This window comes from Aquitalea sp., from assembly GCF_030150775.1.
Taxonomy (GTDB): Bacteria; Pseudomonadota; Gammaproteobacteria; order Burkholderiales; family Chromobacteriaceae; genus Aquitalea; species Aquitalea denitrificans.
Window position 1 is genome coordinate 57,672 of record NZ_JASLFG010000056.1, and the last position, 57,671, is coordinate 115,342.

General features: G+C 56.5%; 51 protein-coding genes and 1 tRNA gene (2 of these 52 cut by a window edge). 30 read left to right on the forward strand and 22 right to left on the reverse strand.

The genetic code is table 11. From position 1 onward, the window contains the following. A protein-coding gene (locus QVF59_RS18645; RefSeq protein WP_287881800.1) for a TonB-dependent receptor crosses the window boundary here: on the forward strand, nt 1-483 show its final stretch. It extends 1,728 nt beyond the left edge of the window; the window shows 483 of its 2,211 coding nt (coding positions 1,729-2,211); its start codon lies beyond the left edge, outside the window; its stop codon occupies nt 481-483. A 195-nt stretch (nt 484-678) separates the two neighbouring features. Here the strand turns inward: QVF59_RS18645 and QVF59_RS18650 are convergent, their stop codons facing one another. The 6 genes from QVF59_RS18650 to rsmI all read right to left on the reverse strand — a co-directional run bounded on the left by QVF59_RS18650 (nt 679) and on the right by rsmI (nt 6,417). Beyond that, nucleotides 679-1,536, reverse strand: a complete 858-nt coding sequence (locus tag QVF59_RS18650; RefSeq protein WP_287881801.1) for a macro domain-containing protein — start codon at nt 1,534-1,536, stop codon at nt 679-681. Nucleotides 1,537-1,561: 25 nt separating this feature from the next. Then, complete coding sequence (locus QVF59_RS18655; RefSeq protein ID WP_287881803.1) at nt 1,562-2,131, reverse strand: TIR domain-containing protein; 570 nt, start codon at nt 2,129-2,131, stop codon at nt 1,562-1,564. 848 nt (nt 2,132-2,979) lie between these two features. Next, nucleotides 2,980-3,324: a DUF1484 family protein gene (locus QVF59_RS18660; RefSeq protein WP_287881805.1), complete on the reverse strand. Its 345-nt coding sequence runs from the start codon at nt 3,322-3,324 to the stop codon at nt 2,980-2,982. A 784-nt stretch (nt 3,325-4,108) separates the two neighbouring features. Then, nucleotides 4,109-4,888, reverse strand: a complete 780-nt coding sequence (locus tag QVF59_RS18665) for a hypothetical protein (RefSeq protein WP_287881807.1) — start codon at nt 4,886-4,888, stop codon at nt 4,109-4,111. Between the two features lie 496 nt (nt 4,889-5,384). Beyond that, a tRNA-Leu gene (locus QVF59_RS18670) sits at nt 5,385-5,469 on the reverse strand. Between the two features lie 45 nt (nt 5,470-5,514). Further along, a complete protein-coding gene (rsmI, locus tag QVF59_RS18675; protein WP_287881809.1) occupies nt 5,515-6,417 on the reverse strand; it encodes a 16S rRNA (cytidine(1402)-2'-O)-methyltransferase in 903 nt (300 codons plus the stop codon). 27 nt (nt 6,418-6,444) lie between these two features. Here rsmI and QVF59_RS18680 point away from each other — a divergent pair, with 27 nt between their 5' ends. From QVF59_RS18680 to QVF59_RS18695, 4 genes are read left to right on the forward strand one after another with little or no spacing between them, the layout of a single operon-like run. Beyond that, nucleotides 6,445-7,530, forward strand: a complete 1,086-nt coding sequence (locus QVF59_RS18680) for a penicillin-binding protein activator (protein WP_287881811.1) — start codon at nt 6,445-6,447, stop codon at nt 7,528-7,530. A 5-nt stretch (nt 7,531-7,535) separates the two neighbouring features. Beyond that, nucleotides 7,536-7,871: a YraN family protein gene (locus tag QVF59_RS18685; protein ID WP_159874680.1), complete on the forward strand. Its 336-nt coding sequence runs from the start codon at nt 7,536-7,538 to the stop codon at nt 7,869-7,871. Between the two features lie 30 nt (nt 7,872-7,901). Continuing rightward, nucleotides 7,902-8,492 (forward strand): phosphoheptose isomerase, encoded by a 591-nt coding sequence (locus QVF59_RS18690; protein WP_059285308.1) that lies wholly within the window; start codon nt 7,902-7,904, stop codon nt 8,490-8,492. Beyond that, a complete protein-coding gene (locus tag QVF59_RS18695; RefSeq protein ID WP_159874681.1) occupies nt 8,493-9,080 on the forward strand; it encodes a BON domain-containing protein in 588 nt (195 codons plus the stop codon). 66 nt (nt 9,081-9,146) lie between these two features. Here QVF59_RS18695 and QVF59_RS18700 read toward each other — a convergent pair whose 3' ends face one another. The 4 genes from QVF59_RS18700 to QVF59_RS18715 all read right to left on the reverse strand — a co-directional run bounded on the left by QVF59_RS18700 (nt 9,147) and on the right by QVF59_RS18715 (nt 13,047). Continuing rightward, nucleotides 9,147-10,355: a sensor domain-containing phosphodiesterase gene (locus tag QVF59_RS18700; protein ID WP_159874682.1), complete on the reverse strand. Its 1,209-nt coding sequence runs from the start codon at nt 10,353-10,355 to the stop codon at nt 9,147-9,149. 147 nt (nt 10,356-10,502) lie between these two features. Continuing rightward, nucleotides 10,503-11,441 carry a Tim44 domain-containing protein gene (locus QVF59_RS18705; RefSeq protein WP_287881816.1) on the reverse strand — a complete coding sequence of 313 codons (939 nt, stop codon included), beginning with the start codon at nt 11,439-11,441 and terminating at the stop codon, nt 10,503-10,505. Between the two features lie 50 nt (nt 11,442-11,491). Next, the gene (tsaA, locus tag QVF59_RS18710) at nt 11,492-12,193 is read right to left on the reverse strand and encodes a tRNA (N6-threonylcarbamoyladenosine(37)-N6)-methyltransferase TrmO (protein ID WP_287881818.1); all 702 of its coding nucleotides are present in this window, start codon (nt 12,191-12,193) and stop codon (nt 11,492-11,494) included. Nucleotides 12,194-12,297: 104 nt separating this feature from the next. Next, nucleotides 12,298-13,047 carry a GNAT family N-acetyltransferase gene (locus QVF59_RS18715; protein WP_287881820.1) on the reverse strand — a complete coding sequence of 250 codons (750 nt, stop codon included), beginning with the start codon at nt 13,045-13,047 and terminating at the stop codon, nt 12,298-12,300. 348 nt (nt 13,048-13,395) lie between these two features. Between QVF59_RS18715 and mnmG the strand changes: the two genes are divergently transcribed. The 16 genes from mnmG (at nt 13,396) to glmS (ending at nt 28,909) form a co-directional block, all read left to right on the forward strand. Continuing rightward, nucleotides 13,396-15,288 (forward strand): tRNA uridine-5-carboxymethylaminomethyl(34) synthesis enzyme MnmG, encoded by a 1,893-nt coding sequence (mnmG, locus tag QVF59_RS18720; RefSeq protein WP_287881821.1) that lies wholly within the window; start codon nt 13,396-13,398, stop codon nt 15,286-15,288. A gap of 15 nt (nt 15,289-15,303) precedes the next feature. Beyond that, nucleotides 15,304-15,930: a 16S rRNA (guanine(527)-N(7))-methyltransferase RsmG gene (gene rsmG / locus QVF59_RS18725; protein ID WP_287881822.1), complete on the forward strand. Its 627-nt coding sequence runs from the start codon at nt 15,304-15,306 to the stop codon at nt 15,928-15,930. Beyond that, nucleotides 15,927-16,718: a ParA family protein gene (locus QVF59_RS18730; protein WP_287881824.1), complete on the forward strand. Its 792-nt coding sequence runs from the start codon at nt 15,927-15,929 to the stop codon at nt 16,716-16,718. Before rsmG ends, QVF59_RS18730 begins: the two co-directional genes overlap by 4 nt. Before the next feature lie 4 nt (nt 16,719-16,722). Continuing rightward, nucleotides 16,723-17,580, forward strand: coding sequence for a ParB/RepB/Spo0J family partition protein (locus QVF59_RS18735; RefSeq protein ID WP_287881825.1), 858 nt, complete (start codon nt 16,723-16,725; stop codon nt 17,578-17,580). Nucleotides 17,581-17,672: 92 nt separating this feature from the next. Beyond that, the gene (locus tag QVF59_RS18740) at nt 17,673-18,032 is read left to right on the forward strand and encodes an ATP synthase subunit I (protein ID WP_159874690.1); all 360 of its coding nucleotides are present in this window, start codon (nt 17,673-17,675) and stop codon (nt 18,030-18,032) included. A 14-nt stretch (nt 18,033-18,046) separates the two neighbouring features. Then, complete coding sequence (gene atpB, locus QVF59_RS18745) at nt 18,047-18,865, forward strand: F0F1 ATP synthase subunit A (protein WP_159874691.1); 819 nt, start codon at nt 18,047-18,049, stop codon at nt 18,863-18,865. Nucleotides 18,866-18,955: 90 nt separating this feature from the next. Beyond that, nucleotides 18,956-19,237, forward strand: coding sequence for a F0F1 ATP synthase subunit C (gene atpE / locus QVF59_RS18750; protein ID WP_045847701.1), 282 nt, complete (start codon nt 18,956-18,958; stop codon nt 19,235-19,237). Nucleotides 19,238-19,290: 53 nt separating this feature from the next. Further along, nucleotides 19,291-19,761 (forward strand): F0F1 ATP synthase subunit B, encoded by a 471-nt coding sequence (locus tag QVF59_RS18755; RefSeq protein WP_159874692.1) that lies wholly within the window; start codon nt 19,291-19,293, stop codon nt 19,759-19,761. 7 nt (nt 19,762-19,768) lie between these two features. Continuing rightward, entirely contained in the window at nt 19,769-20,305 is a 537-nt protein-coding gene (locus tag QVF59_RS18760; RefSeq protein ID WP_287881830.1) for a F0F1 ATP synthase subunit delta, read from the forward strand. An 8-nt stretch (nt 20,306-20,313) separates the two neighbouring features. Continuing rightward, nucleotides 20,314-21,858 (forward strand): F0F1 ATP synthase subunit alpha, encoded by a 1,545-nt coding sequence (atpA, locus tag QVF59_RS18765; protein ID WP_159874694.1) that lies wholly within the window; start codon nt 20,314-20,316, stop codon nt 21,856-21,858. Between the two features lie 39 nt (nt 21,859-21,897). After that, nucleotides 21,898-22,764, forward strand: coding sequence for a F0F1 ATP synthase subunit gamma (atpG, locus tag QVF59_RS18770; RefSeq protein ID WP_045847705.1), 867 nt, complete (start codon nt 21,898-21,900; stop codon nt 22,762-22,764). Nucleotides 22,765-22,807: 43 nt separating this feature from the next. Then, nucleotides 22,808-24,202: a F0F1 ATP synthase subunit beta gene (gene atpD, locus QVF59_RS18775; RefSeq protein WP_159874695.1), complete on the forward strand. Its 1,395-nt coding sequence runs from the start codon at nt 22,808-22,810 to the stop codon at nt 24,200-24,202. Nucleotides 24,203-24,217: 15 nt separating this feature from the next. Next, nucleotides 24,218-24,640, forward strand: coding sequence for a F0F1 ATP synthase subunit epsilon (locus QVF59_RS18780; protein ID WP_159874696.1), 423 nt, complete (start codon nt 24,218-24,220; stop codon nt 24,638-24,640). Nucleotides 24,641-24,723: 83 nt separating this feature from the next. Further along, nucleotides 24,724-26,088: a bifunctional UDP-N-acetylglucosamine diphosphorylase/glucosamine-1-phosphate N-acetyltransferase GlmU gene (glmU, locus tag QVF59_RS18785; protein WP_287881835.1), complete on the forward strand. Its 1,365-nt coding sequence runs from the start codon at nt 24,724-24,726 to the stop codon at nt 26,086-26,088. Nucleotides 26,089-26,288: 200 nt separating this feature from the next. Continuing rightward, entirely contained in the window at nt 26,289-27,080 is a 792-nt protein-coding gene (locus QVF59_RS18790; RefSeq protein WP_287881837.1) for a DeoR/GlpR family DNA-binding transcription regulator, read from the forward strand. Beyond that, nucleotides 27,080-28,909 (forward strand): glutamine--fructose-6-phosphate transaminase (isomerizing), encoded by a 1,830-nt coding sequence (glmS, locus tag QVF59_RS18795; protein ID WP_287881839.1) that lies wholly within the window; start codon nt 27,080-27,082, stop codon nt 28,907-28,909. Before QVF59_RS18790 ends, glmS begins: the two co-directional genes overlap by 1 nt. Before the next feature lie 366 nt (nt 28,910-29,275). Here the strand turns inward: glmS and QVF59_RS18800 are convergent, their stop codons facing one another. Then, entirely contained in the window at nt 29,276-30,169 is an 894-nt protein-coding gene (locus QVF59_RS18800) for a LysR substrate-binding domain-containing protein (protein ID WP_287881841.1), read from the reverse strand. 164 nt (nt 30,170-30,333) lie between these two features. Here QVF59_RS18800 and QVF59_RS18805 point away from each other — a divergent pair, with 164 nt between their 5' ends. The 3 genes from QVF59_RS18805 to QVF59_RS18815 all read left to right on the forward strand — a co-directional run bounded on the left by QVF59_RS18805 (nt 30,334) and on the right by QVF59_RS18815 (nt 32,920). After that, nucleotides 30,334-30,879: a hypothetical protein gene (locus QVF59_RS18805; RefSeq protein WP_287881842.1), complete on the forward strand. Its 546-nt coding sequence runs from the start codon at nt 30,334-30,336 to the stop codon at nt 30,877-30,879. A gap of 355 nt (nt 30,880-31,234) precedes the next feature. Next, complete coding sequence (locus QVF59_RS18810; RefSeq protein WP_287881844.1) at nt 31,235-32,080, forward strand: MBL fold metallo-hydrolase; 846 nt, start codon at nt 31,235-31,237, stop codon at nt 32,078-32,080. A gap of 300 nt (nt 32,081-32,380) precedes the next feature. Further along, nucleotides 32,381-32,920: an MOSC domain-containing protein gene (locus QVF59_RS18815; RefSeq protein ID WP_287881846.1), complete on the forward strand. Its 540-nt coding sequence runs from the start codon at nt 32,381-32,383 to the stop codon at nt 32,918-32,920. A gap of 136 nt (nt 32,921-33,056) precedes the next feature. On the opposite strand, the gene QVF59_RS18820 is transcribed toward QVF59_RS18815, so the two are convergent. Then, nucleotides 33,057-36,410 carry an ATP-binding protein gene (locus tag QVF59_RS18820; RefSeq protein WP_287881848.1) on the reverse strand — a complete coding sequence of 1,118 codons (3,354 nt, stop codon included), beginning with the start codon at nt 36,408-36,410 and terminating at the stop codon, nt 33,057-33,059. Between the two features lie 491 nt (nt 36,411-36,901). Between QVF59_RS18820 and QVF59_RS18825 the strand changes: the two genes are divergently transcribed. Continuing rightward, nucleotides 36,902-40,543, forward strand: a complete 3,642-nt coding sequence (locus tag QVF59_RS18825; protein WP_287881850.1) for a sensor domain-containing diguanylate cyclase — start codon at nt 36,902-36,904, stop codon at nt 40,541-40,543. A gap of 345 nt (nt 40,544-40,888) precedes the next feature. On the opposite strand, the gene QVF59_RS18830 is transcribed toward QVF59_RS18825, so the two are convergent. The 10 genes from QVF59_RS18830 to QVF59_RS18875 all read right to left on the reverse strand — a co-directional run bounded on the left by QVF59_RS18830 (nt 40,889) and on the right by QVF59_RS18875 (nt 52,075). Then, nucleotides 40,889-42,307, reverse strand: a complete 1,419-nt coding sequence (locus tag QVF59_RS18830; protein WP_287881851.1) for an FAD-dependent oxidoreductase — start codon at nt 42,305-42,307, stop codon at nt 40,889-40,891. Then, the gene (phnX, locus tag QVF59_RS18835) at nt 42,304-43,119 is read right to left on the reverse strand and encodes a phosphonoacetaldehyde hydrolase (RefSeq protein ID WP_287881853.1); all 816 of its coding nucleotides are present in this window, start codon (nt 43,117-43,119) and stop codon (nt 42,304-42,306) included. Before phnX ends, QVF59_RS18830 begins: the two co-directional genes overlap by 4 nt. Nucleotides 43,120-43,121: 2 nt before the next feature. After that, nucleotides 43,122-44,231, reverse strand: coding sequence for a 2-aminoethylphosphonate--pyruvate transaminase (locus QVF59_RS18840; RefSeq protein ID WP_287881854.1), 1,110 nt, complete (start codon nt 44,229-44,231; stop codon nt 43,122-43,124). 67 nt (nt 44,232-44,298) lie between these two features. Then, nucleotides 44,299-45,996, reverse strand: a complete 1,698-nt coding sequence (locus tag QVF59_RS18845) for a putative 2-aminoethylphosphonate ABC transporter permease subunit (RefSeq protein ID WP_287881855.1) — start codon at nt 45,994-45,996, stop codon at nt 44,299-44,301. After that, nucleotides 45,984-47,123 carry a putative 2-aminoethylphosphonate ABC transporter ATP-binding protein gene (locus QVF59_RS18850; RefSeq protein WP_287881857.1) on the reverse strand — a complete coding sequence of 380 codons (1,140 nt, stop codon included), beginning with the start codon at nt 47,121-47,123 and terminating at the stop codon, nt 45,984-45,986. The genes QVF59_RS18845 and QVF59_RS18850 overlap by 13 nt, the downstream gene beginning before the upstream one ends. Beyond that, on the reverse strand, nt 47,120-47,683 hold the full coding sequence (locus QVF59_RS18855) for a phosphonate degradation HD-domain oxygenase (RefSeq protein ID WP_287881919.1): 564 nt from the start codon (nt 47,681-47,683) through the stop codon (nt 47,120-47,122). The genes QVF59_RS18850 and QVF59_RS18855 overlap by 4 nt, the downstream gene beginning before the upstream one ends. An 88-nt stretch (nt 47,684-47,771) precedes the next feature. Continuing rightward, nucleotides 47,772-48,785 (reverse strand): putative 2-aminoethylphosphonate ABC transporter substrate-binding protein, encoded by a 1,014-nt coding sequence (locus QVF59_RS18860; RefSeq protein WP_045848509.1) that lies wholly within the window; start codon nt 48,783-48,785, stop codon nt 47,772-47,774. Nucleotides 48,786-48,919: 134 nt separating this feature from the next. After that, a complete protein-coding gene (gene phnF, locus QVF59_RS18865; protein WP_287881860.1) occupies nt 48,920-49,651 on the reverse strand; it encodes a phosphonate metabolism transcriptional regulator PhnF in 732 nt (243 codons plus the stop codon). 328 nt (nt 49,652-49,979) lie between these two features. Then, nucleotides 49,980-51,026 carry a sensor domain-containing diguanylate cyclase gene (locus QVF59_RS18870; protein WP_287881861.1) on the reverse strand — a complete coding sequence of 349 codons (1,047 nt, stop codon included), beginning with the start codon at nt 51,024-51,026 and terminating at the stop codon, nt 49,980-49,982. Between the two features lie 242 nt (nt 51,027-51,268). Next, a complete protein-coding gene (locus QVF59_RS18875; protein WP_287881863.1) occupies nt 51,269-52,075 on the reverse strand; it encodes a hypothetical protein in 807 nt (268 codons plus the stop codon). Nucleotides 52,076-52,199: 124 nt separating this feature from the next. Between QVF59_RS18875 and QVF59_RS18880 the strand changes: the two genes are divergently transcribed. The 5 genes from QVF59_RS18880 to QVF59_RS18900 form a co-directional block, all read left to right on the forward strand. After that, on the forward strand, nt 52,200-52,475 hold the full coding sequence (locus QVF59_RS18880; protein WP_287881865.1) for a hypothetical protein: 276 nt from the start codon (nt 52,200-52,202) through the stop codon (nt 52,473-52,475). Between the two features lie 252 nt (nt 52,476-52,727). Beyond that, nucleotides 52,728-53,714: a PDDEXK family nuclease gene (locus QVF59_RS18885; RefSeq protein WP_287881867.1), complete on the forward strand. Its 987-nt coding sequence runs from the start codon at nt 52,728-52,730 to the stop codon at nt 53,712-53,714. A 9-nt stretch (nt 53,715-53,723) separates the two neighbouring features. After that, nucleotides 53,724-55,844, forward strand: a complete 2,121-nt coding sequence (locus QVF59_RS18890; protein ID WP_287881868.1) for a TnsB C-terminal domain-containing protein — start codon at nt 53,724-53,726, stop codon at nt 55,842-55,844. Next, nucleotides 55,841-57,292, forward strand: coding sequence for a hypothetical protein (locus QVF59_RS18895; RefSeq protein WP_287881870.1), 1,452 nt, complete (start codon nt 55,841-55,843; stop codon nt 57,290-57,292). The genes QVF59_RS18890 and QVF59_RS18895 overlap by 4 nt, the downstream gene beginning before the upstream one ends. Further along, nucleotides 57,276-57,671: the beginning of a TnsD family Tn7-like transposition protein gene (locus QVF59_RS18900; RefSeq protein WP_287881872.1), read on the forward strand. The gene runs 1,350 nt beyond the window's last position; only the first 396 of its 1,746 coding nucleotides appear in the window; its start codon is at nt 57,276-57,278; the stop codon falls past the right edge of the window. The genes QVF59_RS18895 and QVF59_RS18900 overlap by 17 nt, the downstream gene beginning before the upstream one ends.

Consider the following 57,671-nt stretch of genomic DNA (forward strand, 5'->3'; position numbering starts at 1 on the left):
CAGAACGCCCAGCTATACGGCGTGGACGTCAGCGGCAAGCTGCAACTGGCCAAAACCACCAGCTTCGGCCGCTTCGATGCCACCGCCCAGCTCAGCTACACCCGTGGCGAAAACCTCACCACTGGCGACAATCTGTACAACATCATGCCGCTCAACGCCAAGCTGGCACTGGTGAATACACTGGGGCAGTGGACCAGCACCGCAGAATGGCAGGCCGTCCGCGCCAAAACCGACGTCTCCGCCGTGCGCAACGAAATCAAAACCCCCGGCTACAGCCTGTTCAACCTGCGCACCCGCTATGAAAACAAACGGTTCAGCGTGGACGTGGGCATCGACAACGTGTTCAACCGCTTCTACACCCTGCCGCTGGGCGGAGCCTACACCGGCCAGGGCATGACCATGAGCCGCGCCGGCATCCCCTGGGGCACAGGCGTGGCCGGCCCCGCCCGCTCGCTGTACACCGCTTTCAACCTCAAGTTCTGACCCCGCCTGATTTGTCCGCCAGATGGCGGCCACAACCAAACACCCCCGGCCATGCAGATGGAGCGGGGGTGTTTTTTGTGCAGGGAGGGTGTGGGTAATCGGAGTCTCTATCGAAATCACAGGCTTCCCGGTTGCCGTGATCGGCAGGCTGCTTGAAGTCTCTTGGACGGACTCCGCTTCGACCATCAAATACATTCAAACGCCATTTTTGACAGCCTGTATGTCAAACAGATTAATATTGTTGATCTTCTTTTCATGAATGACGATGGTCAACTTTGCAGGATATTTAAAACGCATTTCGCTGATTCTAAACGTCCAAAGCATAATCTTCAGCAAGTCTTCATCACTGATGAGTTTATGTCCTTTTATGCGGGTGATGCCAGAACCAAATATTGTAGTTGATACGCTCCTCTGGCCATAGATTGAATTAACTCTATCCCAGAAGTTTATCAAGAATTCCAAATACTCTGGCATAGTAAGAACAGCCTTATTGTCATCATCAAATTTACTAAACGCTGTAAGTAAGAATTCCTCGTAAACACATATTGTACCGATCTTGTGTTGCCTTTTCTTTCCGACTCGCCTTTTTAGATTTTCGCCGATTATTTCATCGTCTTGAAATTGATAACTCTCGATGTAGTTATCTAAGTCAGCAACCGGTGTCTTTAGCACTTTATTTACAAAAATGCCATTGACAGACATGCTGGAGATAACTCTATCATCGACCAAGGTGTCAAAATATTCGTTGAAAGCAATCGCCTTAAGTCCTGGTTGCTGAAATATATCCCCAACAACAACATTAACTTCACTCCCTTCGATGTCGATTGATATATTCCTGAGTCGGTTAGACCAGACCCATACAACAATGTAGACAAGGAGGAACGCTGTTGCGAAAGCAGCAACCTTAAACCAAAGACCATAGCTAGGCGTAGGCAAGCAGTCCTTTGGTATATCGATAAATGGAAAAACAAAGGAGAGGAAAACACTTACGGCAGTAGCGTACTTGTAGAAGGTAGCTAATAGCCGTCGGTCAAAGAAGGCCACCTTTAACATGCTTATTCTCCCCTTATAAGCACAATCATGGTTTATAGAAGAAGATCCCGGAATCTCCTTTGGTTCCCACCATGAATTTTGTATTGCTAAGCGCCATCTCTATCACGGACTTCTTATTTGGCACGTGGAGAGTCGGCACAGAACTAATTGAGTCACGAAATACTGGAAGTTTGTCCCAGAGATTTTTTACCGCTTGCTTGAGTGCCTGATTGTCAGCGGTCAGAAGGTCTGCCTCAGAGGCATACTCGGGATAGATCACGATGACCGGTAAACCTTGATCATTGATTCCGTAGTCAATTTCCTCTCTCAGTGCTTTCGAGTTGGCAGTAACGGAACTCAAGAATAAAACAATATTCTTGGACTTTCTTAGGCGCTCCCTCAGTCTAGGCTTCAGAGTCGCTTCCCAATCACTCCCGTCACGTACGTTGTATGTTTTGTCGTGAGAGTCATTGAATGGAAAAGCTGCATCCTGCCCCTTCCACATACGTAGCTGGTTATAGTAAACAAAATCGCGTGTGGCGTGAGCACCGAGCGCGCTGGTATTGAAGGGCTCTGTGACGTAGAACGCCGAGTAATTACCGTTTCTATATGCCATGGTCACTCCTGTTGAAAGATTAGATTTGGAACTGCTGATATCAGTCAACAAACTACTACCGCAACACGACAGCCAACCGATGGTTGCCAGCCGCGTAGCAGTTCAACACCTCAGAGGGGTAGCCTACATTACCACGCTCGCCCTTCCTGCGAACTTGACCTCTGCGTCGCTAAATGACCGCTGACGACTGTCCCTGATGTTTGGACCGCCGTCCTCGAGCGACTTTGTTAAGCCTGAAGCATTCGTGCGATCTGATTTCCTGATCAATGGCTCCTGTCTGGCCCCCCAGCAGATACCCACCTCAATAAACCGCCCCAAACCGTGGAAGCACCCCGCAAAGTCTTGTCAGGCAAGGGTTTCAGCCCCACGGTTTCGCCCACGTGTTTTTCTGCCATTTCGTGGGTTTCTCTGAATTTTCAATAAAATCAATGCGTTGAAGGGGTGGTGCCATCCACGGTTTCCACGCTGTTCCCACCGTAAACCGTGAATCAGCATTTCCAGCCTGTTGCGACTCCGTGGACTGCCCGTCCGGCGACGCTGTTCCCGACACGGATCATCTGAAAGACCCTCTTCGGCAACCAGTTTTTCACATAAAACGTGCTGATGTCATATGCTGGATCAAAAATCAGCCAACAATCTGCTGATGTATTGGCATGAATCGGACAGTGGCGGAATCGATTGGAGGAATGCCATGTAGTGCTGGTTGGCGTTTGTACTGACGGGGAAGGTAATGGCCTGCCGCTGGCAAACAGCACACGGCCTGCGCTGGGCGGGCTGTTGGTGGACGGCAGGGTGAGGCTTGCCTAAACGACAGGCAACAAAAAGCGCCTTGCGGCGCTGTCTGTCTCTTACAGGAGTTGGCCGATATCGGTCCGGGCGAGGCTGATTTGCTGATGCAGCGGGGTCAGCAGCCCAGCCAGCTGATTGGCTGCCAGCGGCATGTCTTCGGCGTGGTGCAGCAGATCAAGCAGGCATTGCATGCAGTCAGTGGCACGGTCCAGCGTGCAGATGCCGTCGGCAATGGTGTGCTGGACGGTCTGGCACAGGCGGGTCAACTGACTGATGGGTTCGCGCAGCGCGGCGTGCTCCGGCAGGCTGGCCAGGGTTTGCAGGTGGCTGAGTTGATCTTGAAAGGTGGCCAGCGCCAGATAGGCGGCGGGAACGTCCGGGTCGAGAAGGGGCTGGGTGTTCATGCGCGGGCCTCCTTGTATAAGGATGGCGGGGCGGTAACGGCAATGACAATCGCGGGGGGAGGGCGCAACTGGGCGCGGGAGATGCCAGGCATGGTATGCCTCCTATGTCGGATTTAGACCCGCACCCCGCTTGCAATCGGGGTGGCAGGCACATGGCAGGGTTTGCAAGACCGGGACATAGGAACCGGCAGCCCGAAGGCTCCCCACCACGGCCCGCCATAGAAAAAGGACGTACCAATGGTGTGCAACGGACATAAAAATAGCCGCAGAGCGGCTGTCCGCCTTATCTGTCGGGTCGCCAAACCCGGTGCCGCTATTGAACAGCACGCGGCAATTGTTGGTTGGCGGGGTTGGCTTGTCAATACCGGGGACGGGTGTGGCACGGCCAAGCTGCGGGCTGAGCCTGTCGGTTTGTGCTGCTTTGCGCTAGTGTCCCACCAGTGTTCCATGGCAGGTTTCAGGCAACAAAAAAGCGCCTTGCGGCGCTGTTTTTGATTCTTGCTGCAATCCTTATCTGCTAAGGACTTGGTGCCCGGGGTCGGACTCGAACCGACACACCTTGCGGCGGGGGATTTTGAATCGGGCTCGCAGTGTATTTTGGTTTGTTCTGATGTGTTCTTAGTTGTTATTTTTCAATGGCTTGGTTGGTTGTCACATGGCTGGTGTGTTTTCAATTGTGCTGGATTTTTCCGTCTCAGTGTCCCGCCAGTGCCCCATTAGCTCATCGAGGCTTGTGGATGAGCCAGCAGCGTCCAAGACATCTTCATGACCTGGCTGCTGCCAACTATGGCTGACTCAGAATCTCTTCTTCATATTCTTCGACGTCTGGCCGGAGAGATAGAACAGCATGGGCGCTGGGATCAAAAAATGCCGCAGATTTGATTTCCGATAGAGGAATGACGACCCTAAATGAGGTTAGTCGTTCGGACCATGTGTCATCAGCGATCTGTCCCCAAGACTCATAAAATTCTTCGTAATTACAAGTCAGGGTGAGGTCGAGAGTATCCTTGTCTCGATAACCGCTGATCAGTGGGATCAGCTCAATGTAGTCATGCTTTGAGAAGTCATCCCTGACTAGCTGACCAACAGAAATGCCTACATAGACCTTTCTTGACGATAGGGTTAGTTGAACTGCATTCCAGCTCATCATCGATTCAAGGAGTAGCTTGCTCAAGCTGTCGTCCATTGCCATGGCAGCAGCACTCTCTGACTCATCATTGACCGTGGACAAGAACTTGCCTGCCGCAACTGCCAGGCCGTGAGATAGTAAAATCCATACCCCCAGCATTAGATTCTTGCTGCTAATGGCATCTTTGGCTGTATGGCCCTCCCATTCCGGCATGTGCGGTATTTCCCAGCCGCAGGATTGGAATAGCCAGTGGGTCAATACGTTCAAAATCAGCGTTACGACCGCCGCAGAGCATGTAGCTACAACGCCATAGACACCAATGTTGGAGTAAGAGTCCTGACCGCTAAGTCGAGACTGGCGAAAACGAGCAAGCGGGCTACTTTTTATAAAAGTAAACCCGCTTGTTAGGATGACCAGAATGATGAGTGGCGTCATTCAACTATTTGGCATGTAAAGCAGCAAAAAACTGTTTGGCTGCTTGTCCGATTTCTCGGGCTGCAGCAGGGTTCTGTGTATTTACTCGCACAGAGCCATTGTGTGGGTCAATCTTGTAGATGGCTGGGTTCTCTGACAGCCGTTGGGCAATCTTCAAGACTTCTGGTGTTGGTTTCTTCAGGAATCGCATAGTGGCCTCCACAGGGTGAAACCTGCTTCTCAGGTCGCTCACGAGGATACGTGAGTGCTCACAGTATAAGCTCCATATGATTACAAGCCAACACAAGGAGTTGGCTTGCATTCCATTCTTGGTTGTTGCTTGGCGGCTGGGACTGTGGATTGCCAGGGAGATGGGGTCAGGGGACGGGCTGATAGTGCCGGTTTGTGCTGTTTTGCGCTAGTGTTCCACCAGTGTTCCATGGCAGGTTTCAGGCAACAAAAAAGCGCCTTGCGGCGCTGTTTTGATTCTTGCTGAAATCCTTATCTGGTAAGGATTTGGTGCCCGGGGTCGGACTCGAACCGACACACCTTGCGGCGGGGGATTTTGAATCCCCTGCGTCTACCGATTTCGCCACCCGGGCATCGCAAGAGGAGGCAAGTCTATCCCATCTGCCTTGGCTTGTAAATCACTCACCGGCGTCCTTTTTCATTTTCAGCGCATGGTCATACAGCAGCTTGCGGTTGGCTCCGGTAATTTGCGCGGCCAGGGTGGAGGCTTGCTTCATCGGCAGGTCGGCGCTGAGGATGTTCATCACCCGGATGGCTTCTTCCGGCAGGCCGGTCTTGTCTTCCTGTTGTGGGGCGGCGTCGATGATGAGCACGATTTCGCCGCGCTGCTGGTTGCTGTCGGCCTTTACCCATTCCAGCAGTTCGCCGGCGGGCAGGCCGTGGAAGGTTTCAAAGGTTTTGGTCAGTTCGCGTGCCAGCATCAGGCGGCGGTCCGGCCCCAGTTCGGCCACGATGTCCTGCAGGGTGTCCACAATGCGGTGCGGTGCTTCGTAGCACACCACCAGGTGGTCGGCGCTCAGCCATTGCTGCAAGGTACGGCGGCGTTCGCCGCTTTTGGGCGGCAAAAAGCCGTGAAACAGGAAGGCATTGCTGGTAAAGCCGCTGGCGGACAGGGCGGTGATGACGGCGGATACGCCGGGGATGGGGCGTACCGGATGGCCGGCGGCGCGCACGGCTTCCACCAGCCGCGCGCCGGGGTCGGATACCGCAGGGGTGCCGGCATCGGATACCTGCACCACGATCTGCCCTTCCGCCAGCCAGCGGATGACTTGCTCGGCCATGCTGCGTTCGTTGTGCTCGCGCAGGCTGACCAGCTTGTTGGCATGAATGCCGTAGGCGGTCAGCAGGCTGCCGGTAACACGGGTGTCTTCCGCGCAGACGACATCGGCCACGCCAAAGGCGGCCAGCGCACGTGCGGTAACATCTCCCAGGTTTCCAATGGGAGTGGCCACCACATATAATGTGCCGCGACAGAAACTTTCCCGTGCAGTTTCAAGTAAGTGAGCGAACGAAGTATGCAAAGACTGGCTCCGCTGTTGGTTGGCGTCATGATGACATGGTTGACGGCTGCGCAAGCGCAGGCACCGGACTATATCATCCAACTCAATGCCGCGCCGCTCAATAGCGTGGCCGGACAACGCCCGCGCGCCCAGGCGCAGCCGGCATCCGCCCCTGTTGCCCCGGTGGCCAAGCCGCTGGCCGCGCCCGGCAAAACCCCTGTCAGGGTGAAAATAGGCGTGTTGTTGCCCACCGAGTCCAAATTGCTGGGCGAGGCGGCGGCGGTGGTGCGCAGCGGTGTGGATGCGGCGCATGATGCCGATCCGCAGGCCGAGCTGGTGGTGATTGATGCTGATGAGCACAATGCCGCCCAGCGTTACCGCGAGGCGGTGGCTGGCGGGGTGAATGTGGTGATCGGCCCCTTGTCGCGCTCGGGTATTGCCGCCGTGGCACCGTATGTCAGCGTACCTACGCTGGCACTCAATGCGGTGGGGCGCGATGTACCGACTAATCCCAAGCTGTTTACCCTGGCGCTGAATGTTGAGGTGGAAGCGCGCCAGATTGCCCGTCTGATGCGGGACGATGGCCGCAGCAGTCCGCTGATCATCGCCGATGGCGAGGTATTGTCCAGCCGCCTGAAGCAGGCTTTCGCCGATGAATGGCGCAGCCTGGGCGGCAGGGATGTGGCCCAACTGGAGGACAACGGAGACAATCTGTCTGGGCTGGCGCAGGCGCTCAGCAAGGCGGATGCGGTGTTTCTGGCGCTGGAGCCTGCAGAGGCAGCGCGGCTGAAACCGACGCTGCTGCCGGATCTGCCGGTGTATGCCACTTCGCAAATCAGCACGCGCAGCCCTGACAAGCAGCTGGCTGGAGTGCGCTTTATCGACATGCCGTGGTTCCTGATGCCGCAGCATCCGGCGGTAAAGCGCTATGCGCGTCCGTCGACCGCACTTACCTTGCAGACCGAGCGCCTGTACGCGTTGGGGATAGATGCCTATCGCCTGGCGCTGCTGCTGGGTAGCACACGCAATCCGTCTTCCATCAAGCTGGATGGTGTTACCGGCGACCTCAAGCTAGGGCGTGACCGGGTATTTGACCGTCAACTGCCGGTGTCGCTGATCGGCGAAGGCGAGTAGCGCACATGAACCGGCAAGGACAGCAGGCAGAAGAGCGTGCGCTGTCCTTTTTGTTGCAGCAGGGTTTGCAACTGGTTGCGCGCAACTGGCTGTGCCGGGGTGGTGAGATTGATCTGATCATGCGCGATGGCCGCTACCTGGTATTTGTAGAGGTGCGTCACCGTACCAGCAGCCGTTTTGGTGGGGCGGCATACAGTATTACGGCTGCCAAACAGAGGAAACTCATGCATGCGGCCACGGTCTACCTGTCTGATAAGCGAGTAGACGCACCCTGTCGTTTTGATGCTGTGCTGAGTGAAGGCGAACAGCCGTTGCAGTGGTTGAAAAACATTTTTGCATAGCCGCCATCCATGGCTGCTACAAGGAAAAGCATGGACCTGATTGAACGCGTCAACGGACATTTTCTGGAAAGCATAGCCGCCAAGCAGGAGGCAATGGAGCTGCTATCCCCTGCGGTAGCACTGGCGGCGGAGCGTATGGTCAGCTGCCTGATGAACGAGGGCAAGATCCTGGCTTGCGGTAATGGCGGTTCGGCTGCCGATGCCCAGCATTTTGCCGCTGAAATGCTGGGGCGTTTCGAGAAGGAGCGTCCGGGCCTGGCAGCCATCTCGCTGGCTACCGATACCTCGGCACTCACGGCCATTGGTAACGACTACGACTTTGACATGATCTTTTCCAAGCAGGTGCGTGCGTTGGGGCATACCAACGACCTCTTGCTGGCTATTTCCACCTCGGGCAATTCCGCCAATGTGATTGAAGCCATTTATGCCGCCCACGAGCGTGGCATGGGTGTGATTGCCCTCACCGGCAAGGATGGCGGCAAGATCAGCGAAATCCTGTCGCCGGAAGACATCCAGCTGAATGTGCCGGTGCTGCGTACTGCCCGTATTCAGGAAGTGCATATTCTGCTGGTGCATGCGCTGTGTGATGCCATTGATTACATGCTGTTGGGAGGTGAGTAAATGAAACGTACTGTCCTGTCCCTGCTGTTGGCAGCCGGGGTATCCAGCGCCTTGTCCGGTTGCTTTGCCCTGGCCGCCGGCGGTGTGGCCGGTGGCGCGCTGGTGGCAACTGATCGCCGTTCCAGCGGTGCTTATGTGGATGACCAGAGCATCGAAGCCAAGGTGTCGCACCAGATTGGCGACAAACTGCCGTCGGCGCATATCAATACCACCAGTTATAACCGCGCGGTGCTGCTGACGGGTGAGGTGCCATCGGCAGAAGCCGGTCAGCAGGCTGAGCTGATTGCCCGCGCCATGCCCAATGTGCGGCGCGTATTCAATTACACCGTGGTGGCACCGGTTTCCGGTTTCTCCGAGCGTAGCAACGACACCTGGATTACCAGCAAGGTGCGCACCCGTCTGCTGGATGGCAAGGGCTATTCGCCCAATCATATCAAGGTGGTGACCGAGCGTGGCGTGGTGTACATGCTGGGCCTGGTGACGCCGGCGGAAGGCCAGCTGGCTGCTCAGGTGGTGAGTGAAACCGCGGGGGTGCAGAAAGTGGTCACCCTGTTTGAAAGCATTACCGAAATTACCCCGGCGCAGTAAGCGGGTGACAGTCAAAGACAAAGGACCGCAAGCGGTCCTTTGTCTTTTTGTGCCTTAGACCCAGTCTCAGCCGTGGCTGCTGTGCACACGTGGTGCCAGTACGTCGGCACACAGCACATGCATGGCTTCGTCAATTTCAATCGCCATGGACAGGGTGACGCAGGAACGGGTGTCGGTCATCGACAGGTAAGGCTCGCTCATGTACAGCACGCCGGGCTGGTCGATGGCATGCTGGAAATACGCGCGGCGCGACCATACCGCACCGGTGGTATCAGCTAGCGGGGCGAACTTCAGGCTGCTGGCGATGGTGTTGTGGCGGCTGTTGAGGTTGCGGCCAATCTGGCGGCCTTCGCTGTCCAGCAAGAAACAGCGGATGACATCGGGCATGGCCAGCATGGGCGTGGCAGCCTGGTCGAACGGGGTGCCCTGCATCAGCGAAATGGCGGATTGCACAAAGGCTTGGCGCGCCAGTTCGATCTGGCGGCGGGTAATCTTGCGCTTGAGCAGGTCGCGCACCATCAGCTCGTCCCAGCGCGAGTCCAGCCGCTTGGTGATGATGTCATCCGCGTCCGGGCTGGCGGAGGGGCGGGCCACATAATAGCCCTGTACCAGATCGCAGCCGGATTCCAGTGCTACCAGCACGTCGTTCTCGGTTTCGATGCCTTCTTCCACTACCAATGCACCAATTTCGTGCATCAATCGCACTAGTCTGGACAGCAGGTTACGGGTGCGTGGCTGGCTGACGGCACTGCGCAGCAAATCCTTGTCGAACTTCACCAGGTCCGGCTCCAGCTGGCACACCCTGTCCAGGTTGGAATGGCCGACGCCAAAATCGTCGATGGCAATCAGAAAACCGGCTTTTTTCAGCAGATTCACGCCTTCGATCAAGGCTTCGTCCAGTTCCAGTACATGTTCCAGCACTTCCAGCACCACATTGCCCGGCTGCAAGCCGGCTTCGCGAATGGTATTGGCCAGCGCCATGGCGCGCTCAGGACGGGATAAGGAGGCGGCATCCACATTCAGGAACAACCAGTGCGGCTGGCTGTGTTCCAGCTGGGAAAAATGCTGTACATGGGCCTGGCTGACGGCCAGGTCGAGGCCGTGGCGGCGTTCTGGCGAGACCATGGCATAAAAGGCCTCTGCGGGGGAGAGGGGCAGCTGGTTCTGCTCGGCACGCAGCAGGGCTTCCACGCCCACAGTGCGGCGGTGCGCCAGACTGTAGATGGGCTGAAAATGGCTGCCAAGGGTCAGACCGGCATGCTCGAAACGTTTCATTGCAGTACATTCCTTCCTGGAGTGGGGCTCTTGCTGGCCCATAAGCCAATCTCTCTAGCAATTGGCATTCCAGTGTAGAGCATGGCCGGATAATAAAAAACGGGCCCGACTGGGCCCGTTGAGATAAATCCGCACAAAAGAAAGAAATTACTCCTGCTGAATGCCTGCCACCAGCCATTTTCCACCGGTGCTGCCATCCTTGATGTAGTGCCAGTATTCGCTGAACGGCACTGCCGCTGCATTGACCGACTCGCTTACCGTACCGGAGAAGCGCACGGTGGCGATAAAGCGGCCACCTTCTTCCACGGCTTCGGCCAGCTGGCAGTCCAGCTGCGGGAAGTCAGCCACATCAGTATTGCTGCCGATTTCATTGCGCAGGCCTTCAAACAGGTCCGGCGTCATGTACTTGCGGACTTCTTCCAGGCTATCCGGTGAGTTGAGGCTTTGCAGGTGCAGGAAAGTCGCCTTGGCCTGACGCAGGAAGTTGGGGGTTTCCGTACCATCCGGCAGACGACCCGGTACCGCACTGCTCATGGCCGGGGCTGCGCCGTAAGACGGTGTCTGACCCAGGCCAGAGCCGATTTTGGGAATCGGCTCGAAACGGGCAGCGTCCTGAGCATTGCTGTTGAATGTCGGACCGTTACTCGCCGGCATCGGCGTGTTCATGCCAGCAGGGCTGGCACTCTTGCGACGGAACCACATCAGGCCGCCAATACCCAGCAGACCCAGCAGGGCCAGCGTGCCCCAGGGAATGCCGGAGCCGGCACCTGCATTATCCACCGCATTGCCCGACGCATGATTGCTGTTCATGGCCGAACCCAGCATGTAGCCGGCAGCAGCACCAGCGGCACCCGCCGCAATGGCGGTACCGATGCCCGGGCCCTTCTTGGGCTGGGCTTGGGGCGCAGCCTGCGGAACCGCTGCCGGAGCCGGCATCGGTGTGGGCTGCTGGTAGCTCTTGGTCGGGGCCGAGCGGCGCATGCCGGCGCTCTTGCCTCCGCCCAGGCGTGCGGCTTCCGCGAACGGTGCCGCCAGGACAGAAACCAGGGTGAAGGCGAGCATGATCGTCTTCGCGCGAGGTGTCATGATTTTATTCTCCAGAGTAAAGGGCTCCGGTGTGACCGGAGCATGGGAGTTTAGTTCGGGGCAAACGGCTGAATTTCAAGCACGTGGGCATGGTTATCCCGGATGCTAAAGCGGATGTTGTAGTCATAAAGCCGCACGCCATAGATGCGCTCCGGGTCATCCTGGTAGGCTGGGCGCGGGTCCTGTGCCAGTACCTGATCAATCAGTTGGGCCAGCGCGGGAGGCTGCGAGGGGAGGGCTGCAAGTTGCAGTAGCGCTTGTTCGCTCCAACTGGTTTGCAGGCGGGGTGGTGGGCCGTCGACAAAGCCGCCACGCGCTTCCGGGCGGGCCTCCACAAAGGGAATATAGGGCTTGATATCCAGTACCGGCGTGCCATCCAGCAGGTCGGCACCGGCCAGTTGCAGTCTTACGCCGTCGGCCAGGTCGATACCACGCAGCTCGACCAGTGACAGGCCCAGCGGATTGGGGCGATGGGTGGAGCGGCTGGCAAATACGCCTACCTTGGCATTGCCGCCCAGTCGCGGTGGGCGTACCAGCGGCTGCCAGCCGCGTTGGGCGGTCTGGTGGAAGACAAAACTGATCCACACGTGGGAGAAGGCTTCCAGCCCGCGTACCGTGTCTGGGTGATTGAACGGTGGTAGCAGCTCGATCTGGATGTCGGCAGCAGGCGCCAGCGCGGGCTGGCGCGGGATGCCGAATTTTTCCTTGTAAGGCGAGTGGACAATGCCCACCGGGTGAAATGCGTAGCTCATGCCCGGATTGTAGCCGGGTTCGCTGTCATATAGACAGAACAGCCCGGACGAACGGGGGCTTCGTCCAGGCTGATGACAGCGGCAACGCTGTGTGGGCTGGGGAGTCAGCCCACGAAGTGGCGGTTGTAGCGGCCGGTAAGGCGGCTCATCGGCAGCAGCATGAAGAAGTCGGCGCAGTTGAAGTCAGGGTCCCAGGCTGGTTCGCCGCAGATGAAAGCACCGGCGCGCAGATAGCCCTTGATCAGCGGCGGCATCGGCGAGGAGGGTGCATCGTCGTGAATGCGGTCCAGCGGCAGCGGCAAGTGGGGAAATACACGCCATTCGGCAGGGGAGAGGTGACTGGTTTCCAGCTGGCGGTACAGGCTGACAGCCTGATGGCCACCATCTGCCAGGCTCACGCTGGCGCAGCCGGCCAGGTATTCGCCACCTTGCTTTTGCACGTAATCGGCTAGGCCGGACCACAGCAGGGCGATGACGCCGCCACTGCGAAAATCCTTGTGCACGCAGGAGCGGCCTACTTCAATCAGGCTGTCGCGCAGGTTGTCCAGGCGGGTGATGTCAAATTCGTGTTCGGAATACAGCGAAGGTGCGCGGCGTGCCATGTCGGGTGGCAGCATGCGGTAGGTACCCACCACCAGGCCGCTGTTGCTGTCTTCTACAATCAGGTGGTCGCACAGCGCATCGTACTCATCGCAATCAATGCCCAGGGATTGTGAGGACAGCTCGGCCCCCATTTCACCGGCAAATACGTCAAAGCGCAGTTTCTGAGCTCGGCGGATATCTTCGGCAGTTTCGGCAACGCGTACGCCCAGTTTCAGCTGACGACGGCTGCTGATGCTTTCATTCAGTTGCATGACTTAACTCCCCTGGCAAAATGCGGACATGCTTGTTTTGTCGGTTCGGGATAATACCGGCGTGGTGCTGGCATGCCATCAGCCATTTCCGAACATCGGCACGGCAACTCCTTCATTTGGCAGCAGCTTTTCAGCAGAGCGGCCTTGCAACACATGCTAGTCATACAGTTTGACGAGGACATTTCCGTCATATGACTTGTGAATGACCTGCGTTTTAAGCGTGGGTTACAGTAGGGATGAAACAAATCAATGACTTACCTTGCTATCGGTTTTGCCGTAGAATAGGCCGTTTTTCCTGCACGCTTTGCCCTGCCTCAGTCTTGCGCACGGGCTTCCGAGTACAGCCAGATGATTTATCCCACACAGTTTGACGTGATCGTGGTTGGCGGCGGACACGCCGGCACCGAGGCCGCGCTGGCCGCTGCCCGTATGGGCCGCGCCACGCTCCTGCTTACCCACAATATCGAGACCCTTGGTCAGATGTCGTGCAACCCGTCTATCGGTGGCATTGGCAAGGGGCATCTGGTGAAAGAGGTGGATGCGCTGGGCGGTGCCATGGCACTGGCCACCGATATCGGCGGCATCCAGTTCCGTACCCTGAATGCCTCCAAGGGACCGGCGGTGCGGGCTACCCGCGCCCAGGCCGACCGCATCCTGTACAAGGCGGCCATCCGAGAAATGCTGGAAAACCAGCCCAATCTGACGCTGTTCCAGCAGCCGGTGGACGATTTGCTGATCGAGGGCGATCAGGTGGCCGGTGCCATTACCGCCATCGGCATCGTGTTCCGTGCCCGTACCGTGGTGTTGACTGCCGGCACTTTCCTGTCCGGCAAGATTCACGTTGGCCTGGAAAACTACACCGGTGGCCGTGCTGGTGATCAGGCCGCTTCCACCTTGGGTGCACGCCTGCGTGAGCTGGATTTGCCGGTGGGCCGCCTGAAAACCGGCACGCCGCCGCGCATTGATGGCCGCAGCATCGATTTTTCGGTGATGGAAGAGCAGCCGGGTGACAGCCCGGAACCGGTGTTCTCCTACCGAGGCCAGCGCAGCATGCATCCCAAGCAGCTGCCGTGCTGGATTACCCACACCAATCAGCAAACCCACGACATCATCCGTTCCGGCTTCGAGCGCAGCCCGATGTTTACTGGCGTGATTGAAGGGGTGGGCCCGCGTTACTGCCCGTCCATCGAAGACAAGATCAACCGCTTCGCCGACAAGGACAGCCATCAGGTATTCCTGGAACCGGAAGGCCTGACCACGCACGAGTTCTACCCCAACGGGATTTCCACCAGCTTGCCGTTTGATATCCAGCTGGCGGCGGTGCGTTCCATCCGCGGCATGGAAAACGCCCACATCCTGCGCCCCGGCTATGCCATCGAATACGATTACTTCGACCCGCGCGGCCTCAAGTCCACGCTGGAAACCAAGTCCATCAAGGGCCTGTTCTTTGCCGGGCAGATCAACGGCACCACCGGCTACGAAGAAGCCGCCGCGCAAGGTCTGCTGGCCGGCCTGAATGCCGCCCTGTATTCGCGGGATGAAGAAGGCTGGTGTCCGCGCCGTGATGAAGCCTACCTTGGCGTGCTGGTGGACGACCTGATTACCAAGGGCGTGTCCGAGCCTTACCGCATGTTTACCAGCCGCGCCGAATTCCGCCTGCAACTGCGCGAGGACAATGCCGACTTGCGTCTGACCGAAATGGGCCGCAAGCTCGGCCTGGTCGATGATGCGCAGTGGGATGCCTTCTGTCGCAAGCGCGACGCAGTGGAAGCCGAAACCGCCCGTCTGAAAACTACCTGGCTGCATCCGGCCAAACTGCAGGATGCAGCTGCGCTGGAAGCCCTGCTGGGCAAGGGTATCGAGCGCGAGTACAACCTGTTCGACCTGCTCAAGCGTCCCAATGTCGCTTACCGCGAGCTGATGACCCTGCCGGAAGCCGCAGGTGGTGTGGCGGATGACGTGGTTGCCGAGCAAGTGGAAATTCAGGTCAAATATCAAGGCTATATCAACCGTCAGAACGAAGAACTGGCGCGTCGCGACAATCTGGAAGACGTCCGCCTGCCCGCCGACATCGACTTCGGCTTGGTTAAGGGGCTGTCCAAGGAAGTACAGCAAAAACTGAATCAGCAGCGCCCGGAAACCCTGGGTCAGGCCTCGCGCATCCAGGGCATCACCCCGGCGGCGGTTGCCCTGCTGATGGTGCATCTGAAGCGTGGCTTTGCCGACGCCAAAACCGAATAATTGCAAGCCAAGCGCATGACACATACTGCAGAACTGAAAAACGGGCTGGATCAGCTGGCCCTGGGCCTCACCGAACAACAGCTGGCCTTGCTGGATGGCTACCTGAACCTGCTGGCCAAGTGGAACCACACCTATAACCTGACCGCAGTGCGCGAAGAGCAGCGCATGGTCAGCTACCATCTGCTGGACAGCCTGTCGCTGGTGCCGCACCTGAACGGTGGCACCCGCCTGCTGGATGTGGGTTCTGGTGGCGGCATGCCGGGCATTCCGGCCGCCATTGCCCGCCCGGATCTGCAAGTGGTGCTGCTGGACTCCAACCACAAGAAAACCACCTTCCTGCGCCAGGCTGTCATCGAGCTGGGCTTGCCCAATGTCGAGGTGATCACCAGCCGGGTGGAGGCTTATCAGCCGGAACACAAGTTCGATCGCATCACCAGTCGCGCCTTTGCCGAACTGGCCGAGTTTGTCCGCCTCACGCCGCACCTGCTGGCCGACGGTGGTCAATACCTGGCGATGAAGGGTGTGTATCCTTACGAAGAAATCTCGCTGCTGCCGGACACGGTAGCGGTAGCCGAAGTACTACCGGTGTCGGTGCCCGGTCTGGACGCCGAACGCCATCTGGTGAGAATGGTGGCTAAATGAATGCACGCGTGATCGCGGTTGCCAATCAGAAGGGGGGGGTCGGCAAGACCACCACCGTGGTCAACCTGGCCGCAGGTCTGGCCGAGCTGGGCCGCAGGGTGTTGATTGTCGACCTCGACCCGCAGGGCAATGCCACCATGGGCAGCGGCATTGCCAAGCAGTCGCTGGAACACTCCGTGTATCACGTGCTGCTGGGCGATGCTTCGGTGGAAGAAGCACGTCAGCCGGCCAAGGAAGGCGGCTACCATGTGCTGCCGGCCAACCGCGATCTGGGTGGGGCCGAGCTGGAGCTGGTGAACGAACTGGCGCGCGAAGCACGCCTCAAGAATGCCCTGAGTACGGTGGACGACCAATACGACTACGTATTGATCGACTGCCCGCCCTCGCTCAACCTGCTGACGCTCAACGGTCTGGTGGCTGCCAATAGCGTGCTGATTCCCATGGTGTGCGAATACTATGCGCTGGAAGGGCTGTCCGATCTGGTCACCACCCTGCGTAAGGTGCGTGCTGCGGTGAATCCGCGCATTGAAATCATGGGCCTGCTGCGCACCATGTTCGATTCACGTAGTAATCTTTCACAGCAGGTTTCCGAGCAGCTGGCCAGCCACTTCGGCAACAAGGTGTTCGAAACCGTCATCCCGCGCAATGTGCGTCTGGCCGAAGCTCCCAGCCATGGCCTGCCCGGTTTGGTGTACGACCGCAATGCCCGTGGCGCACAAGCCTATCTCACGCTGGCGCAGGAACTGACTGCCCGCCTCGAACCCGCAACCGCAACTCCATCTGTCTGACATCATGGCCAAACTCAAAGGACTCGGGCGCGGTCTAGACGCGCTCCTCGCCACCAGCGCAGTGGCGGACGACCGCCTCACCACGCTTTCCATCGATCTGATCCGCCCCGGTAAATACCAGCCGCGCAGCCATATGAATGAAGCCGCACTGGACGAGCTGGCGGCGTCCATTCGCGCCCAGGGCGTGATCCAGCCGGTGGTGGTGCGTGAAATCGGCTTGGGTGAGTACGAGCTGATTGCCGGTGAGCGCCGCTGGCGTGCCGCCCGCAAAGCAGGTTTGGCCGAAGTGCCTGCCGTGGTGAAAACGGTGGCCGACGAAGCGGCGTTGGCCATGGCGCTGATCGAAAACATCCAACGCCAGGAGCTGGACCCTATCGAAGAAGCGCAGGGTCTGAAGCGATTGATCAGCGAATTCGGCCTGACGCACGAGTCAGCTGCCGATGCAGTGGGCCGCTCACGCAGTGCGGTATCCAACCTGTTGCGCCTGCTGGCACTGCCAGAGCCGGTGCAGACCATGCTGCATCAGAATCAGCTGGAAATGGGTCATGCCCGTGCCTTGCTGGCCTTGCCGGTGGTACAGCAGCTGGAGCTGGCGCATGAGGCGGTGGACAAGGGTTGGTCGGTGCGTGAGGTGGAGCGGCGCGTACAACAATTGTCAGACCAAAAAACCACACTGCCGGTAGCGGAAAAGAGGAGAGATCCGGATATCACCCGGCTTGAGCAGGAGGTGTCCGAGCGCATCGGTGCCAAGGTCAGCATCCGCCACGGTGCACGTGGGCAGGGACGTTTGCAGGTGGAGTATGCCAACCTGGACGACCTCGAACGATTGCTTGAAAAACTTCAAGCAAAATCAAACAAATGATTTTATGTTGCACTGCAATGGTGCGGGTGATGTTCAGTTTGACGCAAATCAAGCGCTCAGCCTATAATCGAGCGATTTTTTAAGTGTCGGACATGCAAAATCCGGAAGTCGGGCGCGTACTGCGCCTGCAAGCAAAACTGCTTGTAGTGGCCGTACTACTTGGTGCCGTGCTTAGCGCCGGCACCGTTGCTGTTCCGGTGTCGGTTCTGCTTGGGGGACTGTCGGCGCTGATTCCCGCCGCAGTTTATGCAAGAATCGCCTACGCCAAGCGGCATGTCCCACCTGCGGTGCTGATGAAGGCGCACTTCATGGCAGAGGCAGTCAAATTCATTCTGACTGTCTTAATGTTTGGTGCATCTTTGGTGTTTTTCAAGGATTTATCGGTAGTGGGTTTGCTGGCAGGCTTTTTTGCCACGGTGTCCGGCTACTGGTTAGGGCTTCTAATCAAATAATTGAGAAAAGAGCGATGGCAAGCAACGCAATTGAGTACATTAATCACCACCTTACATTCTGGAACTCCGATCCGTCCCCGGCTCGCGGTTTCTGGAGCCTGCACGTAGACACCTTCTCCGTTTCCCTGTTCCTGGCTTTCGTGTTCGCCGGCGTGTTCGCCATGGTGGCCCGTCGTGCCAGCCTGGAAAATCCGGGCAAGTTGCAGCTGTTTGTCGAATCCATCATCGAATTGGTCGATACCCAGGTAAAAGAAATTTTCCATGCCAAGAGCAATGTCATCGCCCCGCTGGCGCTGACCATCTTCTGCTGGATCTTCCTGATGAACGCCATGGACATGTTGCCGGTTGACCTGCTGCCGAACATTGCCCAGTGGATCGGTCACACCTTCTTCGGTCTGGAAGCGCATCACGTTTATTTCCGTTCGGTACCGTCCGCTGACGTGAATGCCACCTTTGCCATGTCGCTGTCCGTATTCCTGTGCATCATCGGCTTCTCCATCAAGGCCAAGGGCCTGGGCGGCTGGGGCAAGGAACTGCTGACCGCACCGTTCCACACCCACAACCCGATTGGTGCCATCATCCTGGCCCCGCTGAACTTCATTTTTCAGCTGGTCGAACTGGCCGCCAAGCCGATCTCTCTCTCGCTTCGTTTGTTCGGTAACCTGTATGCCGGCGAACTGATCTTCATCCTGATCGCACTGCTGCCTTGGGGCGCGCAGTGGATTCTGGGTGCGCCGTGGGCCATTTTCCACATTCTGATCATCACCCTGCAGGCCTTCGTGTTCATGATGCTGACCATCGTGTACCTGAGCCTGGCTGTGGAAGCGCACTAAGAGTTTCGTGGTATCCGTTTTTTTTAGAGCTTTACCTTTGTTTTAGTTTTTTTTACCAACCATCCTTGCATAAGTCTTAGGAGATAAATAATGGAAGCACTCGTTTCTCAGATTCAGTCGATGACCGCTATCGCAGCTGCTCTGATCATTGGCCTGGGCGCTCTGGGTACTGCTATCGGTTTCGCCATTCTGGGTGGCAAATTCCTCGAGGCCTCCGCCCGTCAACCGGAAATGATCCCGGTTCTGCAAACCAAACTGTTCATTATCGCCGGTCTGCTGGACGCGATCTCCATGATCGGTGTGGGTGTTGCCATGCTGTACACCTTCAGCAACCCGTTCCTGTCCGCTGCCAAAGCAGCTCTGGGTGGCTAATTTTTAGTCAGTAAACGGTTGGTGTAGAAGTCATTCTCTGGAGGAAAACAAGCGTGGAATTTAACGTAACACTACTGGGCCAGGCGATCACGTTCGCCATCCTGGTATGGTTCACCATGAAGTTTGTTTGGCCTCCGCTTACCAATATGATGGATGAGCGTGCCAAGCGTATTGCAGATGGCCTGGCCGCTGCAGAACGTGGCAAGCAAGATCTGGAAGCCGCTGAAAAGCGCGTTGCGGACGAAGTTCGCAAGGCCAAGCAGCAAGCAATGGAAATCATTGCTACTGCCGAGAAGCGTGCTACCCAGATCGTGGACGAAGCCAAGGACAATGCCAGCACCGAAGGTGCCCGTATTGTGGCTGACGCCAAGGGTCAGATCGATCAGGAAGTGATGCGTGCCAAGGAAGCCCTGCGTGAGCATGTGGCCCAGCTGGCCGTTATCGGCGCAGAGAAGATCCTGCGCAAAGAGATCGATGCAGCCAAGCACGCCGACCTGCTTTCCTCCATCAAAGCGGAGTTTTAATTAACTCATGGCAGAACTCATTACCGTCGCAAGGCCCTACGCCGAAGCGGTATACAGCCTCGCCACCGAAACGCGTACGCTGGACCAGTGGTCCGATGCGCTTGCGTGGCTGGCTGCCATGGTGAACAACCCGGATATGGTTGAAGTTGTCACCAATCCGAAACATACCGCAAAAGAGGTTGAGGCGCTGATGCTGGACGTCCTCGGCGAGCGAGCCAATGAAAGTGTAAAAAACTTTCTGGTCGCCCTGATCGAGAACCACCGCCTGATGCTGCTGCCGCATATCGCCAGTCAGTTTGAACTGTTCAAGGCCAAAGCGGAAAACATCGTTGATGCGCAAGTTGAAACGGCGTTCCCGCTGACCGAAGAACAGAAAGCCGAACTCACCAGCACGCTTTCCAAGCAGTACGGCAAAACCGTGCGTCTTGATGTGCGTGACAATGCCGATCTGATCGGTGGTGTGCGCGTGCTGGTCGGTGACGATGTCATCGACAGTTCCGTGCGCGGCAAGCTGCAAGCGATGGCGGCAAGCCTCAAGAATTAGGAGAGATCATGCAGTTGAACCCCTCTGAAATCAGCGATCTGATCAAGGCCAAGATTCAGAACCTGGCTGAAGGCGCTGAAGTCCGTACCAAGGGTACGGTAATTTCCGTGACCGACGGTATCGTTCGTGTCCACGGTCTGGCAGACGTGATGCAGGGCGAAATGCTCGAGTTCCCGGGCAACACCTACGGCCTCGCCATGAACCTGGAGCGCGACTTTGTCGGCGCCGTGGTTCTGGGTGAGTACGAACACATTTCCGAAGGCGACGAAGTCAAGTGTACCGGTCGCATTCTGGAAGTGCCGGTAGGTCCGGAACTGGTGGGCCGTGTTGTCAATGCCCTGGGCCAGCCGATTGACGGCAAGGGTCCGATCAACGCCAAGCTGTCCAGCCCGATCGAAAAGATCGCGCCGGGTGTGATTGCGCGTCAGTCGGTATCCCAGCCGATGCAGACCGGCCTGAAGGCGATTGACTCCATGGTACCGGTAGGCCGTGGCCAGCGTGAGCTGATCATTGGCGACCGTCAGACCGGCAAGACCGCCGTTGCTCTGGACGCCATCATCAATCAAAAAGGCACTGGCGTTGTTTGTATCTACGTAGCCGTAGGTCAAAAAGCCTCCTCCATTGCCAACGTGGTACGCAAGCTGGAAGAGCACGGTGCACTGGGTCACACCATCATCGTAGCCGCTACCGCTTCCGAAGCCGCTGCCCTGCAGTTCATCGCCCCGTACTCCGGTTGCGCGATGGGCGAATATTTCCGCGACCGTGGCGAAGATGCACTGATCGTATACGATGACTTGTCCAAGCAAGCCGTTGCCTACCGTCAGATCTCCCTGCTGCTGCGTCGTCCGCCGGGCCGTGAAGCTTACCCGGGTGACGTTTTCTACCTGCACTCCCGTCTGCTGGAACGCGCTTCCCGCATCAACGCGGACGAAGTAGAAAAACTGACCAACGGCGAAGTGAAGGGCAAGACCGGTTCCCTGACCGCCCTGCCTATCATCGAAACCCAGGCTGGTGACGTTTCCGCCTTCGTTCCGACCAACGTGATTTCCATCACCGACGGCCAGATCTTCCTGGAATCCGACCTCTTCAACGCAGGTATCCGTCCGGCCATCAACGCCGGTATCTCGGTATCCCGTGTGGGTGGTGCGGCCCAGACCAAGGTCATCAAGAAGCTCGGTGGCGGTATCCGTCTGGCTCTGGCCCAGTACCGTGAACTGGCTGCGTTCTCGCAGTTCGCTTCCGATCTGGACGAAGCAACCCGCAAGCAGCTGCAACACGGTGAAGTGGTTACCGAACTGATGAAGCAGAAGCAGTTCGTGCCGCTGGCCACTGCCGAAATGGCACTGACCCTGTGGGCTGTGAACAAGGGCAGCTACGAAGACGTTCCGGTGAAGAAGGCCCTGGCATTCGAAGCTGAGTTCCTCGCTTACGTGCGTGCGAACCACAGCGACCTGCTGGCCACCGTTAACGCTTCGGGCGATTTGTCCGGCGACAACGAGAAGGTACTGGCCAAGGCGATGGAATCGTTCAAGGCTGGCTACAGCTTCAACTGAGCCTTTCGACTCACGTCGTAGCTAAAGAAAGGTTCAGGAATGGCAGTCGGTAAAGAGATTCTCACCAAGATCCGAAGCGTGCAAAACACGCAGAAGATCACTCGCGCGATGCAAATGGTGTCAACCTCCAAGATGCGCAAAACGCAAGAGCGTATGCGCGCTGCCCGTCCTTATGCCGAGAAGGTGCGCACGGTTATGGCGCACCTTGCTCAGGCAAACGCGGATCTTGGTCATCCACTGCTTGCACGTCGTGACGTTGTCAAGCGCGCTGGTATCATCCTGGTTTCCTCTGACAAGGGCCTGTGTGGCGGCCTGAACGTGAACTCGTTCAAGCGCTTCTATGCCAAGGTCAAGGAACTGCAGGAACAGAACGTCGAAATCGACGTGTGCTGCCTCGGCCAAAAAGCCGTTGCCGCCTGCCAGCGTGCTCGCCTCAATGTCGTGGCAAGCGCAGTCCAGCTCGGCGATGTGCCGAAGATGGACAAACTAATTGGCCCGCTTACAGTGCTGTTCAAACAGTACGCTGAAGGCGAACTGGACGCGGTTTACATCGTCTACTCCGGTTTCATCAACACGATGAAACAGGAACCGACGCTCGAACAGCTCCTGCCGTTGACTCCGCAACACATGGTGGTGGAGCACTCGCATTCGTGGGATTACCTCTACGAACCGGATGCCCCCAGCCTGATGGAGTTCTTGGTCAAGCGTTACCTGGAGTCGGTGGTTTATCAGGCTCTGGCCGAAAATATGGCTTCCGAACAGGCAGCGCGTATGGTGGCCATGAAAGCTGCAACCGACAACGCCGGTAATACGATCAAGCAGCTGCGCCTTGTGTACAACAAGGCCCGTCAAGCGGCGATTACCACTGAGCTGTCTGAGATTGTGGCTGGTGCCGCAGCGGTGTAAGCCGTTACACAGACTGTAAAAGTTAAATGTTTAGGAACCGATAATGAGCCAAGGCAAAATCGTACAAATCATTGGTGCGGTGATCGACGTGGAATTCCCGCGCGACGCCATGCCGAAGGTTTATGATGCCCTGAAGCTGGTTGACGCTGACCTGACGCTCGAAGTCCAGCAACAGCTGGGCGACGGCGTGGTCCGTACCATTGCGATGGGTAGCTCGGACGGCCTGAAGCGTGGCATGGCAGTAGCCAACACCGGTGCACCGATTTCGGTGCCGGTTGGTAACGCCACCCTGGGTCGCATCATGGACGTACTGGGTAACCCGGTTGACGAAGCTGGTCCGGTGGCTACCGACGCACGTCGCGCCATTCACCAGTCTGCTCCGAAGTTTGACGAGCTGTCTTCCGCTACCGACCTGTTGGAAACCGGCATCAAGGTGATCGACCTGCTCTGCCCGTTTGCCAAGGGTGGTAAGGTTGGTCTGTTCGGCGGTGCCGGTGTAGGCAAGACCGTGAACATGATGGAACTGATCAACAACATCGCGAAGGCCCACTCCGGTCTGTCCGTGTTCGCTGGTGTAGGTGAGCGTACCCGTGAAGGTAACGACTTCTACCACGAAATGAAGGACTCCAACGTACTGGACAAGGTTGCGATGGTGTATGGCCAGATGAACGAGCCGCCGGGTAACCGTCTGCGCGTTGCACTGACCGGTCTGACCATGGCCGAGCATTTCCGTGACGAGAAGGACGCTTCCGGCAAGGGCCGTGACGTTCTGCTGTTCGTAGATAACATCTACCGTTACACCCTGGCCGGTACCGAAGTATCCGCTCTGCTGGGCCGTATGCCTTCCGCAGTGGGTTACCAGCCGACGCTGGCCGAAGAAATGGGCCGTCTGCAAGAACGTATTACCTCGACCAAGGATGGTTCCATTACCTCCATCCAGGCCGTATACGTACCTGCGGATGACTTGACCGACCCGTCTCCGGCAACCACCTTCGCCCACTTGGACGCTACTGTGGTTCTGTCGCGTGACATCGCTGCCCTGGGTATCTACCCGGCCGTGGATCCGCTGGACTCGACCTCGCGTCAGCTGGACCCGCTGGTGGTTGGTGACGAGCACTACTCCGTAGCCCGTGGCGTGCAATCCACGCTGCAGCGCTACAAGGAACTGCGCGACATCATCGCGATTCTGGGTATGGACGAGCTGTCGGAAGACGACAAGCTGGTGGTGGCACGCGCACGTAAGATCCAGCGCTTCCTGTCCCAGCCTTTCCACGTAGCTGAAGTATTTACCGGTTCCCCGGGCAAATACGTCTCCCTGCGCGACACCATCAAGGGCTTCAAGGCGATTCTCGCTGGCGAATACGACCACCTGCCGGAACAAGCGTTCTACATGGTTGGCTCTATTGAAGAAGCCGCTGAGAAAGCCAAGACCCTTTAATTAAGGAGAGGGCTTATGTCCAAGATGCATGTGGAAGTGGTAAGCACTGAAGAACTCATCTACTCGGGTGAAGCCGAGTTTCTGGTTGCCCCGGCGCTGGAAGGTGAGATCGGTGTCTATCCGCGACACGTGCCGCTCCTGACCCGTATCAAACCCGGTGTATTGCGCATGACCGTGCCGGGTAGCAAGGAAGAAGTGTTGGTGGCTGTCTCCGGCGGCATGCTGGAAGTACAGCCCACCCACATCACCGTTCTGGCTGATACGGCGATCCGCGGCGAGGATCTCGACGAAGCGCGCGCCAATGAGGCCAAGCGTACTGCAGAGGAATCCCTGCAGCATGCAACCGACGACCTGAGCACGGCAAAGGCTCACGCTGCCCTGGCAGTTGCCATTGCCCAGCTCAAGGCGCTGGACTACCTCAAGAAACGCGTGCACTAAAAGCGCGGGAACGAATCGTGTATAGTTGCAGGCTGCCACTTAAGTGGCAGCCTTTTTCATTTTTGGTCAGTTAAAGAGTTCGCATGGACAGCCTCAGTATTGTCATTCTGGCGGCAGGCAAGGGTACCCGCATGTACTCTGCCATGCCCAAGGTATTGCACCCCATCGGTGGCGCACCGATGCTCGCCCGCGTCATTGCTACCGCCCGCTCGCTGAATCCATCCCAGTTGGTGGTGGTGTACGGCTTTGGTGGTGATCAGGTACGCCAAACCATCAAGGACGAAGATATTGTCTGGGCCGAACAGGCCGAGCAGCTGGGTACCGGCCACGCATTGAAAATGGCGCTACCAGCCTTGCCGCAAACGGGCAAGACGCTGGTACTGTACGGCGATGTGCCGCTCACCCGCAGTGAAACACTGCAACAGCTGATTGCCGCGGCTGGTGATGGCATGGCGGTGCTCACCGACGTGCTGGAAGATGCTACTGGCTATGGCCGCATGCTGCGTGGCAGCGACGGCAAACTCAAGGCCATTGTCGAACACAAGGATTGCACGCCGGAGCAACTGGCCATCCGTGAAATCAATACCGGCATGATGGTGCTGCCAAACAGCCAGCTGTCAGGCTGGCTGCAAGCCCTGCGCAATGGCAATGCTCAGGGCGAATATTATCTGACCGACGTGCTGGCACTGGCCGTGGCCGATGGCGTTGCGGTGGAAAGCGCCAGTGTGTCCGCATCGTGGGAAGCCGCCGGGGTGAACAACAAGCTGCAACTGGCCGAGCTGGAGCGCATCCTGCAGCAAAATCAGGCCCGTGCGCTGCTGACTGCCGGCGTCACGCTGGCCGACCCGGCCCGCATCGATATCCGTGGCAGCCTGAAGCATGGCCGCGACGTCAGTATCGACATCAACTGTGTATTCGAAGGCCAGGTCGAGCTGGGCGACAATGTGGAAATCGGTGCCAACTGCGTGCTGAAAAACGTCAAGATCGCGGCCGGCAGCCGTATTGCCGCCTTCTCGCATCTGGAAGATGCCGTAGTCGGGGCGGATTGCCGCATCGGCCCGTATGCCCGTCTGCGTCCGGGAGCGGCATTGTCCGACGAAGTGCATATCGGCAATTTTGTCGAAATCAAAAAGAGTACGGTTGGCCTGGGTTCCAAGGTCAATCACCTCACCTATATTGGCGATGCCGAGATCGGCAGCAAGGTGAACGTGGGAGCCGGCTCGGTCACCTGCAATTACGATGGCGTCAACAAGTTCAAGACCGTGATCGAAGACAATGTGTTTGTCGGTTCCGGCACCTTGATGGTGGCACCGGTCACACTAGAAGCAGGCGCTACAGTGGGTGCCGGCTCGGTCATCAGTCGTACGGCCCCGGCAGATACGCTTACCGTGGCACGCGCTCGCCAGATCAGTATCCCCGGCTGGAAGCGCCCACAGAAAAAGAGCTGATTTCCTGCTGCACTTGCTGGCCGCATGCCCGCTGCGCTTTCCTTAAGGAAGGTCCGCGGGCATTTTCTTTGGAAAACTCCAAAATAAGGTGTCGCATTTCTTTCGTTTCAAAAGAAAATTTCTAAATTCAGGTGGATATGTGATTGCTGCAGGAATATTCAGCAGTTATCATGGCAAAACTTTCGAAACGAAATGTTTCAATGACCAAACGAAACACCCAGCAACGCCGCCATGCCATCTCCACCCTGGTTCAGGAACGGGGTGAAATCAGCGTGGACGAGCTGACCCGGCGCTTTGCCACCTCTGAAGTGACTATCCGCAAGGACCTGGCCCTGCTGGAAACCGGCGGCCTGCTGCTGCGTCGCTATGGTGGTGCAGTGTCCCTGCCCAGTGAAATGGTGGTGGAGCCGGACGTGGGCGTGGTGTCCGACTGCAAGCTGGATATCGCCCGTGCGGCAGCGGAGCGCATACGCGACCACAACCGCATCATTATCGACAGCGGTACCACCACCAGCGGCATGATTCCGCTGCTGGGCAGCAAGCGCGGCCTGGTGGTGATGACCAATTCGCTCAATGTGGCGGCAGCCCTGCGCGAACTGGAAAACGAACCCACCCTGCTGATGACCGGTGGCACCTGGGATCCGCATTCCGAATCGTTTCAGGGCCAGGTAGCGGAACAGGTACTGCGCTCCTACGACTTCGACCAGCTGTTTGTCGGTGCCGATGGCATCGATCTGGAACGCGGTACCACCACCTTCAACGAGCTGGTGGGCCTGTCCCGCGTCATGGCTGAAGTGGCACGCGAAGTCATCGTCATGGTGGAGTCAGACAAGATAGGCCGCCGCATTCCCAATCTGGAATTGCCGTGGCACACCATTCACACCCTGATTACCGACGCGGCCTTGCCGGCGGAGTCGCGGGAAATCATTCAGGCCAAGGGCATCACGCTGATCTGTGCTCCCTCTGGCAGTGACAGTACTAGGAGAAAATAATGTGTGGCATCGTTGGCGCCATTGCGGCGCGTAATGTGGTTCCGGTTCTGGTTGATGGCCTCAAGCGCCTGGAATACCGCGGTTATGATTCCGCCGGTATCGCCGTGCACACCGGGGATGCCATCAGCCGCGTACGCCGTGTTGGCCGTGTGGCCGAGATGGAAGCCGCTGCTGCAGCGGAAAACCTGCAAGGCCAACTGGGTATCGGCCATACCCGCTGGGCCACCCATGGCGGAGTGACCGAGCACAATGCCCACCCGCACATCTCCTTTGGCAAGATCGCCGTGGTGCATAACGGCATCATCGAAAACCACGAAGAGCAACGTCAGCGCCTGAAGGAACTGGGCTACGAATTCACCTCGCAGACTGATACCGAGGTGATTGCCCACCTGGTGCATCACTACTATCAGGCTGGCGTCAGCCTGTTTGATGCGGTCAAGCAAGCCAGCCGTGAACTGACCGGCGCCTACGCCATCGGCGTCATCGCGCTGGACCGTCCGGACGAACTGGTGTGCGCCCGCATGGGTTGCCCGCTGCTGGTGGGTCTGGGCGAGGGCGAGCACTTCATTGCTTCCGACGTTTCCGCCATCCTGTCCGCCACCCGTCGCGTCATTTTCCTGGAAGAGGGCGATATCGGCCTGCTCACCCGTGACAGCGTGCTGCTGCATGACAAGAACGACCAGCCGGTAGAGCGCGCTGTGCATGTGTCCGATGTATCGTTGGCTTCGCTGGAGCTGGGTCCGTACAGCCACTTCATGCAGAAAGAAATCCACGAGCAGCCTAAGGCGCTGTCCGACACCATCGAAGCGGTGCTGGAAAACGGCTTTGCAGCCGGGCTGTTTGGTGCCCGCGCGGCCGATCTGCTGCCGCAAGTGGAAGGCGTGAAGATTCTGGCCTGCGGTACCAGCTTCTATGCCGGCCTGACGGCCAAATACTGGATCGAAAGCATTGCCGGCATCAGCTGCGATGTGGAAATCGCCAGCGAATACCGCTACCGCGCCGCCTTTGCCAACCCCAAGCACCTGGTGGTCACCATCTCCCAGTCCGGCGAAACCCTGGATACCATGGAAGCGCTGAAGTACGCCAAAGAACTGGGCCACACCATGGCACTGTCCATCTGCAATGTGCGCGAATCCGCCATACCGCGTGCCAGCGAGCTGGTATTCTACACCCGTGCCGGTGCCGAAATCGGCGTAGCCTCCACCAAGGCCTTCACCACCCAGCTGGTGGGTCTGTTTGCGCTAGCAGTTACCCTGGGCAAACTGCGTGGCCGGGTGGATGCAGATACCGAATATGGCTATCAGGATGCACTGCGCCAACTGCCGGGTTCGGTACAGCATGCGCTGAATCTGGAGCCGCAGATCAAGACCTGGTCCGACAAATTTGCCGCCAAGCAAAACGCTTTGTTCCTTGGCCGTGGCCTGCACTATCCGATCGCACTGGAAGGCGCGCTCAAGCTCAAGGAAATCTCCTACATCCACGCCGAAGCCTATCCGGCTGGCGAGCTGAAACACGGCCCGCTGGCGCTGGTGGATGAAAGCATGCCGGTGGTGGTGATTGCCCCCAACGACGCGCTGCTGGAAAAGGTGAAATCGAACATGCAGGAAGTACGCGCCCGTGGCGGCGAGCTGTTCGTGTTTGCCGATCTGGACAGTCACTTCAGCGAGTCCGATGGCGTTCACGTCATCCGTACCCCGCGCCATGTTGGCGTGCTGTCTGCCATCGTGCATACCATCCCGGTACAGCTGCTGGCCTACCACGTGGCCCTGGCGCGTGGCACCGACGTTGATAAGCCGCGCAACCTGGCCAAGAGCGTGACGGTGGAGTAATTCCGTTAGAGGGTTATGACTAGAGCAAATAAAGTCTGTCGGATCCGAATAAAGTTCGTCGGAGTTTGAAGGAAGAGAAGGGGCCTCTGGCCCCTTCTGCTTTTTGGCGGCGCGGATGTACTGAGACACGAGAAGTGAGCTCGTGAGGAGGGGCGGCTTTTCGGCCAGAGCGGTCATCCTGCAACTTATCCAGATTAGTCCGCTTCCGCCCCGTTGCGGTCTGTCGAACCAGCGAGACATCTACGGCGGCTTTCAAGCGACAACGGCAGTTCGTCGACTAACGGCAGTCAGATCCAAGCAAGGCGACCGCCTAGCGATGGCAACGCTGCTGGATGGCTATTATGTCGTTTGGCGTTAGGCAACTGCTTAAGGCGCTAAACCCCGAGCTTCGTGAAGAATCCATTGCGCAAATGCTTGTAGTGGCCCTTCACTCAATTCGATTGGTTCCGGAAGAACGAGACAGAATTTTTTTGTAATCGCTTTGCCGTCCGGCCAGGGCGCAACCAAACGGCCTTGCTCAAGCTCATCCACGACGTAAAGACGTGGCACCAATGCCACACCCAAGCCTGCTAGTGCCGCCTCTATCAGCATGGAATGGAGGTCGTAACGCGGGCCAACCGCCGAATTGGTCAGCACGATGCCGGCCTCTTGTGCATATACCTGCCATGCGTCTGGGTTTTGTCGCCGATGAAGGCGCGGCAATTCATCTAGCGATATGCCTGCATCGGCTTCTGCAAGCAGCGCCGGGCTGCAGACCGGCACAAGCACCTCCTCCAGCAGGTGATGCAGATGCATACCAGCCCACGCTGGATGCGCAAAATGGATTGCTGCATCGAAACCACTACCAGCAAGAATGAAGGGCTCCATACGTTCGGCAATGTGTACGGTAATGTTTGGATGCTGATTTTGAAAGTGTTTTAGCCGAGGAATCAGCCAACGAGTGGCAAAGGTCGGAATTGCAGCGATATCTATGCTGCCACCCTCGATGGGCTGCCCCATCAGATAGAGGCTATCCCGTTCTAGCCGATCCAGAACTTCCCTAACCTGCGCCGCATATCGCTTGCCGTTGGGCGCAAGACGGACCCGATTTCCCACGCGCTCGAACAGCGCCACACCCAAAAACACCTCCAGTCGACCGATCTGACGGCTGACGGCGCCCTCGGTCAGCGCCAATTCCTCAGCCGCGCGGGCGAAGCTGCCGTGTCGAGCCGCAGCTTCAAAAGCCTGGAGCGCGGAATTGCTTGGAATCCTACGTCGCATTCGAGTCTCGCCAATGGGTATGTGTTCAATGCCAGCTTGATCAAATGTCACTAAAGGGTGACCTTTTATCGCTATGTGAACTCAGATTGTCCGCTTAGCATTACGTTGCTGCAATGAGTATGGATATTTGCCGCAATAGCCCACCCATCTCGAAGGATAATCTGATGATCTACACAGTGGAATGCAGCTTCACCGACCCCATCAGCGAAGCCGAATGGAACGATTTCTACAGCCTTGAAAAACTACCCGCCCTCATTTCGGTGATGGGCTTTCGCACATCGCAGCGCTTCAAGGCGTTAAGCGAGAATTGCCCGGTCTACTTGGCCGTCCACACGATTGACAGACTTGACGTCCTTACTGGAGAGGAATATCGCCAGAAAGGTGGCGGCAATTTTGCAAGGTGGCAGCAATACATCACCGACTGGCACCGAAACCTCTATAGCGATATTGGCCTTGCACCAGCGGTCAAGGCAGACGAACTCCTCGTGCTGTGTGCTGGCGGCCCCGAACCTCTGATCCAGATGGGGCTCACGCCCTTGGCCATGCGTTCTGTTGCGCTGGAGAAGTTTCCGGAACACCGTTGGCTCGCAAGACTGCCACGGCGAAACACTCAGCTTATCGACAGCCTGCCGGAAGGCGTCCATCTCTACGCGCCGATGACGGAACAACTGACGTGCCCCTGCGCCGTTTCGACCGGACAGGAAGAATAGGTCCGCGATGCCTAATGTCACTTTCTATATCCCTACGGGACAAATGCTCCCCGATGAAAGGTTAGCCGAGCTTTCCAGCGACTGTGTCGAGCTGTGTACCCGCATCCTTGGTGCTGCGCTGGAAAACGTTCATGTCATCCATGTCGCCGTTCGGCGTGGGTACGGACATCCTGTCTTTGCGGAAATCCAATATCGCCTTGAGTCGTTTCGCACACCCTCATTAATGCAGCAGTTTATGGCGGCACTAGACGGCACCATCGCACGCCACACTGGTCTCACGGCGCGCATCCGTTGTTTTGGGTATTCCGCATTGGACATTCACGCCCGTAATTAGGAAGTCTTCTGGAGAAAAATTGTGTCCATCTTTACCTTTCCAAGTCAGCGAGTCGGTGATTGCACGATTACCGCAATCAGCGACGGCTACCTCACCGCGAGCCTGGACTTCCTCTCGAATATCGACTCATCAGAGGCCTCCAGAATGCAAAGCGATGCAGGGCAGAAGGAGCCTTCCGCCGTGCACATCAACTGCTACGTGGTACGCGGCGCGGGTCGCACAATTCTCATTGACGGTGGGGCTGGAGGCATCAAGCAATGGGGTGGGCACCTGAGGACCAATTTATCGCTGGCAGGCGTCGAACCCTCAGAGATCGACACAATCCTGCTTACGCATGCGCATCCCGACCACGTTGGAGGACTCGTGGACACCGCCGGACACATTACCTTTCCGAATGCGGAACTTGTTGCTCATCAGCGAGAGGTCGAATTTTGGCAGGATGATGGAAATCTAAGCCGCTCCAGCGAGCGTGCGCGCGGTAACTTCCTGATAGCGCGTCAAGTATTCGACGGCTACCGCGACAAGCTCCGTACTTTTGATGGCGGCGAAGTTCTACCCAGTATCAGGGCTATGCCGCTACCGGGACACACCGATGGGCACTCCGGATATATTCTCGAATCTCATGATCAGGGCGTGCTTGTCTGGGGAGATATTGTTCATTTTCCTCACATCCAGATTGAACGGCCAGACGTATCGATTGCATTCGATCAGGATCCTTCCCTGGCAGCCACCACCCGATCACGGCTTCTGGACCTGGTTAGTTCCGAGGGGCTTTTGATCGCCGGTATGCATTTGGGGGAACTCGGCTTCGCGCGGATAAAGCAAATGAGCGGGAGCTACGGTCTGCTTTACGAAACTGAAGCATGAGGTCGCGCATGGCAGCAACCAGGGCTGACACCGCTCCGGCATTGTGCACTGGAGCAACTACGAACGCTGCGGTGCTGTGACAACGCCCTTGGCCGGTTAATGTCCGCCCATTGACAACTGATGGAGAGGCCGGAAGAGGAGATTGCCAGCAGTTCCGTTTGATTGTGTATTCCACAGTCAGCACAAGCCCATTTTCTTGAAATTTAAAGGGAAAATGCAGGTGCACATCTGAGTTATACGCATTGATTGATTTAATATACACCTGCTCAGGTTTATATTTCATGTGAGGTTGCTAACACTATGAACGCATCCGTAGTCGCTGTGCACAAGAGCCCAGTCCATGAGTTTTCGAAGGACGATGTTGGCGAAATTCGTCTAGTCGAAGGATTCGGGGTTGAGGGTGATGCGCATTTTGGAGAAACGGTGCAGCATCGGTCTAGAGTAGCCAAAGATCCATCGCAGCCGAATCTCAGGCAGGTGCATCTCATTCACGAGGAATTGCTGAACGAGTTAGCAAATTCCGGCCTGCATGTGCTGCCTGGCGACATGGGCGAGAACATCACTACAATGGGGGTTCCGTTGCTGCAACTTTCCGCGGGTACTCTTCTTCGCATTGGCGAAACAGCTGTTGTGTGCGTCACGGGCTTGCGCAATCCTTGCGCCCAAATTGAAAATTTCATGCCGGGCTTGCTTGCAAATGTCCTCGATAAACGAGATGACGGTTCGCTTGTACGTAAAGCCGGTGTGATGGGTGTGGTCGTCCAATCTGGCATTGTTCGAAGCGGCGATTCCATTGCCTACGAAGTGCCTGCAGCGTACGTTCCACTGGCGCCGGTCTGATCCTCAAATTAACCCATTGTTCAACTGGACATACTCCGGCGCTCCGGTTAACTCATACGTTAGAAGTCGCCTAATGAACGTCTCCGAACTGGTGCAGAAGCTTATTGAGTGAGGAGTAAATCAGGTTCACAAGTGTCTAGAGAGGCCGGGGTGATTCGCCTGCATTAAATTTCCACTTTGCCATCATCCCCTTTAGTTCAGAAATAGCTATTGGCTTGGTAATAATATCATCCATGCCATAGCTTTTTATTTTCTCCACTTCGTCGCTAGATGCATTGGCTGTACAGGCAATAATTATCGTTCTTTTATCTATATCAACCATGGTTTCGTTTTCATGGTTTCTGATTACGGTGGCTAGTTGATACCCATCCATATTCGGCATATGACAGTCTGTTAGCACTACTGGATTTTTATGAGCTCTCCAAACAGAAAATGCCTCATTTCCATCTTCTGTCATGACAAAATTGATACCTATTTTTTTCAATTGCATGCCAATTAACTTTCGATTGGTCGGATTATCTTCCGCAACTAGTAGTGGCACACCATCCCAGATGATATCAACATCTTCAACTACCGCCGTCTTGGTTTCATCAACAGATGTGGCCACATCACACTGTAATTTAAATAATGCAGTTGTACCAACACCCTCTGTGCTTTCAAGACTAACACTACCCCCCATCATTTCACTCAATTTTTTACATATCGCCAACCCTAGTCCTGTGCCTCCAAACTTTCTGGTTGTACTAGAGTCCGCCTGGGTAAACGGAGTAAAAAGCTTGCTTATATTTTCTTCGGAGATGCCGATTCCGGAATCTTTGACGCTAAAGAGTAAGGATTGCACGCCACTTGCAATATTTATTACTGTCACATTAAGCGTAACAGATCCTTTTTCCGTAAATTTAATAGCATTACTGATAAAATTTTGCAATATTTGACGAACTCTTAACGGATCAACACGCAAATACTTTGCCAACTCCGAATCAATGTGAAAAATTAATTCAATGTTTTTTTCATGCGCCGCTTTTCGATACAATGCAATAATCTGATATACCAGCGCTCTTACATCTGTCGTAACAGGGTAAATTTCCATTTTACCTGATTCTATTTTTGAGAAATCCAGAATATCATTAATTAGCCGCATCAATGTCAGTGATGATTCGTGAATCGTGTCAATCAAATCTCGTTGATGCGCATCAAGCATGGACTCCTTGACCAGCTCAAGCATGCCGAGAATGCCATTCATGGGGGTTCTGATTTCATGGCTGATGGTTGCCACAAAAGAAGACTTGGCGTCACTTGCTTCTTCAGCCTTTATTTTTTGCTCAATAAGTGCATTTTCAATCTTCTTCCTCTCGGTTATATCGAGAATCAAAATAAGAAACTCATCACTCTCGAGGTCGGTTCCAATCCGGTGTGAAGAAATTTCCAGATCATAATGACGGCCAAAGTCGTCGAATCGGAACTCAATTGTACCTTTATTACTGCCATTATTAATCATGGATAGAATTTCCATGCGCAGCATCGTATTTTTAACCAGTTCGGCCAGACTACTCTGATCGCGCCCCATATTTTCTATTTCAAAAAGGCACTCAATGAAATGATTAGTTCGTTTTACAGCTAGGTCTCGCCCAAGAACCATAATACCGACAGGGCAATTCATCAGAACAGCTTGCTCGAGAATTAGGCTATTCTTTAGCATTCTCTCAACATCAAGACGACGGCTTTCCTCGGTGAAGTATGAGCGAATCAGTGACAAGATAGATGTAATGAAGGTAATTGATTTTGAAGCCAACACCGCATCGGCATCTTTATATGCAAACAAGCAATAATTTTCTTCCCATGCACTAATAGGAATGGCTACCCATCCTTCAGCTTCCAAAAAAAGCTCCGTAATGAGTTTACTAGAATCCAAACTAGCCATTTTAGCCGTAAAATCCATTTTTTCAGGATTGTTTTGATAAATATAATAAGCCCTATTACTTGGCAGGCTGCTATCATTTACCGCAAGTGCAACGGCGGTTGCATTCAACACATTGGTCACCGACTTGACAAAGTGATTGCACACTTCGCTTTCGTATGATCTATTGATTACCATCTTCTGTATGTCATTAACAAGATCGGTAATTTTTTGTTTGAATTTTATATCAGCTTCAATTTCTATTAAATCGGATTCGTTGTTGATAACCATTAACGAGCAATCACCCTCTTCAGCGTAGGAAAATGGCCTTTGTTTGATAGAGTAATATTCACCATCTATCTTGCTGGCATTTTCAATCAGATCGCTGTGGACACTTTCGAAATGCTCAGGATCAATTTCGTTGGCATACAACTTGTGATGGGCAATGAATTTCCTTGCCTCGACATTAGTGTATATTGTCTCATTGTTTTTCTTTAGGATAATGCTTTCAGTGATGCTGTTTAATACTTCGGTTGATAGTCTTAACGGCCTTGATATCTTGTTCTTGTAAATAGAGAGGAAGATATACTCTCCAAGAATGACTGCGATACCTAATGAGAATTTTATGATTGCGGATTTTGAGAAATAATCCCTCCAGTCATCAGACTCTCTATCAATTACGCTGGTGATGATATTATTGAATTTATATGCCAAGCTATCTGCGCCCAGTATTGCATTGCGTTTATAGTCCCATGTTTTATTGAATTTTTTGGATGCATTATTTTCTTCAAGATTATTGAACTGATTGATGAGAGCCTTGATCGCAGTGTCGGTCTCAGTATCATCAATTACTTTACCATTTTTTCTTGCTTGTATTAGTTGAAAATGGGCAATGCTATTCATGTATGACAAATCGCTTTCCTCGGTTTCACTGAGGCTGGATCCATAGCGTGCCCTTAGATTATCTGCCATGAGATTTGTCAGAATGGCTTGTGAAACGTGCCATGCATTACTTTGAAGTTGGACATAATTTTCCACTTTGAAGCCTGGCAATGAAAGCATCTCTTCTGTATTTAAATCTACCAAACTATCCAAGTCATTGATCACACCTCCCAAGGAAAGCTCAATTGCATAGCCAACATTTTGATCCCTGATCTGTTTCTTCTGTAAATTTTGAGCCTCTTTAATTAGAGATATCATTCTGTCTAATTTTGCATTTATTGTTTCAATATTATTTAGGTATTTTCTTGGTGATCTGTTTTCAATGGTTATTTTGAATTTGTCAATCATTCTGTAAATGTTTGAATAATCAATCTTCACGGATCCTTCATACAAGGCAATTCTGATATTGCCAACCTGAGTGCGAGCATATATTTGAAAAGCACGTATATCATGATTGAGTTGATTAATATCTGATGTCTGTTCGAGATGCGAGGATGATTCAATGTCTGGCACTGAGAATGAAAGAAAAAGTAGAATCTGGAATAGCAAAAATGATGATATAAAATAGCTCATGCGCTGATCAGCACGACTCATGTCGCTCTCTATTTTAAATTGAGCGTTAATAACATTTTTAACGGAGTCGTCTTCCATCTATCATTTCTCCAGATACTCATTCTTCACTATAGAGGATAGATTTCTATGCTGATAAGTTAAGTGAAATGAGTTGACTCTAGCGCTATTCAGGCGGCCAAAGTGCTCTCCCCGTAAAGGGGAAAATATTGGTGGACTGGCTTGGAATTCCTGACTAGTCGTCCCCGAAAAGCAAGTCCAGCTACATAACGCTACGGAGGCTTTACAGCCCTGTTTTAGGGAGCATTGCGTAGCAACGATGGCCAGCGTGGGCCCGCATGCACTGAAACCAACCGACAGCATGCCCTTGCAATCACGGCATGACACAATGTACGACGCAATACAACATGTCTGCGCCACAAGGTCAGCAATGAAGCCAGCGAGGATAGATAAAGACGCATAGTACTGAGCTGAAAACATGGCAGGTATGCATATGACGCTTGTATTGTTATTCTAGGGCCTGCTTGTCAGGCTTAGACCTTATGCAATTCGACACTATTTGGCAGGACCGTATGCAGCCGTGGCTCAAAATCACGTTTCTGATCGGAATTGCCTACATCGCCCTCGGCAAGCTCAGCTTGCTGCTGGCTATTCCCCCAGGCTATGCCTCAGCCATTTTCCCGCCCGCCGGAATTGCCGTTGCTGCTGTTTTCATCAGCGGAGCGCATGCCGCGCCCGGCATCCTGCTGGGTTCCCTTATCCTCAATCTCTGGATATCGCACGGTAGTTTCAGCCAACTGACCATGTCCGATTGCAGTGCCGCCCTGCTAATTGCGCTCTCTTCACTGCTGCAGGCCATGATCGGAGGGCGCTTATTGCGGCGTGCTGTGGGCTATCCTGCTGCTTTTGACAATCTGCGTGACGTGTTGTGCTTCCAACTGCTGTCACCGCTTATCTGTCTGCTCAGTGCCACGCTGTCGATAAGCGGGTTGCAGTTGTTAGGGCTGCTGCCCACTGGCGGTTGCTGGACCAGCTGGTTCATCTGGTGGGTGGGCGATACGCTGGGTTTACTGGTATTTTTCCCCCTGACCATGGTGGTGGCTGGCCTACCACGCCCATTGTGGCGTAAGCGTTTGGGAATGGTTGCTATTCCCATGCTGTTTGCCTTCAGCATGCTCGTAGCCCTGTATGTGAATGTTAGTCGCTGGGAAGAGAAAGAATCACTGACCGCGCTAAGCCTGCAATCCCAGCGCCTAGCCGACACCATGCAGGCACGGCTGGATGAACAGGAGTCACTGCTGGAGCAGACTAGAGGTCTGTTCGCAGGTGATGATCAGGTGAGTGCTGAAGAGTTCCACCAATTTACCTTACGGGCGCTGATACGCTTTCCGATGATACAGAGCATCGAGTGGGCACCGCGTGTCAGCACCGCAGAGCGTGCCGGGTTTGAGGCCCGGCAGCAGGCACGCATTCCCGGTTTCCTGATACGTGAGCGTAATCGGAACAATGTTCTGATACCGGCCGCTAGCAGGCCTGTGCATTACCCGATTAGCTACGTGGAACCATTGGCGGGCAATCAGGCCGCATTTGGCTTTGATATCCTGTCTACCCCTGACCGGGCAGCTGCAATTACGCAGGCAATCAGGAGTAATCGCAGTGTGGCAACCCCCCCGCTGCATCTGGTGCAAACGCCCCATAGCTTTGGCTTTTTGTTGCTGGAAACTGTGGATTCATCACATGCCGGCCAGGGCGTGGTGCTGGTTGTCTTCAAGACCGATGATTTTCTGAACAAGCTGCTTACTGCCGATGACCGGGCCCAGCTAAGGTTACGCCTGACGGATAGTGCCGTGCAGCAGGTGGTATATGACAATACGTCTGGGCAGGGTCCGGTAGCCTGGCAGCATCGCCTACAGGTGGGGCAGCGCGTGTTGTTGCTGGAGACCGTGCCCAGTGCAGGCTACCTGAAGCAGCACCGGGGCTGGCAAAGCACGCTGGTGCTGGTTGCCGGCATGCTCGGAACCAGCCTGCTGGGTGCCTTTCTCATGCTAGGAACTGGCTATACCGCACGCGTAGAAGCGCAAGTAGAGGAGAAAATTGCCGAGCTATCGGAAAGCAGCGAAAAGCTACACGGACTGTATCAACTATCTCCCTTGGGTATTGCCCTTACTGATATGCAGGGACGCTTCATCGACTTCAACGAAGCCTTCATGCATATCTGTGGTTATTCAGCGGATGAACTTAAAACGCTGGATTACTGGGCGTTGACCCCCAAACGTTATGAAACGGATGAGCAGGCACAGCTGACCATGCTGCAGCAAAGCGGTCGCTATGGGCCTTACGAGAAGGAGTACTTGCGCAAAGATGGCAATCTGGTGCCTATCAGTCTGAACGGCCTGCTGCTAAAGGGGCGCAATGGCGAAAAATACATCTGGTCCATCGTGGAGGATATTACGGAGCGGCGTCAGGCCGAAGCCACGTTGCGCGATAGCGAGGAGCGCTGGAAATTTGCGCTCGAAGGTGCGGGCGATGGGGTATGGGACTGGAATTTGCAAACCGGTGAAATGTATCTCTCCCGCCAGGAAATGACGGTATTGGGGTTTGATGGCCAAGATGCGCAGTGGACACATGTCGAGCAGTGGGTGGAGCGGCAGCACCCGCGAGACCAGGCTCCGCGCCAGCTGGCATTGGAGCTGTATCTGACGGGCAGAACGCCGGTCTACAGCTATGAGTTTCGTACGCTCACCCCAGAGGGACGCTGGAAATGGTTATTGGCGCGCGGCCTGCTGGTCAGCCGCAGCGAGGATGGCCAACCCCTACGCATGATAGGTACCCACAGTGATATCGATGGGCTGAAACGCCAACTGGCAGAGGATGCCCGGCGCAATGCGGTGATGGAAATGCTGGCTCGGGGCGGCAGCTTGCATGATGTCCTGGGCAATATCATTGATAGCCTGGAAGCTGAGAATGACGAATTGGGCTTTCTGGTCTTTAGCCACGAGGCCAGCATGCTGGCTGAGCATGAGCGCTTGTTGCCGCTAGACTGGGTACACGTCGCCACCCACGCAGAGCTGCGCGGAGGACTTGCTCTGGAGGGCGGCATGCTCACCGAGCAGCCTATTGGCAATAGAGCCTACTACGGCAAATTGGTGGAACTGCTTGACTCCATGGGGCTGGGTCTGTGCTGGTCCGAACCTATTGTTGCCGGGGAATCCACCCTGGAAGGGGTGCTGGTATCCTGCCGCCGGCCGCAAGCGGGCCCGGCGCTGCCAGATATGCTCCTCCAGCAACAGGCGGCCAATTTGCTAAGCATTGCCATTCAACATGAGCGCAGCAGCAAGCAGCAGCAATTGTCCAGCTTGGTTTATCTGCACAGTAGTGACGGTATTGTCGTCTCCGGGAAAGACAATCTGATCGAGGCAGTCAACCCGGCTTTTGAAAGCATTACCGGGTATGCCGCCGCCGAGGTGATCGGTCATGAAATCAGCATACTGCGTGCAGAAAGGCTTTCGCTGGATTTCATCCAGGGGCTGTGGCAGAGGCTGCTAGCCACAGGTGACTGGCAAGGTGAGTACTGGATCCGGCACAAGAATGGGGAGGCCATTCCCTTGTCTTTAAGCATTAACAGCATCTGGGATGACGAGGGCAAGGTACAGAAGCGCTTGGCCGTATTTACGGATATTTCAGCCAAAATGGCGGCGGAAGCGCAGATCCATCATCTGGCCCACCATGACTTGCTGACCGACCTGCCCAATCGCGTGCTGTTCACGGAACGGTTGTCACAGGTACTGACACAGTCCCGCCATCAACATGGCCATTTTGCGCTGCTGTTTATCGATCTGGATCACTTTAAACCCGTCAATGACACCCATGGCCATGCAGTTGGTGATCAGTTATTGAAGCAGGTGGCAGCCCGCATGCAGGCTTGTGTACGGGAAAGCGATACCATTGCCCGTCTCGGCGGGGACGAATTTGTTGCCATTTTGCCTGGTGCCGGCAATATCGAGGATGCCCGACGAGTTGCCGAGAAGATCGGCAAGGCGCTGAAAAAATCATTCAGTATTGAACAGCAGGATATCAGGATATCTTCCAGTATCGGTGGCGCACTCTACCCGGATCATGGTGTAGATGCTGATCAGTTGATTCGTCATGCTGACCACGCAATGTATCAGGCCAAGAATGCAGGACGAAATACAGTCCGCTTTTTTGGAGAGTAAACACTATATCGGCCCGCATTGGTCCAGGCATGTCCAGAATTTCGTGTAAGCCAGACTGTCCCCACTCACCTGTAAAAAGACAGCTTTAGCCGAACTGCTGCCAACTAGGGTGACGAATCGTCAGTTGGCCGGTCAAACCTAGCACTCGTACACAGAAGGGTAAATGGCAGTTTTCATCATCATAACTGCCATTCGCACATCACATATTGATGCACTCAGCACGCAACCCTGTCAAAACCAGCACCATCTCCAGAAGAGCCTGCGCTGACAAATGTGTCAATCACTGCACCTCCGGTGCCGCCTGCCTAGCGCAGTGTCGTCACCGGTGATACGGATGATCGATGCTTAACGACGTGATGGCAATGGCCGGGCATGGTCGGTTTTACCAGCCATGCCGGCACAGGAGGCCAGCCTGGTGTCCAGCCAGTGCGGTTTGCGGTGTTGGTCTTCGGCCAGTTCCATGCGGCGAATGGCATTGCGTACCAATATGGCACCGCACCAGCGCAGGGGTTCGAGTGGGAAGTGCGCCAGTGGGCCGCGCACTAGGCCGCTGTCGGTCCAGGCATTGCACTGACCCAGCAGCAGCGAGGACAGGATGCGTCCGCCCAGATGGGATTGCACCACCCCGTTGCCGGAATAGCCCAGCCCGTACAGCACCCGCTGATGGCCGGGGAGCCGGCCAAAAAAGGGAAAACCGGTGGCAGAGCGATCTGACGCGCCGGTCCAGCTTTGCACTACCGGTGCGGTGGCCAGGCTGGGGAAGAGCCGTCCCATGGTGTGCTGCAAGGCCGCGGCATGGCGGCTGGGCTGGTCGAAGCAGGCCTGCATGCGGTTGCCAAAGGCAATGTGGTTGCCGCCCTTGCCCAGCATCAGCCGTCCGTCCGGTGTGCTGCGCCAGTAGTGGACGAAGGTGCGCAGGTCGCATACCGCCTGGCCGCGCTCCAGCCCCAGTGTGCTGATTTCCCCGGGGCGGGCGTCGGTGATAATCATGTCGGACGAAACCAGCAGGATGCTGTTGGCAAAGGCGGAAAATTGTCCGGGCATGTCGGCGTTGAGCGCCAGCACGGCCTGGCTGGCTTCTACCTGACCCTGCGCGGTATGAAGAATGACCTGCCGGTCTTCCTGCAGATGGGTCATGGCGCTGTGTTCATGAACCTGAACGCCCATTTCGCTGGCCACGCGCAGCAGTCCCCGCACCAGCTTGCCCGGTTGCAGGCTGCCGGCCGGCGCGCTGTGGTAGCCGTCCTGCAGCAGGGCAGAACCACTGAGCGCGCGGGTTTGGGCCGGGGACAGGGCGGTCCAGGTATTCAGCCCGTGTTCTTGCAGCATGGACAGTACCGGGGCCAGCCGGCCGATTTGCGCCGGGTTGCTGGCCGCATACACGGCACCACCCAGCCGGATGTCGGCGTCAATCGCGTGTTGTTGGCAAAAACTGGCGATGTCGGCCACGGCCTGTTCGGATGCTTGCACCAGACGGCTGGCTTCACTGTCACCAAACCAGCGGCGCAGCGACGGGTACTTGGTGGACCAGGTCAGCATGCAGCCACCGTTGCGACCGGAGGCACCGCTGCCGCAGCGGGCCTTTTCCAGCACCACCACCTGCCAGTCCGGTCTAGCCTGCTTGCACAGAATGGCCGTCCACAGGCCGGTGAATCCGCCGCCGACAATACAGACATCGGCACGCTGCCTGCCCTGTAGCGCGGGCCGTGGCGGGCTTCGCTCGGCGGCCAGTACTTCGGCCAGCCAGTAGGGAAGCTGGCTCATGGGTGCTCACCCTTGGCAATTCTGGCGTCGATCAGCTCCAGCACCATCGGTAGCTGGGTAATGGTATCCACCACATAATGCGCACCTGCCGCCGTGAGCTGGCTGGCGGCCGGCTGGCGGTGGCTGTCCTGCTGTTGCGGCGTAAGTGCCAGCCATTCTTCCGTTGTCAGGCCAACCGCATTGCCGCTGGCGGACAGCCCCACGGTCCACATGCCGGCACTCAGGCCTTCGGCAATGCCGGGGACCGTATCGTCCACCTTGACGCAATGCCGCACATCCTTCAGCGCCAGCGCCAGCACATTAGCCAGCGCCATCCACGGCCCCGGACGGCCACCTGCCGGCAGGTCATCGGTGGCCACGGTGTGGTCCGGCGCATAGCCTGCAGCAGCGGCCAGCGGCAGCAGGCGGTCCATCACCACACGCGGATAGCCGGAGCAGCTGCCAATCTTCAAACCACGGGCCCGCAACTGATTGATGGTGTCGATGGCACCCGGAATCGGTGCCGAATATTCGCCCACCCGTTCCACCTGTAAGGGCATGAACTGCTGATACAGCCGGTCGACATCCGCATCCTGCATGGGGCTGCCAAAGCGCGCCTGCCAGCGGGCGGCCACGTCCGGTAGCTGACCGAGCGCCTTGATGTGGTCCCACTTGGCCAAGCCCATGGGGATGCGTGCTTCAGCCATGCTTACCGCAATGCCCTGGGCAGCGAATACGTCGATCAGTACCTGGGTGGGGGCGAAGGAGCCGAAGTCCACCACGGTACCGGCCCAGTCGAAAATCACAGCTTCCAGATGTTGATAGCCTTGCATGTTCAATTTCCTTGTGCGGTCCAGCCGAGTTCGCGGATGGTGGTGATGATGGCGTGGCAGGCTTGTTCCAGTTCGGCCTGATCGATGGCGCCGATGCAACCGACGCGGAAAGTTTCCTGGCTGGTGAGCTTGCCGGGGTAGAGCACGAAGCCCTTGTTGCGCACGGCTTCGTACAGCTGACCGAAGCGATAGTCCGGATGAGCGGGCGCGCGGAAGGTCAGGATGATGGGGGCTTGCAGTGCAGTGGGTAGAAACAGTTGCAAGCCTGCCTGTTGCAGCTTGTTTTGCAGAACGGCTGCATTGTGCTGGTAACGGGTCAGGCGTGCCGGCTGGCCGCCTTCGGCCAGGTATTGGTCCAGTGCCATGCGCAAGGCGGCCACCACATGGGTGGGCGGGGTGAAGCGCCACTGGCCGGTGGATTGCATGTATTCGTATTGCGCCAGCAGGTCCAGCGCCAGCGAGTGGCTGTTGCCGCGGCTGGCCAGCAGGCTGTCACGCCGCATGATGACAAAGCCCATGCCGGGCACGCCTTCCAGGCATTTGTTGCTGCTGGCAATCACCGCTTCGGCAGGCAGCTGGCCAATATTGATATCCAGCGCGCCAAAGCTGGACATGGCATCCACAATCAACTTGCGTCCCGCCGCGTGCACGATGGCGGCAATTTCACTCAGCGGGTTGAGGATGCCGGTACTGGTTTCGCAGTGAATCAGGCCGACATGGGTGATGGCCGGGTCTTCTTGCAGCAGCCGGGCCACCGTTGCCGGTTCCGGTACTTGATCATCCTCGGTTTCATACACGCTGAATGTGCGGCCCAGGGTGTGGGCAATCAGCGCCATGCGCTTGCCGTAGGCACCGTTGATGAGGACCAGCAGCTTGCCGTCGCGCGGCAGCAGATTGGCAATGGCCGCTTCCACCGCATAAGTGCCGGAGCCTTGCAGCGGAACGCAAACATGTTCGGCGGTGCCGTGGGCGATGGCCAGCAGGTCGCTGCATACGCTGGCGGTGAGGGCGTTGAAGTCATGGTCCCAGGAGCCCCAGTCCTTGAGCATGGCGGTTTTGGTGGCCAGGCTGGTGGTGAGCGGGCCGGGGGTCAGCAAGATGGGTTCACGCATGGTTGTTCCAGTGATCTAGATGTCTTTCGGAGGTCAGATAAACCGGGCAAGGCCCGGTGCAAGAGAATCAGCGTGGTGCCGCTTGGCGCCAGCGCTGGTGCTGCCGCAGCAAGGCATGGGACAGCAGGGCAAACAGCAGGCAGACCACGGCGGCACTGGCCACGATCAGGGTGGCCATGGCGGCGGCGGCTGCGGTGTCGCCGGCATCATCCATGTTCAGCACCGCCACGGCAGCCAGTACGGTATCCGGGGTATACAGGAAGATGACGGCCGATACCGTGGTCATGGCCGAAACAAAGAAGTAGCGGGCAATTTCCAGAATGGCAGGCAGGCAGGCTGGCACGGTGACACGCCACAGCGTCAGCCACAGCGGCACCTTGAGCGAGGCGGCAACCGGTTCGAAGTCCGGGTCCAGCTGCGTCAGCGCGGTGCGTGCCGTCATGTGCGCGGTGGTGGTGTAATGCGCCACCGTGCACAGCACCAGAATGGCCATGCTGCCGTACAAGCCATGCAAGGGGTTGGCATCACTATTGAAGAAAAAGATGTAACCCAGCCCCAGCACCAGGCCCGGCACCGCCATCGGCAGCATGGCAATTGCATGCAGCAAGCTGCCGCCCAGTCTGGCGCTGCGCAACTTGCAGCTGCTCCATGCACTCAGAAACACCAGGCTGCTGCCCAGTACCGCAGTGGCCAGCGCCATGCGCAGGCTGTTGCCGAATGCCAGCCAGCCGCCGCCATCAACCTGGTCGAAGTTGAAGTGCGCCAGGGTGAATGTCATCTGGTAGGGCCATTGCCGGATGAAGGCTGCGGCAATGGCGGTGCCCATCATCAGCAGCAGGCCAGCCCCGATCAGGCTGCAAAAGCCCAGTGCCAGCAGCCGCGCAGGCCAGCCGCGCAAGGCTTGCAGCGGTTGGGATTTGGCCGACAGTTGCGCTTGTTGTCGCCGTTGCAGGCCTTGGTCCAGCACAAAAGAGAGAACAGCCGGCAACAGCAGCAGCAAGCCGATGACCGCACCCTGGGCAAAGTTCTGCTGGCCGATCACCTGCTTGTACGCCTCTACCGCCAGCACCGGGAAGGCGCCGCCAATGATTTTGGGCACACCGAAGTCGGTGACGGTGAGGGTGAACACCAGCAGCGCAGCCGATATCACGCCGTAACGGCTGCCGGGCAGGGTAATGGTCAGGAACTGTCGCACCCGGCCTGCGCCCAGTGTGCCAGCGGCTTCATACAGCCGGGCATCGCCCACCGAAAGCGCGGTGAGCAGAATCATCAGCGCATGCGGGAAGGTGTAAAAGGCCTCGCCCAGCACAATGCCGGTCAGCCCGTAGATGCTGCCGCCGGGCAGCCATTCTTTCAGCAAGCCCTGATTGCCGAACAGGTAAACTAGTGAAATGCCGGGCAGCAAGGACGGTGCCAGCAAGGGCAGCAGCGCCAGCAGGCGGAACAGCCCGCGCATGGGCAGCTGCACCCGGCACAGCGCAGCGGCATAGCCATAGGCCAGCGGTACCACCAGCAGGGTGCTCAGCACCGCCACTTGCAGGCTGCCATTCATGGCACGCAGCAGCCCGGGCTGTGACAGCGTCTTGCTGATTTGCATGAAGCCGGCAAATTGCCCGTCGGCATCGGTCAGGGCCTTGCCCAGTATCGCCGCCAGCGGCAGCAGTACCGCCACTACCAGCACCGCCAGCAACAGCCACTGCAGCAGTCCGGCCAATGTTTCATCCACGCTGGCGGCCAGGCGGCGGGAACGTCTCAGGATAGGCATGCGTGCTCCCCGCTGGCATCAAACAACTGGCAGCGTGCCAGCTTGAGCGATACGGCCAGCCTGCGTTGCGGGCTGGCATCCAGCTGTTCCAGCTGGCTGTGGCTGAGATCGGCCTGGATACTGGCCCCGCCCCAGGCGGGCACCTGCAGATGCAGGCGGTAGATTGCACCAAGCAATTCGGTTTTGCCGACATCTGCCAGCACGGTATCGGCGGTGGCCGGCCATTGCGCATGCAGCACGATGTCTTCCGGGCGGATGAACACATCCAGCGCCTGTCCGTCCCCGCGCAAGTGGGGATGCGGCAGTTGCAGCAGCTGTTCGCCCAGCCGGATCTGGTCTGTGCCCAGCGCACGGGCGGGCAGGAAGTTGCCCTGGCCGACAAAGCTGGCGACAAAGCGGGTGGCCGGGTTGCGGTACACCTCCAGCGGGCTGCCGCATTGTTCGATGCAGCCTGCATTCATCACCACCACGCGATCGGCCATGGTGAGCGCTTCTTCCTGGTCGTGCGTCACCATGATGGTGGTGATGCCCAGTTTTTGTTGCAGACTGCGGATTTCCCGGCGCAGATGCTCGCGTACCCGGGCATCCAGTGCCGACAGCGGTTCATCCAGCAACAGCAGCGAGGGCGAAGTGGCCAGCGCGCGTGCCAGCGCCACTCGTTGCTGCTGGCCGCCGGACAGTTGGAACGGATACTTACTGGCAATGCCGTCCAGGCCGATCAGGGCCAGCAACTCGCTCACCCGCCGCTGTTTGTCCTCGCGCCGGCCGGTCAGGCCGTAGGCGATATTGGCGGCGACATCCAGATTGGGAAACAGCGCATAGGACTGGAACACGATGCCGTAGTCGCGCCTGGCCGGTGGCAGCAGGGTGATATCACGTTCGCCCATGATGACCTGACCGGTGTCGGGCAGGTCCAGCCCGGCAATCTGGCGCAACAAGGTGGTTTTGCCACAGCCGGACGGGCCCAGCAGGCAGACGAACTCGCCCTTGTTGACGTTCAGGTCCAGCTGGTTCAGCACGGTGTGGCTGCCAAAGCGCTTGCTGATGCCGCGCAGTTGCAGATAGGGCCGGGCGGCGGCGTCCGCGGTGCTGCCCTGCTGGAGCAGGAAGGCAGGATCAGGCTTCATGGCTGTGCTTTCAGGGCTTGGGCTGCAATCAGCCGGTAATGCTGCAAGGGCGGGGTGGCCTGTGCCGGAATCTTGGCTACGTCGTCATGCCGCCGCAGCGCCAGGGCAGCCGCAGCGTGCGGACGGCGCATGAAGCGCCCGGCTTCGGCCGCGGACATCGGCCCGCCCTGCAAGGCCAGCGACAGGCGCGAGGCGCTGGACAGGCTGTCCAGATAGCCCGCTTCGCTGTGGCACAGGTAACGCTTGGCGGCAACATGCAGGGCAATGGGCAGACAGACATCATCACCAAACAGGGTGGACAGCAGCTGCACGGCGACAGCCTCATGGTGGTCGTCCACGCCATTGGCCACATCGTCATCGCCTTGTTCGCACACGATATGGCCGATGTCATGCAACAAGGCAGCGGTGATCAGGCTGGCATCGGCACCGGACTGTTCGGCAGCCAGTGCGCTTTGCAAGGCATGCTCCAGCTGGCTGACGGCTTCGCCGCCATACAGGGCATGACCGCGGCGGGAGAGCAGGTCGAACACTTCATCCAGTGTCTGGAAAGCGGGATACATCACAGACAGACTCCGTTTGCAGGCCAGCCCCGCAGCACAAGGGCAGGGCTGGCGGGTCCCGGCACGGCTGCGCGCGGGACCGATGGGCTTATTTCGCTTCGGATTTGGCGTCGTAGCGCTTGGTCCACTCAGCCAGAATGCGTTCGCGGTTCTGGGCGGACCAGTGCAGGTCCTGCTTCACCAGCCGTTTTTCATAATCGGCAGGAATCAGCGGGCTGGGTTTGGCAATGCCGGGCATGGCCACGATGGCGAAGTTCTTTTCATACAGCTCGTTGGCGGATTGCGAGGCCGACCAGTCCGCCAGCTTGCGCGCCGCAGCCAGGTTCTTGCTGCCCTTCATGATGGCGGTGGCTTCCAGGTCCCAGCCCAGGCCTTCCTTGGGGAAAATCACGTCAATCGGTGCGCCGCCTTCTTTCAGCTTGGCCGCACGGTATTCAAAGGAAATGCCGATGGGGAATTCGCCGGCGGCAGCCTGCTTGCAAGGCTTGGAGCCGGAGTGGGTGTACTGGGCAATGTTCTGGTGCAGCTTGTCCATATACGACCAGCCCTGTTTTTCGCCAAACAGGGTGAGCCAGGCGGTGACATCGAAATAACCGGTGCCGCTGGAGGCCGGGTTGGGCATGACAATCTTGCCCTTGTACTGCGGCTTGAGCAGGTCTTTCCAGCTTTCGGGTTTGGCCAGGCCTTGCTTGGCGGCTTCCACGGTGTTGAAGCAAATGGCTGCGCCCCACACGTCCATGCCCACCCATGACGGGGTGGCGGCAGAATCAACATACTGGCGCGACAGTTTTTGCACGTTTTTCGGTGCATAAGGCTGCAACATGCCTTCTTTTTGCAGCAACAGCAGCGAGGAGGCGGCCACGCCCATCACCACATCCGCCTGCGGGCGGGCTTTTTCTGCCAGCAGCTTGGCGGTGATGATGCCGGTGGAGTCACGCACCCAGCGCAGTTTCACGTCCGGGTTTTCCTGCTCGAACTTTTGCTGATAGGCCTGCAACTGGTCGGCCTCCAGCGCGGTGTAAACGGTCAGTGTGGTCTCGGCAAACACGGTACAGCTGGCCAGCGCGAGGGCGGCGGCAATAAGGGAGCGATAAGCCTGCATGTTGATAGCCTTGCATCGGGTTGGTGGACGCAGCGTACTTTACGCAGGCAACATTACAGCCTGTTTACATCTAGACGTCTAGATGTCTTTGAGAGCAAAAAAGCCACATGCCCGGCAGAAGGGGATGGCAAGGCTTACAGGCTGTCCGGTGTTACTTCGACCTGGACGGTGTCACCACCAAAGCGGGTGATGCCGTATTCGATGGGCTGGCCGTCCGGGTCGGCGTAAACACTTTCCACGTACAGGATGGGTTGCTGCTTGCCCTGCTGCAGGGCGGCGGCGACTTCCGGTCGCGGCAGCCGGGCACTGATACGGCTGAGGACGCGCTGGAAGGCGGTGATGCCCTTGCTGGCAAAGGCTTCGCTGGTACTTTTGCTGTTGCGGTAGATATCAATGAAGCCGTCGAAACGCGGCAAGGGGAAATACTGGGTACACACGCTCACCACCTTGCCATCGGCCAGATCCAGCGACTCCACCCGCAGCACCTGGCTGCCGGTATCCACCTGCAGCAGCTCGGCAACTGAAGCCGTGGCCGGTTCGAAATGGCAGGACTGGATATCGACATCGCTGACCAGATGCTGGGCGGACAGGCTGTGGGAGAAACGGCTGCTCTTGCCCAGCCGGTAGGCGATGATTTCTTCCTGGACAAAGGTGCCGCGCCCGCGCTCGATGCGCACCAGCCCCTTGTCTTGCAGGTTCTGGATGGCCTGCCGCACGGTATGCCGGTTGACCCCGAAGCGCTCTGCCAGTGCCTGCTCGTTGGGGAGTCGGCCAGTCAGGGTGCGCGACAGGATTTCCTGACTCAGCGTGGCATCGATTTGTAACCAGAGCGGGGTGCCGGCAGGGCGGTTAAGGCGCGTATTCATGGCAAGGGCATCGGGATTTTTTGCAGACAATAGCATGGCATTGCACAGTTGTCCTACATGGTTTCGGACACAATAAAACCGTACGTTGGATAGTACGAAGTGCTCAGTGACCGGTTTCTACCGATGACCGACCACATTCCAAACAGCAGCAGATGACCGCTTTGGCCGACGACCTGCTGGAGTCGTCTCCTAGTCGGCGGCAGGTCGGCCGACGCTGCCTGTTGCATGTGAGATCCAGGTTCGGCAGTGCTTACTTGGAATGCAGCCGCTGATTCGTCTATACGAGCCAGGGCGATTCATGGCAGATTTTCTGGCATATGCTCAAGCGCTAGATAACCGGATAGTCATTGAACCAGCCGTCATCACCAGTGCCCATCCGTGAGCGTTTGTTGGCATACATCGACTTGTCAGCATGCTCCATCAGCGTCTCGATATCCTTCCCGTTGTCAGGAAAGATGGCATAACCCATGCTGGCTTGTATGTTGAGTGCGGTACCTTCGATTTCGCTGCTGACCACAAGGGCATCAATCAGTCTTTGGCAGACCTGTTTGACGCTTTCCTCATCCTGTATCTGGTGGAGAAGGATGGCAAATTCATCGCCACCAATACGGGCCACGGTATCTGACGTTCTGGCATATTGGCTAAGGCGCTGGGCCAGCACCTGGATGGCACGATCGCCGAACCGGTGCCCGTACCGGTCATTAATCAGCTTCAGTTTGTCCATATCAACCATGATGATGGCAAACGGTTCTCCATCCCTTGCGGCCTGGTTGATGCGCAATTTCAATCTGTCATGCAGCAATGAACGATTGGCGACACCGGTCAGGAAATCGTGCGTGGCAATGTGGAAGAGTCTACTTGACTCTGTTTTGGCAGCCTGGAACATGGAGGCACTAATCGTCGATGAGATGATGTCCACAATGGTCGTATCGTGTGCATCAAAGGCGTGTCTTTTTTGTGAGAACACTTTCAACACGCCGACACAGGCACCATCAAAAATGAGTGGGCTGACAATCATTGAGCACACTCCGACACGACGCGTGGCTTCCCGATCGACCCGAGTATCCTGCTCGGTGTCAGAACAGACCAAAGAGTGGCCCGATTTGATACAGGCTCCGGACAGGCTGCCTTCGAGGCCAATTCGTGTTCCAAGCAAGCCGATGGAGGATGTACTGGCTGCACGGTAAACCAGTTCGTCATCTTCGATGATTTCGATGACGGCTCCATCAGAAGCGGTCAACTGCTGCGCACCTTGTGCAGCCTCTGTCATGACAGCGGTAAAATCAGGCCCTAGCTTGATAATCTGCTGCTGGAACTGAATGATTTGTAGCAAGATACCAGTCTGCAGGCTTTTGCTAAGAGGAGGAGTATCCATAGCGAGCTCATTACGTATTTTTACGTAACTATAGCAGTCCTAGTCCTCAATCTGGGTATCCAGGGACACCTCGTGTCCGACTTTCCGCACTTCATCTACAGGGCCGGCCGCCTGGGTGACGAGCGTGTCCGAAATTCTGTGTAAACCAGCCGTTGCCTAGCAAGCAGGAGAAGGACTGCTTTGGCCGAGAGGCGGTCTTTTAGTTGGAGTATGTGTGCTGAGGTGAGGGCCACCTGAACTGGTTACTCGTCGAGCAGCTTGAGCATTGCAGAAACTATTTCGTTATGTGTCAAATTACGCCCTGCCTGTTCTTGCACGTTTAATGCTTCCCTAGCCATTGCCCTGACAATGTAAAAGTAGTCACGCGAGCTAAAAAGCCATGAGGCATTTTTACCGTAACAAGTGGGTAGAAGGACTTTCTCATAGTACTCGGCGCTAGCCTGCGCGATTCCGTGCTGGTAAAACCAGCTGCCCAAAATCATCAGGCTATCCGTAGCAAAGTGGTAGAACGTCAGCGTCCAGTGTGGCATCCCCTTGCTTCTTGCAAGGCGCATACATACGGTCAAAACGGCTAGGCTTTCAAGGGTGGCATGGAATACCATCGCCATGCAGCGTTTTCGTAACCATCGATCGACTTTGCTAGTTTGTTGACGATCTAAGAGCCACTCGAGCAGTTCATCCCCCTCTTTCGTTGTCTTTCCAAGCAGTTGTTGGGCAACTTTAATTGCCGACTTGTCCAATCGCATTGCGCTCCAGAGTGGGGACTGCAAAATCGCCTTTGACCCTGGTACCTGTTGTTCGGCCAGTTCCACCACGGAGGTCACAGGTTTGTGGTGTCCGCTTTTGTAATCTCGCCAGCGGCGTCGAACTCCGACTACACCCCTATCTCCCACTTCTTCGATGGCACGCTGCACATCCGCGGGAGTATTGAGGTTCAGCTGCCTTTGCAGCTCGTAGTACCAGAAGACAGTTGCGAACTTCTCCGCAACTTTCTTTGGGGGGATGTTGCGAAACCTCCGATCTGTTGATGCGAAACCCGATGTTTTCATTTTTTCAATATATTAATCAATGATTTATGTTTGTTTGTGTGAGGTTGGCTGCCTCAAAACGTCTCATCTAGGCAATTACGGTTCGAAACCCTACCATTAAGCAAATAACCCTACGGGGCATGACATGAACAATTTAGCGCTAGATTCGACGGATGTTCAAAGTGTTGCCGAAGAACTGGTGCAACGCTTGTCGGATAAATACGGGGCTGTCTTGAACTCGAAGGCCCTGATCAAGGAGCTGGGCTATCCGTCTGCCGCATCGTTTCAGCAGGCTCTTGCACGAGGAGCGGTCCCCGTCCCCACCTTCAAGATCGAACATCGCAGGGGGAGCTTTGCCCTGACTCGAGATGTAGCCATGTGGCTGAGTCACAAACGAACAGTCGCCCTGGCAAGCAGGTGATTTTGACCGAGACCGAACAGGTCTTCGTAACTGATGGAGCTGACCGAGAATCCGCTCAGCAAGGAGGATGCTATGTAAGCCGCTAAAACAAAAACGCCATTGAGGTGCGAACTCAATGGCGTTTTGTACCGAGGGAAAGCCCACGGATTTCTTACCGTAAATTCAATGTACTCGTCTCATTAGGGCGAGTCAAGGGCTTTCCTTTTCCTGTTGATTTCTCATGCCAGCTTTGCTGGCAGGAAAGGATGGCCCATGGCCAAGCCCATGCACCTAAGCCTGGCGCGCCTCAAGGAAGTCTTGCGCCGCCAGGATCCTCCTCAGTGGGGTCGAAACTATGACCCTGCTATTCGTGCCACTCGAGAAGAAGCTCCCGCACGTAGCCGCTGTGCCCAGGTCTGGTCCGAACAGTTGGGGCGCTATTGCCACGTACTGTCATCTGTCGAAGAAAAAGCGCTAATCCTGGCGCTGTTCCATCCTGGACTGTTCGAACTGCAGGAGCAGCGTATATTGGCCACTGAATCCCGGCTCCATCCGCTAAGTGGGCACCCGTTGGCGGTTGGAATGGAGTTGGCTCCGCTGCGCGGCACGATCAATGTGTGCGACCGACTCGATATGATCGGGCGCCACCTGTGGATCCAAGTTGATCACCCGGATGGCTCTGGGCGCATTCCGGTTCCTGTGCCGTTCATTGGCGACTTCCTGCTGTTTCTGATGGATCAGTATGGGCCGTATTGCGTCAATTGGACCATCAAGAGCTCGATGGATGAATTCCAACGCCGTTTATTGGGTACTAAGCCAGCCAGAAATCCCCAGGCGGAGATCAATGCTGTTCGCAGTCGCCACGCCATTGAAGAGCGCTACTACGCCGATGCTTGGATTCCAACAGTCCGGATTGTGGATCGTGACCTTCCAGAGTCGCTAATCCAAAACCTACGTAATCTTTTGCTGGTCCAGCATCGTGCCGCCGAAATGGATGCAGGGCTTTACGCCGAAATTTGTGAACGTCTACAGTCAAGCATCCAGACCGGGCAAAAGCCGCTGGATGTGCTGCTGTCTGTGATGCACCGCCACGACCTTTCATTGGATCTTGCCAAGGCCAGCTTTGCCCGGGCGCTCTGGCGGCGCGATGTGTGTGCCGAGCTGATGGACGAGGTCATCTTCATTGACAGAGCGCTTAAGCCACAGCGCAGGGATCCCCTACAGGTCTTTTCCGCGTGGTTTGCGCGACAGCCCTTGTGAGGAGGCAGCATGCAAACTGGAACCCAATTGTGCGCTCCCGAGGGATTTGATGTGCTTTGCAAGGATGTGGTTTACCACCTGCTGCGCAGCGATCCCGTTCGACAACGCGTTCTGTTGCTGGAGTTCAGGCGCAAGTCCATCAAACACAAAGCCAAAACCCAGGGCCCATCCTCAAGTAGCAATGAGAAACTTGGCTCTGCGGCCGCGATGGCTTCGGGCTCACCCGATGCTTTCAGACCTGTGATGCACTATCTTTCGCGCCATCGGTTCGAGCAAGGGCTGGATGATGGCTTGATCGTTTCCTGTGAGCTACAGGATGAACTGCCGCCGTGGTTCAGCGGTATGTCCGTCGATGAGCTGAGGCCTTACGCCCTTTCTCGGCTAGGACGCAAGAAAAGCCATGAGGATCGGATTGACCGGACATTGAAGCACCTTTGGCCTCTGGTGCAGAACCTTGATCAGGTACTGGCGGCAGAGTCTCCGGACACTGTGATTAACACCCACGCCCGAGCTTGCCGTCCAATCCAGAATGAAACACGGCTGCGAATAGCGTTCTACGCTTACGTCTGCTTTGGCTTCAGCCGTTGGGCATTGCATTACGCCGTACATTGCATTGGTCGCTGGGACCGCATGGGACGCGAGCGCAAACTAGGCCGGCCATCGCGTATTCACGGAGCCCATCACGGTTATGGGACCAATGATCCGGAGATGATCGATCGCATTTTGGACGGCTATCGCCGGTTTGCAGGGCCGGGGCAGCACATGAGTCGAATCTACCGCCGAACACTCACCTCGAGATTCGGCTGCGTCTCGCAAACCGATCCGTCAGGCCGGAAGTGCTTCGTTCATCCTGCTGGTCGACCGTTTCCTTCGGAAGGGCAGTTTGCTTATCGGGTGGCTCAGGCATTTCCGTTGGAGGTGCGGCAGGTCTACAAGTATGGTCACGCCCGGGTGCGCAATCGACTGACACACTCTCAGGGACGTTTTGCCGAAAGTGTGGGCAATCTGATGGAGCGAACCGAGCAGGATGCCTACTGTTGCGATCAGGTTGCTGTCGGCTATCTGCCTGGCAGTCACTTGCCTGCGTTATGGGTGGTCCGTATTCGCTGCTTGGCCTCGGGGATGATTGTCGGTATTGGCTTCTCAGTCGGTTCAGAGCTGGCTTCGGCGTATCGCATGGCCCTGTTCTGTGCCGCCATCGATAAGGTCAAATTCGCCAGCCTGTTCGGGATTGAACTCAAGCCACACGATTGGCCCAGCATCGGTATTTCTCCTCATGTCATCAATGACCGCGGGCCTGGCAGCACGGCAAAGGCAGATCCGGCTGATGCGGCGTTCATGCCTGTCATCAAGGAAATTGCACCGAGCTATTCAGGGCAATCCAAGGCTTCGGTAGAGACGCTGCACCCCAAGCAGGTCAAGCAGGAGGGCAAGCCACAGTATAAGGAAACGCGACTTACCATTCCCGAGTTGGCTGCGCAGGAAATTCTGCGTGCAGTGGCCGATAACCACAGCACTGATGTGACGGCCCGGCTTAATAACGAAGCTCTCAAAGACCAGATAATTCCGACGCCGGCAACCTTGTGGAACTACCTGGATCGTAAAGGGAGAAATCACGCAATCAACAAGCGATTCGAGGAGGCCATCAGGGCGTTCCTCGATCCCATTGAACTCACTGTTCGGGATGATGCGGTGTATTTCAAGGATGCGCGCTTCGATTCGGACGCACTGAAACACTCGGGTGCTCTGCAAAAAGCCCATGACTTGGGCCGTTACACGCTTCAAGGCTACATGATGAGTGCCTGTGTGCGTCACTTGTGGGTGGATCTCGGTACCGAACTGGTTCAAGTCGATGCCATGCTCAGCATCCGCGATGGCCAGGAGCAGCTCTACATCTCTGTGCTGGAGATTGAACAGCTGCAGCAAATTAGGCAGGACGCGAAACTGGAGCTCAAAACACACCGACTTGCGGCCCGGTCTGAGTACGAAGAGGTGTTTGAAGCACATACCGGTCAGACCTTTGAGCAAGCCACCCTCAAACCGGGTCGTTCGCGACGCTCCAAAGCGATTTCGGTGAAGGAGCGTCAAGAACTCATGGGCTACCTGCGGGCAGCTGGAGGTCGGAAATGACTGAGATCCACAAACAATGTGAATGGCTAGGCTGGTTCGACCGGTTTGATACTGACGAGTCTATTTGTCGTGCTGCATACCTACCCGTTGTTCCGGTCCTGAACCTGGAGCATTTATCAATTGTTGAAGCTTGCAAAAAGCTGGATCAAGCTTGGGAAAAAGTCTTCGTACCGGGACCACAGCACGTGAAGCTTCTGCACGAACTGCTCGATCAGGCTCGTGGCTTTGCCAGGTCCAACTACCCAACGTTGAATGACTACAACCGGCAACGTTGCTCTTATATCCAGAGCATGAGTGCCCCTCAAACAGTCCGTTGTCTAACTGGGCTGGCCGGGGTTAGTAAATCGTCTATGGTCCAGGCGTTTGAACGTATCTGCCAGGTGCAACCTACGCCTGAATTTCGGACTGATGGGCAGCGCTTGATGATCTATCCCGTGCGTAGCGAGAAGATCAATGGGCAGACTGCCGTGCTAGAAATTCTCAAAGGAATGGGTAATCCGTTCGCATTGCTTGGGCAGACGGTGAAGGGAAAGGACGCTCTCATGGCCCATGTACGCGATTGGTTCATGGCCACGACCACTAGTACCTTGCTAGCCGATGAGATGCAGTTTTTCACGCAAAGCAGTTCAGCCAGTACAAAGACTGCGCAGCTCATAATGACATTGGCAAACCTAGGGGCACCGTTGGTATATGTGGCCAACTACTCTTTGATCAGGAAGCTCATGCTACGGCCGCAAGAGGAAACAAACCGTTTCTTTGTGGAGGAGCCATTGATGTTGCATCCTCCAGCCGCTAATGACCTGTGCTGGATAGATGCAATTAGGGAATATCTAGCTGTGTCGCCAGGTACCTTCATGATTGATGCAGTCCAGCACGCTCAGGAGCTGCATCGCTATACAGCAGGTTTGTACAGGTCTTTGCGGATACTGCTGCGCCAGGCCTATCGGGAAGCCAGGGTACAAGGCAAGCACGTCGTGACTCTGGAGGAGGTCAAACTGGCCTATTGCAGCCGTGCTTACAGCATCTACCGCAAGGATGTCGAAGATTTGGCCGCTTTGGCCGTTTCTAGTCTGATGGCTGAAAAGCGCCCTGATCTGGTATGTCCGTTCACTGAAGTTTCCACGCTTGGTGGCGCGAGGACAGCTAAACCAGCGGCATCACAGCAGTCACAACGGCTTTTGCCGTCCTTTGATCCTTCGTCCGCATTGATTGAAAGCGCAATCAGTGCGGGAGCAAAGGCAACGTTGCGTGACTTACGTCATGCTGCTGACCAGCCCCCGGGAGAGCGGACAACTGCCTCGGTCACGAGGATGCCAAAGCGCCCCCCGGTCACTGCGCAATCTTTGCTACAGGGGGCGCAGGTGTTGCGCGATGTTTCGAAGCACCCCCACCCCTCCACAGAGCAGCCTCGTGTTCATCTGGAGAGCGGTGATGGCAAGCCAAGCTGAACTTGCGGGCTTTTCCGTTTGGCTAGAGCCGTTGCCGAATGAAACTTTGTTCAGTTGGTGCAGCCGCTACCACCGACTCGCTGCCAATGGGCTGGACCGAAAAACCTGCTTGCAGCTCTTCGGCCATCACCAGACGGGAGCGGCCCATGATTTCCCGGCACGGGTGGGGATACTTGCTGCCCGAACGAAGGGCGCTCTCGGAACCGCTTCAGAAATTATCCAGCAACGTACTTTATTGCCGTTCTACCTACCGTTCCGACCGGAGATTCTGGGACGGCAGGCCGAACAGGCGTTGTGTGGCGAGGGGATCGGACACCTCAAGTATCGGCTTGGGTTGCTCACCAGCGGCTTGGGAGCCGCACATCCGCTGAAGGCCTGT

Excerpts from the sequence above, each read along its gene's own strand:
- QVF59_RS18650 (WP_287881801.1), bottom strand. The coding sequence starts at position 1,536 with ATGTTAAAGGTGGCCTTCTTTGACCGACGGCTATTAGCTACCTTCTAC.
- QVF59_RS18655 (WP_287881803.1), bottom strand. The coding sequence starts at position 2,131 with ATGGCATATAGAAACGGTAATTACTCGGCGTTCTACGTCACAGAGCCC.
- QVF59_RS18660 (WP_287881805.1), bottom strand. The coding sequence starts at position 3,324 with ATGAACACCCAGCCCCTTCTCGACCCGGACGTTCCCGCCGCCTATCTG.
- QVF59_RS18665 (WP_287881807.1), bottom strand. The coding sequence starts at position 4,888 with ATGACGCCACTCATCATTCTGGTCATCCTAACAAGCGGGTTTACTTTT.
- QVF59_RS18680 (WP_287881811.1), top strand. The coding sequence starts at position 6,445 with ATGATGACATGGTTGACGGCTGCGCAAGCGCAGGCACCGGACTATATC.
- QVF59_RS18685 (WP_159874680.1), top strand. The coding sequence starts at position 7,536 with ATGAACCGGCAAGGACAGCAGGCAGAAGAGCGTGCGCTGTCCTTTTTG.
- QVF59_RS18690 (WP_059285308.1), top strand. The coding sequence starts at position 7,902 with ATGGACCTGATTGAACGCGTCAACGGACATTTTCTGGAAAGCATAGCC.
- QVF59_RS18695 (WP_159874681.1), top strand. The coding sequence starts at position 8,493 with ATGAAACGTACTGTCCTGTCCCTGCTGTTGGCAGCCGGGGTATCCAGC.
- QVF59_RS18700 (WP_159874682.1), bottom strand. The coding sequence starts at position 10,355 with ATGAAACGTTTCGAGCATGCCGGTCTGACCCTTGGCAGCCATTTTCAG.
- QVF59_RS18705 (WP_287881816.1), bottom strand. The coding sequence starts at position 11,441 with ATGACACCTCGCGCGAAGACGATCATGCTCGCCTTCACCCTGGTTTCT.
- tsaA (WP_287881818.1), bottom strand. The coding sequence starts at position 12,193 with ATGAGCTACGCATTTCACCCGGTGGGCATTGTCCACTCGCCTTACAAG.
- QVF59_RS18715 (WP_287881820.1), bottom strand. The coding sequence starts at position 13,047 with ATGCAACTGAATGAAAGCATCAGCAGCCGTCGTCAGCTGAAACTGGGC.
- mnmG (WP_287881821.1), top strand. The coding sequence starts at position 13,396 with ATGATTTATCCCACACAGTTTGACGTGATCGTGGTTGGCGGCGGACAC.
- rsmG (WP_287881822.1), top strand. The coding sequence starts at position 15,304 with ATGACACATACTGCAGAACTGAAAAACGGGCTGGATCAGCTGGCCCTG.
- QVF59_RS18730 (WP_287881824.1), top strand. The coding sequence starts at position 15,927 with ATGAATGCACGCGTGATCGCGGTTGCCAATCAGAAGGGGGGGGTCGGC.
- QVF59_RS18735 (WP_287881825.1), top strand. The coding sequence starts at position 16,723 with ATGGCCAAACTCAAAGGACTCGGGCGCGGTCTAGACGCGCTCCTCGCC.
- QVF59_RS18740 (WP_159874690.1), top strand. The coding sequence starts at position 17,673 with ATGCAAAATCCGGAAGTCGGGCGCGTACTGCGCCTGCAAGCAAAACTG.
- atpB (WP_159874691.1), top strand. The coding sequence starts at position 18,047 with ATGGCAAGCAACGCAATTGAGTACATTAATCACCACCTTACATTCTGG.
- atpE (WP_045847701.1), top strand. The coding sequence starts at position 18,956 with ATGGAAGCACTCGTTTCTCAGATTCAGTCGATGACCGCTATCGCAGCT.
- QVF59_RS18760 (WP_287881830.1), top strand. The coding sequence starts at position 19,769 with ATGGCAGAACTCATTACCGTCGCAAGGCCCTACGCCGAAGCGGTATAC.
- atpA (WP_159874694.1), top strand. The coding sequence starts at position 20,314 with ATGCAGTTGAACCCCTCTGAAATCAGCGATCTGATCAAGGCCAAGATT.
- atpG (WP_045847705.1), top strand. The coding sequence starts at position 21,898 with ATGGCAGTCGGTAAAGAGATTCTCACCAAGATCCGAAGCGTGCAAAAC.
- atpD (WP_159874695.1), top strand. The coding sequence starts at position 22,808 with ATGAGCCAAGGCAAAATCGTACAAATCATTGGTGCGGTGATCGACGTG.
- QVF59_RS18780 (WP_159874696.1), top strand. The coding sequence starts at position 24,218 with ATGTCCAAGATGCATGTGGAAGTGGTAAGCACTGAAGAACTCATCTAC.
- glmU (WP_287881835.1), top strand. The coding sequence starts at position 24,724 with ATGGACAGCCTCAGTATTGTCATTCTGGCGGCAGGCAAGGGTACCCGC.
- QVF59_RS18790 (WP_287881837.1), top strand. The coding sequence starts at position 26,289 with ATGACCAAACGAAACACCCAGCAACGCCGCCATGCCATCTCCACCCTG.
- glmS (WP_287881839.1), top strand. The coding sequence starts at position 27,080 with ATGTGTGGCATCGTTGGCGCCATTGCGGCGCGTAATGTGGTTCCGGTT.
- QVF59_RS18800 (WP_287881841.1), bottom strand. The coding sequence starts at position 30,169 with ATGCGACGTAGGATTCCAAGCAATTCCGCGCTCCAGGCTTTTGAAGCT.
- QVF59_RS18805 (WP_287881842.1), top strand. The coding sequence starts at position 30,334 with ATGATCTACACAGTGGAATGCAGCTTCACCGACCCCATCAGCGAAGCC.
- QVF59_RS18815 (WP_287881846.1), top strand. The coding sequence starts at position 32,381 with ATGAACGCATCCGTAGTCGCTGTGCACAAGAGCCCAGTCCATGAGTTT.
- QVF59_RS18820 (WP_287881848.1), bottom strand. The coding sequence starts at position 36,410 with ATGGAAGACGACTCCGTTAAAAATGTTATTAACGCTCAATTTAAAATA.
- QVF59_RS18825 (WP_287881850.1), top strand. The coding sequence starts at position 36,902 with ATGCAGCCGTGGCTCAAAATCACGTTTCTGATCGGAATTGCCTACATC.
- QVF59_RS18830 (WP_287881851.1), bottom strand. The coding sequence starts at position 42,307 with ATGAGCCAGCTTCCCTACTGGCTGGCCGAAGTACTGGCCGCCGAGCGA.
- phnX (WP_287881853.1), bottom strand. The coding sequence starts at position 43,119 with ATGCAAGGCTATCAACATCTGGAAGCTGTGATTTTCGACTGGGCCGGT.
- QVF59_RS18840 (WP_287881854.1), bottom strand. The coding sequence starts at position 44,231 with ATGCGTGAACCCATCTTGCTGACCCCCGGCCCGCTCACCACCAGCCTG.
- QVF59_RS18845 (WP_287881855.1), bottom strand. The coding sequence starts at position 45,996 with ATGCCTATCCTGAGACGTTCCCGCCGCCTGGCCGCCAGCGTGGATGAA.
- QVF59_RS18850 (WP_287881857.1), bottom strand. The coding sequence starts at position 47,123 with ATGAAGCCTGATCCTGCCTTCCTGCTCCAGCAGGGCAGCACCGCGGAC.
- QVF59_RS18855 (WP_287881919.1), bottom strand. The coding sequence starts at position 47,683 with ATGTATCCCGCTTTCCAGACACTGGATGAAGTGTTCGACCTGCTCTCC.
- QVF59_RS18860 (WP_045848509.1), bottom strand. The coding sequence starts at position 48,785 with ATGCAGGCTTATCGCTCCCTTATTGCCGCCGCCCTCGCGCTGGCCAGC.
- phnF (WP_287881860.1), bottom strand. The coding sequence starts at position 49,651 with ATGAATACGCGCCTTAACCGCCCTGCCGGCACCCCGCTCTGGTTACAA.
- QVF59_RS18870 (WP_287881861.1), bottom strand. The coding sequence starts at position 51,026 with ATGGATACTCCTCCTCTTAGCAAAAGCCTGCAGACTGGTATCTTGCTA.
- QVF59_RS18875 (WP_287881863.1), bottom strand. The coding sequence starts at position 52,075 with ATGAAAACATCGGGTTTCGCATCAACAGATCGGAGGTTTCGCAACATC.
- QVF59_RS18880 (WP_287881865.1), top strand. The coding sequence starts at position 52,200 with ATGAACAATTTAGCGCTAGATTCGACGGATGTTCAAAGTGTTGCCGAA.
- QVF59_RS18885 (WP_287881867.1), top strand. The coding sequence starts at position 52,728 with ATGGCCAAGCCCATGCACCTAAGCCTGGCGCGCCTCAAGGAAGTCTTG.
- QVF59_RS18890 (WP_287881868.1), top strand. The coding sequence starts at position 53,724 with ATGCAAACTGGAACCCAATTGTGCGCTCCCGAGGGATTTGATGTGCTT.
- QVF59_RS18895 (WP_287881870.1), top strand. The coding sequence starts at position 55,841 with ATGACTGAGATCCACAAACAATGTGAATGGCTAGGCTGGTTCGACCGG.